Consider the following 54,327-nt stretch of genomic DNA (forward strand, 5'->3'; position numbering starts at 1 on the left):
GGCTGCCGTCGGCAGCCCCTTCATCCCCCCTTTAAAATGATTATCATTACTGTTGGTGGAATAGTTTATTTTCTGGAAGTCCCTTAATTGGCAATCCACCCCAAACGGCAGAGACTTATCAATTCTCCTCAATTGAAATCAAGCAAACTGCATTCCGTATAGATGGTGTTTTTCTCCCAACACAAGCAGAAGAAAATCCGATTTATTTTGTTGAAGTCCAGTTTCAAACCGATACCGAAATTTATTCACGCCTATTTTCAGAAATTTCTTTATACTTACGCCAAAATAAACCGAAAAATTCTTGGCAAGCAGTAGTTATCTATCCCAATCGCAGTTTGGATACAGCAGATATCAAGAATTACAGCGAATTTTTTGCTAGCCAGCGCATCAGTCGCATTTATCTTAATGAATTAGGTAAAACTGCATCATTGCCAGTTGGAATTGCTACGATGAAATTAGTGGTCGATGAAGAGGAGACAGCAATTATAGCTGCTAGACAGTTAATAGACAGAACCCAGCAAGAAATCAACATCGAACCACAACGGCGGCAGTTACTAGAATTGATAGAGACAATATTAGTTTATAAGTTTCCGACGATGAGTCGAGAGGAGATTGAAGGTATGTTTGGTTTAAGTGATTTGAAACAAACACGAGTTTATCAAGAAGGTAAGCAAGAAGGCAAGCAGGAAGGCAAGCAAGAAGGAGCGCGTGAAGAAAAGTTTAGAATGATACCTTTATTGTTGAGATTGGGATTGAGTTTTGAAGAAACTGCGAAAGAGTTAGGTTTGAGCCTAGAAGAGATTCAGCAAGAAATGCAAAAACAGTCTCCAAGTCAGGATATGTAACCTACAATTACAGCAGAATTCTGAATTCAGAAATCAGAAGTCAGAAGTAAAACAGGCTTTATACCTGGCTTTGAGACTTAGCTTGCGTACCTCAATAACTTAAAATTCGCTGTATCCTTTATCACGGATTTATCTACATATTCTTACTATTTCCCATTCCCATAATTTTTAATTTTTTCTATGATTTCGCTCTCTCCTATTCTTCAAGCTAGACTCTCCCAACCCTTAAAGATTGGCTCCTTTGAGGTAAAAAGTCGGGTTCTCCAGTCGCCTCTATCTGGAGTGACAGATATGGTGTTTCGCCGTCTTGTGCGTCGCTATGCACCAGATTCAATGATGTATACCGAAATGGTGAATGCTACGGGGTTACATTATGTCAAGCAGTTACCCAAAATCATGGAGGTAGACCCCAACGAACGCCCAATTAGCGTTCAACTATTTGATTGCCGTCCAGATTTCCTAGCAGAAGCAGCAATAAAAGCAGTTGCCGAAGGTGCTGATACTGTTGATATTAATATGGGTTGTCCGGTTAATAAAATCACTAAAAATGGTGGTGGTTCTTCGTTATTGCGGCAGCCAGAAGTAGCAGAAGCAATTGTGCGAGAAGTGGTAAAAGCTGTTGATGTACCTGTGACAGTAAAAACCCGTATTGGCTGGAATGATAACGAAATTACTATTCTCGACTTTGCCAAGCGGATGGAAGATGCCGGGGCGGAAATGATCACAGTACACGGACGCACCCGCGCCCAAGGGTACAACGGTAATGCCCGTTGGGAATGGATTACCCGTGTAAAAGAAGTGCTTTCTATCCCAGTGATTGGGAATGGAGATATTTTTTCCGTTGAAGCGGCAGTTAAATGTTTAGAACAAACTGGCGCTGATGGGGTTATGTGTTCCCGTGGGACTTTGGGTTATCCGTTTTTGGTGGGAGAAATCGATCATTTCCTGAAAACAGGGGAGATATTACCATCACCAACCCCAATTCAGCGTTTGGAATGTGCAAGAGATCATTTACAAGCCTTGTGGGAATATAAAGGCGATCGCGGTGTACGTCAAGCCCGTAAGCACATGACTTGGTATGCTAAGGGTTTCGTTGGAGCTGCCGAACTTCGAGGACAGCTAAGTTTAGTTGAAAAAGTAGATCAGGGTTTGGCAATGATTGACCAAGCAATTGAAAAATTAGCTAATGGTTATGAACTAGAAGAAGAAGTAGAAGGTAGTTTGGTAATGCTTTAAAAATTTGATTTTAACCTAGCTTGGGCTGATATTGCTGGTTGCAAAAAGTGATGCGATCGCTTCAATAACACTATTTCAATTAGGGTTTAAATCTCCTGATGTAACTCTTTTGAATTTTGAATGTTTAACTAGCCAAATGGAGGCTCACAATGTTAGTTTCCAAACACAATGATGTTGTAACCATCCCCGAAATCCTCTCATTAGAAGACTTCATGGCAAATCCTCCAGAGGGGATGGAGTGGGTAGACGAGCAATTAGTAGAAAAAACAGGGATGACATTAAAACATAGTGAAATTCAATTTAATATTGGTTTTTACTGGAGAAGTTATATTAATTCCAATCAACAAGGTGGGAAAGTTTACACTGAAGTGCCTTGTCGTACATATAAACAGGGTCGTCGTCCTGATGTAGCTTATCTAACGCCTGAGTTGGTAACTGAATTTGGTAATGTTCCCACTTTGCCACAGAGTTTCCCGTTGATTGCTGAGATAGTTTCACCCACCGATTTAGCTGAAGAATTATTTCTCAAAGCACAGGAGTATTTGCAGTCCGGTTGTGAGGAAGTTTGGCTAGTATTTCCTGAAAGTCGGTTAGTTTTTATAATGACTGATAATCAGGTTTTGGGGTTTAAAGCTGGTGATGTGGTTAGTACTCAAAAAGTATTACTCGGTTTTAGTGTAGCTGTAGACGAATTGTTGGGTTGAAAAAGCGATCCATCTAATAGGAATTTCGGTTAATTGCAATCGCCAACACCGACAACAGAAAAACCATTACAGCCGTTTCAATCCCTAATAGGGATTTTAGTTGATTGCAATCCCCAACATTTAGTTGTAGGCGATGTTCACAAGAGTTTCAATCCCTAATAGGGATTTTAGTTGATTGCAATTCTGGCGTCTGAAAGCGCTGCTGTATTTGGTTTTCAATGTTCGGTTGCGCGAATGAGTGAATCATAACACAGGAAATAGTCATAGCACAAGATGCAAATCGCTGAAAGCCAGTCCCCATAAGGTGCGCGGATGGTTGGAAAGTATCATTGCCCTCAAAGTCTTGTATAGATGGAGATGCAAGCATTTTTCGCTCCTTATCATTTTGTACATCTACCCATCCGCGCATTTGGGAAGAAAATTAGTCTGATTGGCGATCGCTACCACCATTAAAATAAGCGATCGCCTAATCCTTGCACATCTTAATTTACCAAATCAGGGAACACCTCTTGCACAGCAGGATGCACTAAGCGATGGTTCTGTACGTTTACACCCTTAGCTAATGCTGGGTTAACCTCCAGTGCCATAATTCCAAAATTCGCTAACTGCACAACATAAGGTAATGTACTATTATTGAGTGCCTGAGTTGCTGTCCAAGGTACTGCTCCTGGCATATTGGGAACGCCATAATGCACCACACCCTCTTCAATGTATACGGGATTTGTGTGAGATGTCGGGTGTAAGGTTTCTATGCAACCGCCTTGGTCAACAGCTACATCAACTATTACTGAACCAGGACGCATTTGTTTGACCAATTCGCGAGATACTAGTATTGGCGCTCTACGTCCCAGTACTAAAACTGCACCGATGAGCAAATCGGCTTCTTTGACTGCGGCTTCAATATGAGCAGAGTTGCTGTAAAGCAATTCGACTCTAGAGCCAAAGAGGGTTTCTAAGTAAGATAAGCGCTCGACACTCACATCTAAAATCTGCACGATCGCACCCATGCCTACGGCAATTTTAGCTGCTTCTGTGCCGACAACGCCCCCACCTAAAATTACTACTTTACCTGGTTTAACTCCAGGGACACCGCCCAAAAGTACACCTCTCCCACCTTGCTGACGTTCTAAGAATCTCGCCCCAAATTGTACTGCTAGCCGACCGGCAATTACGCTCATGGGGGTGAGCAAGGGTAGTCTGTTAGCACCAGGTTGTTCTACGGTTTCGTAAGCGATCGCACAAGTGCCACAATCAATTAAATGCTCTGTCAATTTGCGATCGGCTGCTAAGTGTAAATAAGTAAATAATATCTGCCATTTTTGCAAAAATTTATACTCGGATTTCAGCGGCTCTTTGACTTTAACAACCAATTCTCGATTCCAAGCCTTTTCTGATGTGGGGACAATCTCGGCTCCAGCACTTTTGTAGTCGTCATCTGAGAATCCAGCACCATTACCTGCTTGCGTCTCGACGAAGATGCTATGACCATTTTCTCGCAGCACCCGCACGCTAGAAGGACTTAAGCCTACCCGAAATTCTTGATCCTTATTTTCCTTGGGAACGCCGATTTCCATATATCGCCTCTGATAATTTTTTTGTTTAACTGTAGCCTTCCAATCTCAAGCTTCCTACTTCCGTCTTGCTAGTTCCGTATTAGAGATAGCTGGATTAGAGATACCTACTCTCTGTTCTAACTTTCTTAATTCAATCTGAGTAGCCCAAACTCTTACCCTTGACTATTACCCCAGTATTTATACAATATATAAAGAATAGTAACAATTTATTAAAAGAGCGATTGTATAGCTTCCTACTAGGAAGCTCTTGCTGAATTTATCAATTCATCTTGGCATTCAAGCATTGCAATCAGCTCATAAGCTACTAAGTGTACGGTAAAAGAACGAGTTTATTCCTTTAACTTTTACCGCTTATCCCCACTTTCCACGACTTCTATCAGAAGTCTCATCTCAAGTCCGGTTTGCCAAAAATAAGGTTTCTTAAAAGATGACACAAACACAACCAACAATTACACCTAAACTAGAAGAGCCTAAATTTGGCTTTAACGAATACGCCGAACGCTTGAATGGCCGAGCTGCAATGATTGGCTTTGGTTTGATGCTGGTGATTGAATATGTCACCAATCAAGGGGTGCTATCATGGCTGGGTCTGAAGTAGTGCGAACAAGCACAATCTTAAAGTTGTAAGCTAGTAATTAAAAGAGTTTCAACCAGCTGGAACAACCAGTTGGTTTTGACTTCAATAATTAATAGCGGAGTACTTCGCCCTAGATAGATTAATTAGACTTATTCATAAATAACTACCCTAGAATGTAAACAAGAGAGGAATCGAAATAGCTATTAGTGATTGAAATATCATAGACTTGCAACTAATATGTGCAAGGCGATTAATGAGTAAATTTCCTCCCCCTACTACAAAAATCATAAATTAGTGTCTGCCTGGAATGAGAAAGGCAAATTACGGGTGAGGTATTCTTGGTAAATATACACAAAAGGTGAACTGGAACCAACCAAGCTGTGATGAATGCTGTATTACCTCGTTTTTTGAAGTTAACCTATCGAAAAGAGCCACTAATCAGTGTATTTATAACGATGGGTGTTATGGATGCCCTGATTGGCGGATTGAATGATAGCTGGTCGTTGTTTGCTTTTGGTTTGGGAACGGCAGGGATAGCGCTAGGCTTTAAGTTGTGGCGTTTTCAGCAGCGTCGTCCTTTACCAGAGGAGCCTGTAGTGCAACATTATTTGCCCTCTCGTTCTTCTAGTGCGCCTTTACCAATGTTAAGCGTTTCTAAGAAAAAACCACCTCTTTAGGATGTGCAGAGTTATTACTGAAATAACTCTGCAAAATTCATTGGGTTTAACTGTATCTATAAAAGTGAGGAAAAAGAGTGAGTAGTGAGGGAAGAGGTGGCGGTAATTTTCTGCGGCCGTATATTGTCCTGGCATTTATGGCAGCTGTTGCCCTTCCAGTGATTACCTGGCAAGGGTTTTATATTCATCAAGCTCATGCTGCCATTGAAGAAGTAACGCCAAACTTCCCATCTACCAGCAGCTTTGCTAATGCTCAACTACTTTACACACTCATCGGACATAACGGAACCATTAAATCCCTCGCTTTCAGTCCAGATAGCAGAATGCTTGTGAGTGGAGGTGCAGAAAACGAGGGTGTCATTCGCTTGTGGAATTTAGCAAACGGCAAAAAATTAGCGACTATTAACAAAGCACACAAAGCAGCCGTAGAATCTTTAGTGATTTCGCCAGATGGACAAACCCTCGCTAGCTGTAGTGATGACAATACGATTAACCTCTGGAGCCTGAAAAATTTAAAATTTAGCCGCTCTTTTGTCGGACATACCAGTAACGTATTATCTTTAGCGGTGTCTCCTGATAGTAAAGTTCTCGTCAGTGGAGCTTTGGATGGGATTCGTCTCTGGGATTTGCTACAGCAGCGTCCTCTAGGAACTATAGTACGCTTTGATAATTTGATTTATACTCTAGCTATTAGTCCTGATGGACAGACCTTAGCTAGTGGTGATAATAAGGGTGTAATCAAGCTGTGGAATTTGAGTACTGGTAAATTAATCAGTGAACTGGTAGCTCATTCTGATGTTGTTAGCGCTGTCATCTTTACACCAGATGGACAAACATTAGTCAGTGCTAGCCACGATCGCACCATAAAATTGTGGAATATTAATACTGGAGAATTAGTCCGCACCCTTACAGGACATAATAACTGGGTAAATGCGATCGCCCTTAATCCCGATGGTCAAACCCTTGCTAGTGCCGGTAGAGATGGAATTAAATTGTGGGATTTAACTACAGGCGAGTTAATAAATACACTGAGTGGACATACAGACTGGGTAAGTGCGATCGCTTTTAGTCCAAATGGTAAAATTCTTGCCAGTGGTGGATTCGATCAAAAAATCAAGATTTGGGGTATTCCAACAAAACGTAATTAACAGCGATCAAACAAAATAATCGTGAAAGAGTAGACTATATCCCCGACTTCTTAAAACAAGTCGGGGATATCATTTTGACACTCCTTTCAAGGCTGAGTGACTTGCCATAACTCATACCATTTTGGATTTTAGATTTTAGATTGTGAAACATCTATTGGATAGGTGTTTCAGTTTTCCATCTGTCGCAATCATTTTTCAAATTGGTATTAGGCTACCGCTAAGGGACTTCCAGTTAAAAAAAAATATCCCGTCGTAGGGGTGCAAGTCCTTCATTGGTGTCAACTTAACGTGAAGGCTCTATAATCTACCTGATATTAAGTCCGCTCGCTTACCATCACTATCCGCGTCACCCCACCCCGGTTTTGTCTAAAGCCAAAACCGCCCCTCCCCTTGCCAAGGGGAGGGGTTGGGGTGGGGTAAATCGTATGTGGGGCAAGCATTTGAGCTTAAGTTGACACGTATGAAGGCCTTTCGCCCCTACAAATCTATAAATAATTTGGGATAATTTATTTTTTGCAAGTCCCTAAGCCGAAAGCTTTCCCCAATCATTTCCCGTATCTGCTAAACTTTGGTCTTGCCTTTTTAGAGTTTTTGTAGTAAAAAATCAACCAAAGCTCAGATCAAATTTTACTATAACTACTCAAAATCAATGATGGTAGCAACCAACAGCGATGTCTACGACGGGCTACACCTAGCCCAAATATTGAAGAACTGTGAATACTTGATGAAAATACAGCCGGACTAATATCTTATCCAACAAATTACTGTAAGTATAAACATAGGTAATTTTAAATCATCTGTGCAGTTACTTGCCCTCTAAATCGGAACAATTTTTGAACTTAGACAATCTTAGAAATGGTCATTGTCAGTAAATGCACTCAGTGAAAAGTCGCGAACTCGTGTGAAGCCAAGGTTTGTAGCGCTTAACCGTTATTTTGAAGGTAGGATAACTTGCTACTTAAATGATGTTTAATTTTCCCGAACTGATTTTGATCCCCATTTCGATAGAATGACTAGGCAGAACCCTAAAACTAAAAACCGCTTTTGACTGCGACGCTCATGAATCAACTGAACAATGGTTTTACGCTATTTTTAAGTCTGCTAGTCGAGGCGATGCCTTTTTTGCTTCTTGGGGTTTTATTCTCCAGTTTGCTGCTGTTTTTTGTTGATGAGCGCAAACTAGTAGAAAAAATGCCCAAAAATCCGCTGTTGGGTGCTTTAGTTGGCAGCATGATCGGCTTTTTGTTTCCGGTGTGTGAGTGCGGGAATGTACCGGTAGCGCGGCGATTCCTGATTCAAGGAGTACCCACACCAGTCGCAATTGGTTTTTTGCTAGCAGCACCAACAATTAACCCAGTTGTAATTTGGGCCACTTGGACAGCATTTCGAGATCAGCCAGAAATAGTAGTCTTACGAGTCGTATTTTCCCTAACAATTGCCACAATTATCGGATTTGTTTTCAGTTTTCAAAAGGACTTAAATCCCATAGTCCAACCTGCGATCGCTCGTTATATGAAGTTTAATCCAGCCGCGCAGCCTGAAACCAAACGCCGTGGTAAGCCTTACCAAGGACAACAGGAAGAAACAGTACCGCATCTGTTGCAATCCGGGACTTATATCTTAGGAGGAAAAGCAGGTATACCTCTACGGATAGATCCTAATTTAGTATTGCCTACCTCAGTCTCTACTGCTGATAAACCGCTAGCAGCTAAACTGCGCCTAGTTGTGGATAATAGCATCCAAGAATTGCGGGAATTGGGCGGAGTGATGATTTTAGGAAGTGCGATCGCTGCTGCTATTCAAGTCCTAGCTCCCCGTGAATTAATTCTCAGTTTGGGTGCTGGACCCATTACCTCAATTGTGGTCATGCTGATATTAGCTGTAATAGTATCAATTTGTTCTACAGTTGATTCTTTCTTCGCCCTATCTTTTGCCTCAACCTTTAGCAGCGGTTCATTGCTAGCATTTCTGGTGTTTGGGCCAATGATTGACATCAAAAGTGTTGGTTTGATGTTATCTATTTTTAAACCCAAGACTATTTTTTACTTATTTGCTTTAGCAGCACAATTGACATTTGTCTTCACTCTTTTCCTGAACTTGCACGTCTTTTAAGAAAATATTTGTCATTAGTCATCTGTCCTTTGTCCTTTCTTTAATGACCAATGACCAATGACTAATGACTAATGACTCATGACTAATGACTAATGACTAACGAAAATCCCAAATCTAAAATCCCAAATCTGTTACTCCCTTGGCTGGATGCTCTAGCAATTACGGCTTGGGGCATTTTGATGTTGAAATATTGGCTAACTAATAAGTTGAATCTGTTGATTCACCCAAATTACTTTTGGTTAGTGATTGTGACTGGTATCAGCTTCATCATTATTGGTTTGTTCAAGATGCAGGAACTTTGGCAACGGCCTCGCCGTGATGTGACGCCAAACACCCAGCATATTAGTTTATTTCCCCCTGGTTGGGGCAGTGGTTTATTGTTGACTACAGCAATTCTAGGTTTTATCGTTACACCACAAGTTTTTGCTAGTGACAAAGCACTCCAAAGGGGGGTGACGACTGATTTATTGGGAAGCACACGTGTCAAGCCCCAAGCTTTTCGCGCTACTGTTCGTCCAGAGGAGCGATCGCTTGTAGACTGGGTACGCACCGTCAATGTCTATCCTGAACCAGACACATATACAGGACAAAAAGTCAAGGTGCAGGGATTTGTCATTCACCCGCCCGATATAGGAAAAGAATATTTGTTTTTAGCACGATTTGTCTTAAGTTGTTGTGCAGCAGATGCTTACCCTGTGGGATTGCCCGTCAAGCTACAAAATAATCAAGAGCTTTACTCTGCTGATACATGGCTAGAAGTAGAAGGACAAATGGTGACAGAAAATTTGGCAGGTAAACGCCAACTTACCATTGCCGCTACCTCTCTCAAAAAGATTCCTCAACCCCAGAATCCTTATAGTTATTAGTCGTTTGTCATTTGTCCTTTGTCATTAGTCATTTGTAGATAACTAACGACCAATGCCCCATGCCCAATGCCCAATGCCCCATAACCAATGACTAAATCTAAAGCATTCCAACCACTGGATCGTATTGCGATCGCACTAATGCTACTGCTGAGTGTGCTGATTGGGTTAATCATCTTGCAAGGTGATGTGGTAACTGCTCGTGTTCGGGAATTTACTTGGCAAAATCAACAAATTGGGGCAGAAGATAATTCCTTCACCCTCACCTTCAGCCGCCCAATGGAAACAAAAAGCGTCGAGGATAACTTGAAAATCGAGCCGCCCCTAGCAGGTAAGTTCAGTTGGGCTGGGCGGCGGATGGTTTATACACTAGTGACACCAGCACCTTATGGCACAAATTATAAAGTGCAGTTACAAGGAGCTAAAGATAAATTTGCGGAACAAGAGGGCAAAAATAGGCTGATACAGCCCTTTACAGGTAGTTTCCGTACACGCGATCGCGTTATCCTTTATATCGGAACCGACAAAGAAGAACAGGGACGATTAGTTCTTTACAACTTAACCCAAGAGCAAAAAAGGGTACTTACTCCTAAAGACCTGATAGTAATCGACTTTGAGTCATTTCCTGATGGAGAGAAAATTTTATTTTCTGCTCGCGCCGCAAACAATCAAGACCTACTTTCAGCCCAACTGTATACAGTGACAACAGGCGTTTCTGCTAAATCTGGACAAAAGGCAGAACCAGAAGGCAAAGTTGACCTGACTTTAGATAGTAAAGATTATCAAAACCTGAAATTTGACTTATCACCTGATGGGCAAACTATTGTCATCCAGCGGGGAAATAAAACTAATCCTGGCGACTTTGGACTATGGTTTATGCCAGCAACCAGTGATGGTTCAGCAGAAAAGCCCACCCCCAAACGTCTAAAAAGCCAGCCGGGAGGAGACTTTATGGTGACACCAGATAGTAAAGCCGTAGCGGTTGCTCAAGGACAGGGAGCAGCGATTTTACCACTGCAAGGTGATGCCAGTAAACCTTTGGATTTTCTGCCGCAGTTTGGTTTGGTACAAGCTTTTTCCAAAGATGGCTCTCAAGCAGCAATGGTAAAGTTTAATACAGATTACACGCGGGATTTATTTTTGGTGACAAACCAAGGTATACAGAAACAGCTATTAAAAACAACAGGTTCAATTCTCAGTTGCCAATTTGACATCGCCTCACCTACCCTCTACTGCTTGCTAACACAGCTAGTATCCAAGGAACAATACATAGAGCAGCCTTATGTGGTGGCAATTGATTTGAAAACTGGGCAACAGAAACCATTGTTAGTACTGCCTCCTGCTCAACGGAATGTGCAAATGAGTTTATCGGCCGACGGTTTGGGCTTGTTATTTGACCAAGTAGTACCGCAGACAAATCCCCCAGCATCATTACCGACAAACACTTTGAAAACTGATGATGGAGATGTTATTGGTACCAGTAGCCTGTGGTTAATGCCTCTGTTGCCCATTGCTGATGCTGCAACTGTTGAAATTAGACCAGAACAACTCCCCTTAGCCGGATTTCATCCCCGATGGCTACCTTGAGAGAATAAATTTGTAATGACGCTCAATGACTTGCTAATGTAATTCGTATGGGAGTAGTAGCAAATGACAGGCTTGCTGCTCCTACCCATTTTTAGCTTTCACAGGAATCTTAATCACAAATTCTGTTCCTTGCCCTAGAGCAGAAATACAGCCAATTTGTCCCCCATGTTTTTCGACTATAATCTGATAACTGATGGATAAACCTAAAGCCGTACCTTTACCCACGGGTTTAGTAGTAAAAAAAGGGTCAAATAATCTTGCACGCACTTTTTCATTCATCCCAGAGGCATTATCGGCAATGCTTATTGCTACCCACTTTCGATCAATTACCTCAGTGCGAATGCGAATTGTTGGTAATAGGTAATTAGATTTTTCTATTTGACTATTACCTATAAACCTTGTTTTATTACTATCTTGTAATGCATCAATGGCATTAACAAGCATATTCATAAAAACCTGATTAGGTTGAGCCGGATAGTATTCTACTAAAGGCAATTGACTATATTCTTTAATAACTTGAATTTCTGGATATTTATCTCTAGCTTGTAACTGGTGTTCTAAAAGAATTAAAGTACTATCAATGTAGAATCTGTCAGCACCACAGATGATTCGCAGTAAGAAGTAAGGATGATGCGGCAATCCTTAGAAAGAACATAACACTAATTTGGGTTATACCAGTACTACTTGTAAAAATTTGGACAGTTTACAAGGAAAGTAGTGCATGAAAGTTCGTAAAATAATATTCGATATGTAACAAGCCAATAGTTTTATGGAAAATTTTATAACAAACATTAATCGGATTCTTATTGTAGAAGATGAATTTATCCTTGCAATGAACTTAAAAGAAAATTTAGAGTGTCTTGGATACACTGTTGTAGATATTGTAGATTCGGGAGAAACAGCAATTGAGAAAGCAACCGAGTTTCGCCCAGATTTAGTTTTAATGGATATTAAACTGGCGGGCGAAATGGATGGCATTCAAGCGGCGAGAGAAATTTGGACTTGTCTCCAAATACCTTTTGTTTATGTTACAGCATACTCCGATCAAAGTACTGTAGAAAGGGCAACATTAACATTCACTTTTGGTTACATTTTAAAACCTGTTAGTCAGGAAGACCTATATGTTGCTATTCAAACAGCACTCAATATTATTAAACATAAACAAGCAGAAGTAATATTATGCAAAGCGTATGAAGAATTAAAAATGAAGGTTAAAGACTATACTACAAAGCTTGCTTTTGTTAATGATGAATTAAAGCTAGAAGTTACAAAATTCCATCAAATGAAGTCAGAAATATCCACAGATGAGGAGTTAATATCTACCAATAGAAAGCCTACTTCTTCATTAACATCACGCCAGCTTGAAATCCTTAAATTTATTGCAGAAGGACTTTCCACAAAAGAGATTGCAGAGCTATTAAACATCAGTACTAAAACAGTCGAATCACATCGATTACAATTAATGAAAAGACTTAACATTTATGATGTTGTCGGTCTAGTACGCTATGCAGTTAATGTAAAATTAGTAAATTTTGATAGCAAAAATTATGCAGATTAGCTCAATATAGCAGTCGCTCACGGGAAAAATCGCAATTATAAATTAGTAATTATTTGTTGATAATTTGTCCAAGCTTCCCAAAAAATATAGATTGATAGTATTCCTAAGAACATACGAAGCACTAAACTAACGGTATTATCTGGTAATTTTGGCAATGTGCGAGTACTCATCTGAACGCCTAAAAGACCGCCACATCCCAAAACTATACCTTGAACAAACAGAATATTTCCCTCTAATGTGTGTCCTGTGCAGGCAGCTAAACCAGTGATGACAATTACGCCCAAACTAGTTTGAATTGCTACTTTAATTTCTTCTCCCAGTAATAACATTTGCAGCGGCACCATAATCGTACCACCACCTAAGCCGAATAAACCTGCTAAAATTCCTGCTGCGCCCCCAGTGCCAATTTTAGAAACTAATGGGTTGAATATTGGGGCTATATCCTCTTTTTCCTGGAAGGACAGTTGCTTGCGAAGCTCAATCAGATAGATATTAGCAAGTAGTATGATGCCAAATGTAAATAGTATTATATAAGATGGAATTTTATTGGCAAAATATACACCTATTCCAGTAGTTAAAAAAGCTGGGATTCCTAAATAAATTACTCGTTTAAAGTCAAAGTAACCCATCCACCAATTTTGCAAACTTCCAGAGATTGAAGTAATCACAATAGCAAGGCTACTAGTAGCGATCGCCTGAACGGGAGTATAACCTAGTGTGACTAAAAGAGGAATTGTGATAATACCGCCACCTATTCCTAAAAGTCCAGCTATGACTCCAGATATTAAACCCCCACTCACTAAAATCAACCAACTAAAATCAATCATAAATAATTCTTTTTCTAGATAACTGACTTGGTGTGATTAACCTTGTACTGTCACTGGATGGCTAACAACACCTCCGTAAAGCAATCCAGAGTCATTCCACGGAACTGTAGTCGGTTGTGTATTACCTAAATTGTCAGTAGCACGAGCCTGGAGAAAATATTCCCCAGGAAGCGGGTTCCATTCAATGTCCCAGCGTACCCACGCAAATGGAAAATTTGGTTCTCTCAGTCGTGCAAATTGCCAAGTTTTGCCGCCATCTAGACTTATTTCTACACGGATAATTTTTCCTTTCCCAGACCAAGAACGTCCACGTAGTAAGTGGGTTTTAGCCGAAAGCGTAGCTGGCCAAGCCAACTCAAAAGCGCTCTTAACATTTTGGTAGGTAATCAGCTTACCTTTATATGGTGCGATCGCTGGGTAATCTGCACCAACTAGCACCATTTGCTCCGTTACCCACTGCGTATATATCGGTGTTTCAGAAACCTCAATTCGCTCAATCCATTTAACGTTGGCGTTTCCTCCCCAACCAGGGAATAAGATACGGCACGGCTGACCATGATCTGGAGGTAATGGTTCTCCGTTCATTGCGTAGACGACAAGCGAGTTATCTGCTAATGCTTTGCTAATTGGAACTACACTGCTGAACTTGGATTTATTTGTCTTCTTTGAGTCCAACGAATCCACATCTGCACCCTCAACGAGTACATCTTTTGCTGTGGATTTCAATCCAGCTCGTTCTAATAACATAGCAAGTGGTACACCAGTCCACTCAGCCACACCAATAGCCCCAAGTCTCCAAGGTGTTCCAGGGAGTGGTGTGTTGTAAGCTTCTTCAAAGAAGCGCCGACCATTAGCAGCACACTCAATAGCGCAAGTGACTGAGATGGATGGCATGGCGATGATTTGATCGTAGGTAAATTCGCAAGGTGCAGAAACGCCAGTTCCATGAATTTGCAAACGCCATGTAGATGGGTCAAAGGTCGGTGGTGCGCTGCGGTTGTGAACATAGAACCAATCATTTGGTACTAAATAGCCACGCCCATACATAGCTTCCCAGTTCATCTCTAATGTGCCTTTGCTGTGAGAGATGTACCCTGGTGGCAATGGCTTAAGTATTTTGCTGCCTTTAGTTTTAATAGCTGTCTGACTGTGAGCAGGCGCAGGTTTAGCTAACTCCGCGATGGCTGTGGCGCCAACCATAGTAGCTAGTATTTTCAGAAAGCGCTGCCGCGAAATACCCGCATCTGTACTTTTTTGCCAAATGCACTGTTCAACCCGTGCTTGTAAATAATCCTCCTGGTCAAAGAGGTTTTCATCGCTCAAGCTATTACCCCCTTGTAATTTGTAATTCGTAATTAAGAAACAGAGAATGAAGGAGTAGGAAAGAAGTTGCAGTAAGTCTTTTCCCTCTGCCCATCTGCCCCTCTGCACCTCTGCTTCTTTCAATGCCCTGAAAAAACTAGCTGTTTATCGCTGTCCAAACACCAGTTATCTGATCTTGTGTGTAGTTGGGCAAATAGTGAGCCAATCCGTTTTTAGCTATTTGAGCGATCGCATTTATAAAGCGATCACAATCTTCTAATGTATTATATACAGCAAAGCTGGCTCGGATAATACTAGGAATGTTACGTGTGATTCCTCTATCTACTTCCTGAGCAATCTCACAGTCTTGCTCGTCTGAAACATTCTTGAGTTTGCGAATATATTCATAAGTGCAGAAAGCCCCAGCCCGAACGCCAATGCCATATTCTTGTGCCAGAATTTCTGCTACTAAGCGTCCGTCAAATCCATCAATATCAAAGGGAATAACATGGGCTAAGTTATCTCCAGGAATATGTATTTTGACACCAGAAATTAGCCCAAGCCGTGTATATGTGAATTCAACTAGAGAGTGTTCATACTGAGCAATGCGATCGCGCCCTACTGCTTCGATAATTTCAATCGCCTTGGCAATAGCGATCGCACCCATTGCGTTTGGTGTTCCGGGGTCATGGGCCCGTTCTGTATAAAAACGCTTGATCTCTAGATTTCTGGTGATATAAGGCAGGTTTCCACCCCCAATTTGATAAGGGTAGGAACTATCAAAAAATTCCTTTGGCCCCAGCAAAACCCCCGTTCCATAAGGAGCATACATCTTGTGTCCAGAGAAAGCTACAAAATCTAAATGACATGGGTCATCATCAGCACGCATATCAACTCGTTCATGCTGAATTAACTGACACACGTCGGCAAATATCTTCGCACCATACCGATGTGCTAAAGCTGCAATTTCGTAAATTGGGGGTCTGTAACCTGTAATTGTCGAAGCACCTGTAATAGTTACTAACTTAATTTGCTCGGCTTCGGGGAGATTTTGGTGTGCTTTGAAAATATCTTCAATTTCTGCGACATTTACACTTCCATCGGGCTGCGTTCTGTACTGCACAACTTCGTCTCTAGTAACCCAAGGCAGCAGGTTAGATGAATGCTCAATATCAGACACTAAGATTTTCCCAGGTTTTTTTGCCCAAAGTGTGGCAGCTCCATTAATTGCTTCTGTTGTATTCTTCGCAAAGATTACATAGTTGTCTGAAGATGACCCGACAAAATCCCGAATAATGTTCCGACTAGCGTCATATTCTCGTGTAGTGATGATGGATTTTTGCCCAGAACCTCGATGTACGCTGCCATAGGTGTCAAGCATTTCGTTCACGTACTGCTTGAGGGTTGCAAAGGGTGTGGTTGTAGCTCCATTATCCAAGTTGACGTACTTGACATAATTTCCGTTAAGAGTTTTCACCTTGAACGATAGAGACTCATCTGTAAATAACGGTCTGATTTCTTTGTCCCAAAAGCTGTCACAATTTTCTATAAACAGCGGTAACTTAGCAGTCTCTTGCTTGATATTTGCGCCCATTGCAAGTACATCACTCATCTTTAGCACCCCGATTTTAAATTTTGATTTTTTTGAAAAGCCTAACTGCCACAACACTTTTTAGTAGTCAGTAACTGTGGTCTTTATAATTACTTTATTCCTAGTAGAAAACTCGGTTACTACAATTATTCTTTAATAAAATAATTAAAAATGATAGCCGTGTTAATACTTAATTTAGATATTTTTGTTGTAAATCAATATACTATGTAAATAATGTTATTAAGTAGCTAAGTATACTTTAAACGATTTTATTCTAGTCATTAAACAAACTTGACGTATTGAAGATAAGTTGATCGAAAAGCTTATGACTAATAAAACCTATAATTGCTTACTGGCAATGTATTTATCGAGAAAAAAACCCTCACTAAGTTGAGATTACTCTTTAAAAAAGTTTTATTATTTTACTTAGAGATATTGTTACTTCTTCAGAAACATTTTATAAGTATTTACTCGTATTATTCAGGATCTCTTAACATTGCAGTGATAGCGAAAGCGCTTAGTTGTTTGCTGACATTAAATAGCGATCGCTTAGGATTAGAGAATTATCATTGAAGAGTAGATACTTGTACGGACATCTATATTTAAGTACTAAATAAGGCATTACAAAATGTATTTCCGAAGACAATCATAATTTATCTCTTAAGACAGATGTGATTATAAAAAATAAAGTATAGGGTGAGGCAGTTTTTTCATGCAAAAAACTTCATCAGCTAGCCAATACAGTTTAATTTTTAACGTATCGGGTTTCTCCTCTCTCCCACCTATCCTCAAAGGCGGCCAGAGTTCCCCTTCTACCTCTTCTTGACGGAGCAGAGCATCATAGTGTTATAACGGCATCAGTCTAGATACAAAATGGGGAACACCAATTGATGATTAATTGCTGGTGCTTGGAGAGAGTTAAACTTAGCTTCTAGAGCAAACCCTGATTAGACAGAGTTTATAAGCAATGCTAATGCCAGCGCTGCTGAATATTTTTAAGCAGGTGAGTCAAGAGTGATGAATGAAGCTGACACCTCAAACAAGGGGGCTGTGATGGAATCCCTAAATTCTGCTAATTCGCCACAATCAGAACAGGCGAGTTGTCCCTTTTACTCAGTTGTGCCTAATGACAATATGACAGTTAAAAAACTGCCACTCCTCATGCCAGCTGAAGATACACAATTTTCACGAGATACCGCCCAGCAGGACTGGGTTGCAGAGCCTGAAAGCGGCAAACAAGCACTTATTGACTCGGAATTTCAGAACCTGCTGGCATTGAACGAAGAATTACGTGCGGCTAATAATAATTTGTATGCACAAGTGGAGCAGCTAAAAGACAACCTAGCTGAGTCAGAAAAGGTTTTGCAGTGGCAGAAAACGCGTTCTAGCGTTAGTGAGTCGATGCTCAACCAACACACTCAGGAATTAGCTGCGGCTCAAGAACAGATAAAGTCTTTATTTCAACAATTAGAAACTGCTGTACAAACTGTTCAACGTCAGGAAATTTTCACTGATACTTATAAAGCACAGTTACAAATTAGCCAACAACGCCTGGCCCAGTTAGAGCGAGAATGTACGTTGCTACACACTAATAACAACGAACAATCTCAGCAGCTATTGCAGTCCGAAAATGTTTGTCGGGAGTTACGTACTAGACTGATGCGACAACAACGCCAGACGCTGCAATTCAAAGCAGCTTTGGAAAAATGTCTAGATACCTCGGTTCCTAGCTATGACTCCTTAGAGGATGCTGCAAAACATCCTAAAGATATAACTAGTAGCCAAGGAAGATTTTCTAGAAAAGCTCGGTCTTTATTTCCTAACGCACAGCCAATTCAACCTTGGTCAGCAGAAGAAGAATCCCTGAGTAACGATCTAGATAATTCTTGGGGTGAACCCTCAGCACCAATCCCATTCCAAAGAAATGAAGGCTCTGCAACGCCGCCATCATCTCCTTGGAATTGGACAGTTAAGAAAGACACCCCAACGCCAACACAACCCGCGCCATCTCCAGAAGTTGATGATTCTCCAGATACAACTGAAGTGGTTTCACCTTCGGGTTCGTCAAATTTAGATCAGCAATTAGATAGTCTAATCCAAATGTTTTTCACCTCCCAGCCTGCATCTACATCACCACCACCTACTGCGAAAGCGGATGTTAGTGATGCCCCTATTTGGGAGACTTTAGCAACAATTTTAGAAGACGATAAGGAACTAGAAAATCCACAGGAGGGACATTTGGAAGCAGAAATTAATCCTCCTGCAACTACCTCTACTTCTTGGAGAATGGATTCTGTGCTTTCACCAGCCAATAACTTATCGGTTTCCTCCACTCCATCTCACACCGAAACGCCTGTTGGAGAAACTGAAGACTACTGGTCAGAAGTTTCACAATTGACACAGTTGGAATTGTCAGCAAGTGATTTTTCCTCAGACTCATTAGGTGATAACACCAATGATGACAATTCACCTTCACCAGTAGTTTATCCCCAGCGTCCACCCAAGGGGCGTAAGTCATTGGCATCTGTAGAACTGCCGAATTTTCGCCCTAAGAGTTAGGAATTAGTTGTCATTAGTCATTTGTCTAATACTAATGACCAATGACTAATGACTAATTCAGAATTCTTGCTTCTGACTTCGGAATTATGGCTTCTGGGTTGGATTTTGCCACCTGACTGGGCGATCGCGGTTTGCCTGTGGCGATCGCATAATTAATTGCCAATAACCACAGCCACAAGCCTGGATTACGAGGTTCTAGCCAAAAACCTACCCGGTTTAAGAAGCGCCCAAACCACGGACTTAGTAAAGCACTAATCAGGGCATGACGACCAAAGTTGAAATAACTACCAAGCCATCGCCCTAAATCTCTAGGACCAGCAAGTTCCCAAATCCATAAAAGCAAGGCAGGATTTTTTCTAGCAGCTTTGAGTGCTAGGCGGTTAAAGGTTAACCAATCACACCGATCTTTGATGAAGTTATCTGCCACCTCTGGCGGTTCGTCTGCTAACAGCCCAAAGAAGGTGTTGAGCATGGAGTTAATCCGCTGCGGTGGTAAAAATTTCCCTGTGGGTACCATCATCCCTTTGGAAAATAGCCAAGTCACGGAAACGTTGCTTTGGTAGGCGCGAATTTGGTTCAGGTGGCGGAAACTCAACAAGTCATGTTTGAGGGCAGTATCCAACAGCGTTGTTAAGCGCTCTAGGTTGCGAACTAGGGAACCAAAACCGGTGAAAACGAGGGGAGATTGGAGTGATGCCGCATCACCGATCGCAATCAATCGATCGAAGGCAACTGTGCGATCGCGACTTCCCACACTAAAATGCCCTGGTATATACCCAAATGTCGGCTTCTTCCACACTAATTTGTCCATATCGCACCTGCGATACTCTGGCAAAATTGTGAAAAAGTCCTCGTACATTTCCAGTAAGGAACCAGGATTTTCAGCATTGACTTCGTGGTAATGAAATAAATAAATCGTCAGTTCCTCATCTGCTGCGGGAAACAATTCCCAAATCAACTGCCTTCCCCGCGAAATATCTCCATGACTGTAAAGAACGTCCCCATATTGGGAATCCCATACTCCCGGCTCAAATCCGCTCTCAATTGCCGCTCCCACCGTCGGACACACACTATCAAAGGCACGACCACCGTTTAATTGCCAAGCGATGGGTGAGGCAGTTCCCATTGCATCTATTAGCAGTCGTCCACTTACTTGTTTCTCAATTTGACTGGGCAAGTGCTTGACTTGCAAAACTACCTGTGATATATCAATATCTGCACGGATAAATTCTGTTTCATCCCAAATTTCACCGCCTGCCGCTTGCAGTTTTTGCCCACACATTTGGAGCCATTTTTCGGAATCCAAGCCTAAATTTAGGACTGTGGGTGTGTGGAGGACGGGCGATCGCAGTTTGGCTGGATTATTAGCATCAAAAAACTTATTGAATCCATCTTTGTATTCCCTGGCAATGATGGTTTCTAACTCAGCGGGGGTGACTAAACCCAAGTTAACTAAGCTTTGAATCTCGTCGCGCGAAATATTCCATTCTCGGTTCATCCGCCCAAAGGGCATTCGTTCCACCAGCAAGACTTTATATCCGAGTTTTGCCATCAGTGCTGCATGGATTGCCCCTAATGCGCCACCAATATAGATGATGTCGTACTCGGTATGGGACACAAGAGGTAGAGGGGCAGAGGGGCAGAGGGGCAGAGGGGAAAGACTTCCTGCAACTTCTCCCCTGCTCCCCTGCTCCCCTACTTCCCTGCTCCTCTGCTCCCCCGCTCCCCCGCTCCCCTGCGAAAACACTACTTGACGCGGCTGCTGCGGATTCCGCACCCCTTCGCGCCATCGTTTTTCCCACCAATAGGCACGAGTTAGGTCATATTCACCGTTGGGCATTTTCTGAAAATACTTGACGGTAAGGGGGTAAGTAGAGCCTAGTGCGGCAAATATTGATTGCTGGGATAAATCAATTGCTGGTGGTTCTGGGTAATGATGCGGAAAACGGCTTCTGATTTCCTTGGTCAAACGTTGCAGAATTTGTCTTTCACTGGGAAAGGGTTGTTCTGCCCAGCGAAACACTTTCAGATAGGTAGTTCGTTGCACCGACCAGACAAATACTGAAAGTTCTGTAGGCAAGTTTTCGGAAAAACTCACTCCAGTAGGTGTAGTAGCACTGGCTAGTTGAAGGCGAAAGCCTTCCGAGGTAAGCACTTTTTCTCCATTTCCAGGTTCAAAATCTGTTTGTAACCAACTACGCACAGTTTCTGTTTCTGGAGTTGGAACTTCTAAATAAAGGATTTCTTTCATCTTTTCCTGACATCTCCCATCAATCTACTCACTAAGACAGATTTTCTTAAGGCACAAAGTAAGGTAAACTCCGCCCTATTAGTTTCATAAAGATTCAGTGAAGAAATTTTAAGAGTTTGTCAAATTTATTGTTCATTTTGTATTTCTGTAAACCCACGCCATGAATTATCCCATTCCAGACAGTCCCCAAGAAATTATTGCCCTACGACAACAGCCGATTGATGAAGAATTAGTTGCCAGTGCGATCGCTGGAGTCATTAAAATTGTCCGCGCTCAGGGTCAATCTTTGGAAGAGTTAACCGCTCAGTTGTTAGCAGACGATCCACTGCTGGATCAGCAACAACGTCGCTGGTTAAGCCAATTAGTTGCCCAATCCTGGGAAAAGTTCTCCTAAAACCTTGTGTATGATGAAGTTTTGGTCGCAGCATTAGATTTCTAGGTCTGTACCTAAATGTTGGCGATGCCTGCGGCGGGCTGCGCCTACGCATTTTCGGTATATGAGTAATAATAATGGTCAGTATGGGATTGACAATCGGGTTGCTGTTTTTGTGTTCATGGCACAGAAGCCATTAAATTAACCATATCAGCGTTTTACGTTGCTTATGAATTTTACAACGTTCTGAAACGGAAAGACCTCTGCTTGGCGCCAGAGGTCTTTTTTTGGGAGCAATCTTTATGCTGTTAGAGCAACGCCTCGGCACATAATTTTGTTGAGCGATCGCTAACTAAGTAAAAATAAATACATTTGAAAGCCTTGACCAAGCCCCGTTGGGCGGGGTTGCAGGTTTGGGTGTGGGGTGTGGGGGATAATTAGCTCCAACTGTCATCGTGGGATACAAGCCCCGTTTTTTAAAACGATTGCAAAGGTCTGGGTTTCAGAGCTACGACCAATGCTGTCTTCCCTGCACCCTACACCCTTCTTCGTGACAATGAATAATCGTAGTCAGCGACTCTAGCCATTTAAAATCTTATGCAGAGCGATAATCGCTCAGTACGAACAAAAGTTTTATCTTAGATTTAATTATGTCTACCGACTTATCCACTGACGATCGCTTTCAACCCATCAACCTTTTTGAGTACGAAAAGCTAGCAAAAGAATATTTATCTCAAACGACACTTGATTACTACAGCAGTGGCGCTTGGGACGAAATCACATTGCGAGATAATCGTGCTGCCTTTGAGCGAGTCAAGCTGCGACCTCGGATATTAGTCGATGTGAGCGATCGCAATCTAAGTACCTCCATTTTAGGACAACCTCTACAACTACCTTTGTTAATTGCACCGATGGCCTTTCAATGTCTAGCCCATCCAGACGGAGAAGTTGCCACGGCTTTAGCTGCTGCATCAGCTGGTGTGGGTATGGTGTTAAGTACAATGGCAACAAAGAGCATTGAAGAAGTGGCGACTGCATGTAATCAGTTTCCCGATTCTCTGCGGTGGTTCCAGCTTTACATCCATAAAGACCGGGGATTAACTCGTGCTTTGGTAGAAAAAGCCTATAAAGCAAGCTACAAAGCACTTTGTCTAACTGTAGATGCACCCGTTCTCGGACAGCGCGAGAGAGATAGACGTAATGAGTTTGCCTTACCCCAAGACTTACATCTGGCTAATCTTGCTAGTATCTCAGGACTAGATATTTACCATGAAAAAGGTGAATCTGGATTATTTACCTACTTTGCCCAACAGCTAAACCCAGCAGTCACTTGGGACGATTTGGAATGGTTGCAGTCTTTATCTCCACTACCTTTAGTTATCAAAGGAGTTTTACGCCCAGATGATGCTGTGCGGGCTGTAGAATATGGAGCCAAAGCAATTGTTGTTTCTAATCATGGTGGCAGACAACTTGATGGTGCGATCGCTTCTTTAGATGCCCTCGCTGAAATAGTAGCCGCAGTGGATAGTAAAGTAGAAGTGGTGTTAGATGGAGGCATTCGTAGAGGCACAGACATTCTCAAAGCCCTGGCATTAGGAGCAAAAGCAGTACTAATCGGACGACCTATTTTGTGGGGACTAGCGGTAGCAGGACAAATCGGCGTATCTCATGTCATCTCACTGCTACAAGATGAGTTAAATTTGGGAATGGCCCTTAGCGGCTGTGCCAAAATACAGGATATTGACCCTAGTTTATTGACCCTGCCACGCCTTTAAGCCGGAAAACTGTTAAAAATTTGATTCCAGCAAAACTTTGAGAAATAATTTTCAGACTTGTTACAAAATCTCTTTATTTAGAGTATACTAGTTAAGGTTAGATATAAGGGCGGGTGGCGGAATTGGTAGACGCACCACACTCAAAATGTGGCGGCCTTACGGTCATAGGAGTTCGATTCTCCTCCTGCCCACTACCAAAGCAGTGATAAAGAGGTTAAAACTTATGCGCCTGAAAAGATGGGAATCTCCCCGTAAAGAAGGCAGAAATGATAAAGGTAGAGGCGGTTCTGCTAGGAAGCGTCAACTGAAAAAACAAAGGCAAATGTTACGCCAAAGACTTAAAGAAAGTAACAAGCCAGACAATAACAAAAATGAAAGAGCAGGGAAAGATAAATTTATCTTTCCCTTATTTTTTGGGCTTTTATTTCAGAAAAAAATAAAATTTAGAGATTTTTCAATACAGAGAGTAAATTAAATCTGTCTGTAATAAATTTGGAAATCATAATAAAAAATTATTAACCATTAAAATATACTAATTTTAATTCAACCTCTTAAGCGCATATTTACGTATAAAAACGGCAGACTAAGTGGCTAGCATTTTACATTACCTACTCAAGTATTAAGTAGTATATACTACTTGTGGTGCAGCATCTCTCTAAGAATTTATCGCAATTGTAATGCTTGGATGAACTAACTAAAAATTAATTATGAAGGAAGTATGAATTTTGTCAAGCAGTGTCTGAAATCCTTAACATAAAACAGTAAGCTAGGACACAACAGCAAATAATTATAGTATTACCGATTAAGCCAAAAGTATACTAAAAAGGCAATTGCACCTCCACGTGTTAACTTCCAACAATGACACAAGCCTACAAAAAGTCATGAGTCATCCAATCCGAATATTAAATAATTTGGATTGGTCTAGGTAATCTATGAATTGTTTTATTGGATACAGGAGTTATTGATGGTGGCGAGAGTGCTTCTACCTACTAAAAAAGTGCTTGATTTTCCTATTACTGCTTTACGGTTTGACGAGCAGATACAAACAATACTGAAGTGGGCGAGTAGGCGTGAGAGTAAAACTGTATATGTAGCCAATGTACACATGCTCATTGAAGCCCATTGGAATCCAGAATTTGCCACCGTATTGCGAAATGCAGATGTAGTTACTCCTGATGGTATGCCTCTGGTGTGGATGATGCGAAAAATGGGAGCGCTTTACCAAGACCGTGTGGCAGGGATGGATATTTTTCTCGCATTGTGTCAGCTAACTCAAACACAAAATCTGAGCATTTTCTTTGTAGGTTCTCAAACAGAAATTCTGTCTAGGATGCAAAACAGGTTAGAGAAGGAATTTCCGCAGATAAAGATTGCGGCAATGGAACCCCTACCCTTTCGTCCCCTAACTGAAATTGAAGACGAAGCCTTGGTTCAAAAGATTAACTCTAGTGGCGCTAGTGCTGTTTTAGTGTCATTGGGATGTCCCAAACAAGAAAATTGGATAGCTCAACATAAGGGCAAGATACAAGCTGTAATGATTGGACTGGGTGGAGTTTTCCCAGTTTATGCCGGAATTCATAAGCGGGCACCCCGCATAGTTCGAGACTTAGGGCTTGAATGGCTGTATCGATGGATTCAAGAACCACGCCGACTTTGCGGCCGCTATGCGAAGACGATTCCACTCTTTATATGGCTGGCTACTAAGCAACTACTATCATCAAGTCGGATTGCAGCGGTCTTCCTTCACGAGGCTGGGGATTAAAGAAAAATAAATAGGTAAGACAGACTCTAAGCAGTTCATCATCAAGGAAAACAGGTTTTAGATGCTCGAAAAATAATTTTATACCTGAAGCCCGAAGATGCAAGGGTTCACCTCAAAATGATGAAACAAGTAAACTGCCAAGATTCCCACCAATCAATGTCCTGCTGTAAAAATGCATTATCTAAAATCAACTATTAAAGTACTTGACATTAACCCCGGACTAAGTGTTATATTAGCTATAGTGAAATTGTTGGGGCGTCGCCAAGTGGTAAGGCAGCGGGTTTTGGTCTCGCCATCCCTGGGTTCGAATCCTAGCGCCCCAGTTAATCTAAAGACAGGCATTATAGTCTGTCTTTAGATTTTTTAATTGCATTTTTAAGATGTGTCTCAATGCATATAATTCTGTAAATGTTACTTGTCAGGAGATTTGAGAGCTTGATCTAGAGTCTTCCGAGCTAGTTCTGCTTTAGCTCGCGCTTCTTGGTAACGCACATTAGCTTGGGCAAAATTTTTGAGAACTTTAAAACCTTCCTTGAGTCGAGTAATTTCCTCTTCTGTCACCGAGTCATCAGTAAACAGCACATCAACAGCTTTGCGAATTTCCAACGCTTCAGCTTGTGATTCCTGAACTTTCAGCTTGAGCGTAGCCAAGTTACTCAGAATCTGGACAGCTTGGGTAATACTATCCTCACCACTAGCAGTATCAATAGTTGACTCTTTTACCTCAATTAATTGTTGAGGGCCAAATCCTTCTTCCAGTTCTGTGGGTAACTTACCTGCATCCATCAGTTCCATTAACTGATCCATTGCTTTATCACGGGCTTTGGCTGAATCTTTTCCAGAAACAGTAAGGATAATTTCTGGGCTTTGAGCGAGAGTATATTGAACCATATTTGAGCAGAAAATTTGCTGATTTAACCAATCTGAGGCAAGTAATTATATCATTTTGCGTGTCCGATCATTTGTTGATTGTCTAGTCAATTAAAGAGTGTAAGACCGAACGTCAACACTTTGAATTTTGAATTCTTACCTCTACCCCTGCTAAGTCGCTCAAAATAAAACTTTATACTTAAGAAAAGGAATAATTTTCAATAGGAGGGGAGAGCAATGGCTCCCAGTCCCACCATCATGCAAGCTGTGGAACAACTGGGCTACCGTGTCACCGTTGGTGATGTGGCAACTCAGGCAGGATTGAACGTCGCTGAAGCTAATCAAAGCTTGTTAGCCCTGGCATCTGATGCTGGCGGACATTTACAGGTAGCGGATTCAGGTGATATAGTTTTCCTTTTTCCACAAAATTTTCGAGCAATTTTGCGTAATAAATACTTCCGACTACGATTGCAGGAATGGTGGAAAAAAGTCTGGAGTGTTCTGTTTTACCTGATTCGTATTTCTTTTGGAATTTTCTTAACTGTTTCCATCGCCCTGATAACTATTACCATCTTCGTTATCATTACCTCTATCAATTCAGACCGTGACGGCGACAATCGGGGCAGTAATTCCGGCGGTGGGGGCTTCTTCTATTTTCCAAATTTATTTTGGTATCTTAGCCCAAATTATGACACCCACTACCAGGAACGGCGACGTGAAAGGCAAGAAGAAAGTAATCTGAATTTCTTTGAAGCTGTGTTTTCGTTTTTATTTGGCGATGGTAATCCTAACGCCAACTTAGAAGAACGTCGCTGGCAAGAGATTGCTACGGTGATTCGGAGTAACCGTGGTGCAGTGGTAGCAGAACAAATTGCCCCATATTTGGATGACATTGGCGAAGGATACACAAGAGAGTACGAAGATTATATGCTGCCCGTTCTGACGCGATTTAATGGGCAACCAGGGGTAAGTCCAGAAGGTCAAATTGTTTATTACTTCCCAGAATTGCAAGTGAGTGCAGTTAAAAAGCGCCGTTATGCAATATCAGATCACTTGGAGGAATTTCCCTGGCGTTTTAGTGCCGCAAGTTCCGGGCAAATTATGCTGAGTGCTGGGTTAGGGATACTAAATTTTGTTGGTGCTTTAGTACTGGGAAGTTTATTGAGAGATGGAACTGTTGCTGTCCAGTTAGGTGGACTGGTAGCTTTTGTACAAGGAATTTATTGGCTGCTATTGGCTTACGGAGCAGGTTTCTTAGGCATCCCGTTATTGCGTTATTTCTGGATTCAGTGGCGTAATCGCAAAATAGGCGATCGCGGTTGCGATCGCCTTTCCAGAGCAAGGCTATTGGCAAATCCTGATGCACTTTTGCAACAAAAAATCAACTATGCCCAACAATTTGCAACAGAAAAAGTCATTGGCAACGAAGATTTAGTGTATTCTAGCGAAACTGATTTACTCGACCAGGAAGTTGAGCGTTCTGCAAAAATTGATGCTGAATGGCAACGGCGCTTAGAACGGGGGAGTGGGGAATAGGGAGCAGAGGGGAAGGGGAGCAGAGGGGCAGAGGGGCAGGGGGAGAAGAATTAAATCAGTCCCCAATGCCCAATCCCTGATTACTTCGCCTGAATTGGTGTTAGAGCTACACCTTGATAATAATGTCCCAAAATTTGCAGGTGGTTCACTCCTTGCCGAGCCAGATTGTACGCCCCCCACTGACTCATGCCTAAAGCATGACCATAGCCAAGCCCTTGCAGTACAAAACTACCATCAGCGCCCTTGGTGACGCTAAATTTGGTACTTTTTAACTTGAGGGCTGTTCGCACTTCCTCGCCCTGTAGCACCTTCGTGCCTTTGTTGCCGACAATTTTTAAAACTTTAACACTGCGGAAAGGTGAGTATGTCTCTGGAATCATCGCCGTCACACTGCCCACCTCTGGAAATTTAGCGCTAATTTCACTGGGCGAGAAGGTTTTCACCCAATTACACTCGCGGATATTTTGATCGTAGTCTTGAACAGCACGTAGATAAGGTTCGCTACTTCCCCAAACATCTTCTACGTTTTCAGTGTGTCCCCCAGAACAAGCGTGGAAGACTGAGAGAATAATCCGATTTTTGTAAGTTAGTACCTGCCCTAGAGTAGAATCCACCGCGGCGTAAGTAGCAGGAGATTCACTGATGACACCTTTGTAAATTTGCCAGCGATCAGGGGTATTGCCTAAATCATAAACGGGATTATTCCGTTGTTTTTCTCGTTCGTAGAGAGCGTAAGTGCGGGCTGCGATCGCTTGGGCTTTTAAAGCTTCTTGGGGCCAGCTAGCATCCATTTCGCCACCGAGAACGCTGTAGAGATATTCTTGGTCATCAACCCAATTAACAGCAGTTAAGCCTTTTTCTGTGGGGACAACCAGAGTTCTGCCTCGATACCAGCGATCGCCAATATAAACAAATCCTTTGCCAGTTGGCTCAATCCAAAATAAACCAGACTGCCACTTATCTAAAGCAACTCCGCCAGGAACGGCTTGGGCATAATATGCGCTCATTGCTGGCAACTGTCCAAGAGTCCGCCCAGTACTATCCTTAACGATGCCAGTGGTGGAACTACCCACTTTTACCTGATTAACGCCCCTCTCAATTGCCACGCGTAAGATTACAGACGCTTGGGCTGGGGCAACCAAAGCTATCCATAAAAAGATACTTACCCACCAATAACGTACTTTAATCTGGGAAAATAAAGAGCCTAAATAAAGTTGGAATTTCATGCTGATCATCTAATCACACTAGTATCTAATTGACGCTCTGGATTATGGCGCCTACTACTTTAAGATGAGACAGTTCTCCAACGCAGGAGGTTGCCACCTCCTACTAATTATGCATTTTGCTTTAGCTATCAGGTAGAAATCAGCTGAAGAGGGCATGGCGAGAATTCCTCTGTCTCTTCCCAATTCCCAATTCCCAATGCCCAATGCCCCCATACTTCTTCAGTCTACGATGCCAATACCTTTTGAGAATTGCTCACTTCATTAGCGATAATTCCAATTAAATTCAACTTACTCAAAATTTCTGTTGCTTGAGTCAGTTCAGTTCTAGTCACTTTCCCCATGCGCTCTACCATTACAATACCACTGCAAAAAGATGCCACAATCCTGGCATCAACCGTGCCTAAAATAGATGGAGCATCTATTAGTACTAGGTCATAATTTTGCTCAAAGACCTCTATTAGTTCTTTCATCCGTTGAGAACTGAGCAACTTTACTGTGTCTTCTGGTTCTGGACCAGCAGTCAAAATATCAATGGAGGGGTGAATTGGCTGGATGTAATCTTGAAAATTAGTAGTCGTCTCATCAACTAATAATAGAGATAGTCCCCAATCATTGGATAGTTCCAATATTTTGTGCAGGCTAGGATTATGTAGGTTAGCATCAATTACTAATACCCGTCGATGCATCCGGGCGGCGCTAGCTACAAGCCCTAATACTAAGGTCGTCTTTCCTTCCCCTGATAGTGCTGAAGTAAACATCAGCGACTTGAACGTTAAGGGATATTTTAATATTTGAATATTCTGGTATATCATGTCTAAATTTTCATGGACGGGCAATTTATTAATGGCTTCTATTACAGAAGAATCTGAACTGACTCGTCCGTTCAAAGGCAGCCCCAGCCGCCGCTTTTTGACACTACGTGATGGTAGTTTTGGTACCGATCCCAGTACACGTAGATTCGTTAGTTTCTTTAAATCTCCGGCACAATAAATAGCGTCATTAAATTTTTCCCTAATTAGGGCTGCTAAGATACCTAAAATCGACCCAATTATCACTCCTCCAACTAAAAGTAATAATCTGTTGTTACCCATATAAGTACCGGGAGAAGGTTCTGCCAAAACTTGCCAGTTATATCCTTCCTGAGCAATTTTCAGTCCTAATGACTGTTGTACCTGGAGTAGTTGTTCAAGGTTTTTGCGGCTAGTTTCTACCTTTGACAGCAGACGATTGTACTCTGCTATTAAACTTGGGTATTTGTTTAGCTCAGAGCGTAGTTGCTGTTCTGACTCGACTAGATTTTTTTCATTGGCAGTTAGTCCTAAAACACTTGTCTTTACCAAAACAAATTCATCTACTAGCGTTGGATCAACCCCTAGCATTTGTCCTTTGAATAGGGGTTTTTCCTTACTACTATTACTAATGTTTTTTACCTCTTCTCGTAAGAGAGATAGCTGACTTTGGCGTTGCTGCTTTAATTTTTGTACCGATGGGTAATCATCTGTATAGCGGAGCCGCTCCTTAGCCAATGCTAGTTCAGTCTTTTGAATTTCACTTAATAATGCTTGATAGCGGCTTGACTGATTTAAACGAGAAGAAAGTAGTGTATTCTGTTGAGATGAAGACGCTATTAGTTGCTCTAGATTATCGTAGCGAGCGTTTACATCTTGAAGGTTGGCACGAGTGGTTTGTAGCTGTTGTTGAATATCGGCTAGAGATTCTAGCAGAATTTTACTTTGGACTTCAGGATCGAGTAATTTATGTTTTTTGCGAAACTGTTCTAAGTTTTTCTCAGCTTTACTTACCTCTTTTTTTATCTCAGGTAGGCGAGTGTTTACAAAAGCTAATCCCTGATTTAGACGTTCTTTTTGCTGCTGTTTGTTGTAGTTTTGATAGACTTTTTGTAGAGCTTGAAGTACTCTTTGGGATTTTATTGGATCGTCATCATTAAAAGAAACTTTAAATGCCTGATTAAAAACTTTATTTGCTCCTATGCCTCCTGCTTCTGGAGTTACTTCTAAAGGTGCTTTTCTGTTATGTTCTTTTTGACCATTGATGTCTTGTAAGGTAATATCAGGATAATCAGAATGAAGTAAATCTACAGCTTTCTGAAGTAACTTAGAACTCAGCATGAGTTTCATCTGAGTTGTGGAATCAACAACTTGAGAATTTGAATCAGTAACCTGAGTATTTAGCTGTGATCCTTCAGATAAATTGGAATTCACCAATATCTGCATATTGCTCTGGTAAGTAGGTTTGGCATTGATAGCTAAGAGGCTAGCAACTGACATAACTACACAGGAAACCCCAAAGATCAGAAAGCGTCGGCGAAGCAAAATAGTAGATAGTTGTCTGATGTCAACTGCGCCTTGTGCTGAAGTAGTAACCTGTTGCTCTTGATTCAGACTAGTCTTAGCCACTATTAAACTCCTCTACTATCGAAACACTATATTTATTTGGAAGATTTATGAGAAATATGAAATGATTTTTTACACCTAATAGCTGCGATCGCATACTTAATTCTTCTTCCAACAATGACAAGCTAATTTGGCATAATATTATGCCAACTGGCGCTTTCATGTTCATCAATTCATGCATATAAATTCTTAATCAGTGTTGGAAGGATAAATTTTTAATAAATATTTTATTGAAAGAAGAAAAATCTTGACGAAAAATTAATTATTTTTCCTAAGTATTTGAGTATAAAATAATCCGATTCACAACAGTGCTATATATTAAAGTTGTTTTGATAACTTGTAATATAAAAAACACATTGAGAAAAATATTTAAACCATACTATTTGTATATTCTTGATACATCTAGTTAACCGTAAATTGTTGGTTAAATAGTTGACTTACTCGGAAAACAAAGCTACTGTTTATTTGCTTGATATTATGATGGGACTATTAAAATCTAAGATAGAGCCTGGTTAATTTTAGATTTTAGATTAGAAGCGTTCAATAGGAAATCTAAAATCTAAAATCTAAAATCCAAAATTTAAACGCTTACCTTGGTTAACTCTACTTCCCGCCGTCTGGGTACTTCATGAATCATAAAATCGTAAGCCATATCAGTACGGGGAAAAATAGCACGAGCTTCTTTGAGCAGATCCTTCAACTCCAAAGTATTTCCGGGAGCATAGCGGGGACTGAAATGACTCATAATCAGTCGATGCGCCCCAGCAGCTAAGGCTGTTTGCGCTGCCATTGTTGTTGTGGAATGCAACCGCTGGAAAGCCAAATCTGCATCTTGATGGGCAAAGGTTGCTTCGTGAATTAATACATCGACATCATGAGCTAATTCCACTGCACCATCACAATAAATTGTGTCTGTACAATAGGCAATCTTTCGACCAATTTCTGTAGGGCCGCACAAGTGGGTGCCATCAATCACCCGTCCGTCTGCAAGGGTAACTGTTTCACCACGCTTGAGTTGACCGTAAACCCGACCAGGAGGAATTTGCAACGCCTTGGCTTTTTCCACATCAAAGCGTCCGGCTCGGTCTTTTTCGGCTATGCGGTAGCCAAAAGCTGTAATCCGATGATGCAAATTACCGCAACTAACGGTGAAGTCATCGTCTTCATAAATTACCCCTGGACGGACGGCGTGAACTTTGATTGGGTAAGAAAAGTGGGTGTAGGAATAACGTGAGGCAGATTGAATGTAATCATTTAATCCAGGTGGGCCATAGATATCAATTCGTTCTACATTGCCAGCCAAGCCGCAAGTAGCAAGAAGTCCCATCAAGCCAAAGATATGGTCGCCGTGCATGTGGGTGATAAAAATTCGGGAGAGTTGACTGATTTTCAGTTCACTCCGCATAATTTGATGCTGAGTACCTTCGCCACAGTCGAATAACCATAGCTCTGCCCTTTGGGGTAATCTCAGAGCGACACTGGAAACATTGCGCGATCGCGTGGGTACACCGGAACTCGTCCCTAAGAATGTTATCTGCACAGTGTTCTTTAGTCTTCCTATTGCTCAATTTGCAGCTCTATTTTCTATAGTGGCACGGTTAATGAGTAAAATATTTAGGATTTTGGGGATTGGGCATAGTTAATAACTAATAGTTATTTTCCACTAGCTAGTACAGGCATATAAAAATTCTGTAGTAAGACTCAAGGGCACTACAGGAGAAATTAAAATAATCAAATAATTAGAAAATTAGAAAAAAGTTCTCAGATTTCCAAATTGGTTGTTTGTTTATGTAATATTCTTTACAAGCCGATCGCAAATTATTTTGAGTTGGTCTTGAGTTTTAATTGGCTCTCGCGGTGCTGGCAATTCAGTATTTGGCCAGTTAGGTAAATCATTGCACGGACATAACAACGCGGGCATTCCGACGTTTCGCTTGGCTACTGGCATACTGCAACAGCCACAAGGCAGCATATCCCATGCTGGTGTCAACAATTCAGCAATGGTTTCGGATGTACCCTCCAGGTAACAATCACCCGATTCCGGTGAAATAATTTTTTGCCAGCACTCTTCAAATTCTTCACTATAGCGATCGCCATCTAGCACCGATTGGAGCAAAAAGCTTGCCTCACCGTTGCCCGTAATTACTTTCTTACCCAACTGAAACCAGTAGGCAAGGTATCCTCTAACTTCTTGTTTGGTTGCCATAATACAATTTTAGATTTTAGATTTTGGATTTGGGATTAATTTGAATCAAGAGTTAAGAATCTTGACTTCTGAATGTTCCAGCATCTCCTTTATTTGGCAATGGCGAACCAAGGATACTGAGATTGAGGACATGACCACCAGTCACTAAATAAACAGTTTCGCTAAGTGTTCCTAGCTGGCGTACTAAAGAACCCAGGCGATCGCGGAACGCCCTTCCAAGGGGATAAGCTGGTATCACACCCCAACCCACCTCTTCTGCTACGAACAGGATATCAGCAGCAACCAGTTCCACCGTCTCCAAAAACTCTGCAAGGGTATTTTCCCACCTAGATTCGTCCTGTTCTAGGAGATTAGCAACCCAAGTTCCTAAAGAATCAACTAAAAGACAGGTATAGGGTTTGGCATCAGCAAGGGTAGCAGACAGTTCCACAGGTACAGATAAAGTTACCCAGTCTTGGGGACGACGTTGTTGGTGTTCTAAAATACGTTGATGCCACTCTTGGTCATCTGGGTTATCGGTGGCTGTTGCTACATAAACAACTGCTTTTCCTGACTGCATGGCTAAAGTTTCTGCCCATTCACTTTTACCAGATCGTGCTGGCCCTGTTACTAAGATGATTTTACCCAAAGTTTTTTACTGAGTATTTTAACTTGAGAGGCAGGAGGCAGGAGGCAGAAGGAATATTGCCGTTGCCTCCTGCGGTTATTCTCGCAAGTGAGCTTGCGGTTTATAATCCTCCACCAAAATCTACGATTTCGTGGCTTGGAATTAGATGGGGTTGAGAGCAACAGATAAATTCCAACTTCTAATCATCCTGCCTCCTGCGTCCTCCACATACCCACGGTTACAATTTATCACCACATTTTTTTACTTCATTGGTGAGATTTTTTGTTTCAAATAACTTTTAAGGGATAAAATTAGCACCAACATCATTAGATGCTACAACTGGCAAAAGCCAAAAATCCCAACTACCCCACTCTTAATTATTCAATACTGGGGTCAGCAAACTTTAGGATCTCTTTATGAACGCAGGCTTAAAACGCATTGAAGCAACTCTACACGATTTAGGCAATCGCGGCACTGCCTCTACTGCCGAAACAACTGATTCGACAACAAAACGGCCTTTCTCTTTTAGAATCAGCGTCGGAGCTAACGAACCTACAGAAAGTACACAAATTCCATCCTCTCAGGATGGGGAAGTAAAGTCACAAGGACAAACAATTGACTTGAGTGTAAATACTGAGAGTGATTATCCTTCTGACCAAAATTTCTTTCCTCACCATGAATCTGTGCAGACCTTTCAAGCAGAAGAGAATGGTAACAGAACACCCAGCCTACCCAAGTTGAAAACTCCGACCTTTAGTAGCCATCGACACGGTGCTAATCCAGCATTAGCGATGAATCTCTTGCAAGAAATTCAGGAAACTGTGGCCGGTTGGCAAACAGAATTGCAAAATATTTTGAAGCAGATTCAGGATATTTACTTAGAAGGGCCAATTGTCAATGGCTGGTTAGAATCCAATCCCACCGAACCAGAACCAGGAGGAACTGCGACACTGCGTCATGCAGAAGTTGACCGCCTGATGAACTACGTAGAAGAAATTTGCGCTACTGGTGGAAAAGTATCTTATCAATCATCTATTACTGGCTATCGCCTCTGTGGTGTAGACGATACTGGTAAAGTTTGGTCACGTCCATGTCCACCGGATCAGGTGCCCAATGTTAGTATGGCGATCGCTCGTTACCAAAAGTTACGTCAACTGTTAGGGCGCAAGCAATCTTTGGAAACCCGCCTTAGTCAACTGGCGCAAACTCTTGTAGTTTTACACAGTCATATTCAACAAACGTAAAGTTTTAAAGATTATTTCCGAAGAAACTCGGTTGGTAGGTCGGTAACTTTTGGTTTAGATTAACTCTCAGCAGTTATGCGTTGGATTTAGATTTTAATCTAAAATCGTTCGACTGAGCGTAGCCGTACCCCTCCGGGAAAGCAAGCTACGTGTAGCGTTCCGAAGGAAAGTCCCAAATCTCAAATCCAAAATTCAATCTATGCCAGACATCCAAATCTCTGCCATTATCTGTACTCACAATCGAGATACCTATTTAGGGGCTGCAATTGATAGTCTTTTAGAGCAGGATTTTGCTGCTGACTTTGAAATTGTGGTAGTTGATAACGGCTCTAGCGATCGCACTCGTGAAGTTGTAGAACAAAGAAGCCACAATCCGCGCCTGAAGTATATTTTTGAACCCACCATTGGTTTATCTGTCGCCCGTAACACGGGTGCAAAGGTAGCCAGTGGTGATATTCTTGCTTATCTAGATGACGATGCCGTTGCCAGTCAGGGCTGGCTACAAGTTTTATATTCTGCCTATTACAATAATTCTAAGCTAGTGATCGCAGGTGGCAAAGTCACTCTCCTGTGGCCTCCAGGAATTCAACAACCACGGTGGCTATCTCCGGGACTAGCTGCAAATCTGGGTGCATACGACTTAGGTGACAGTAACATCTACATTGAGCAACCTGGCTCAACACCCAGAGGCTTAAATTACTCTATCCGCCGTAGTTTCCTAGAAGAAATTGGCGGTTTCGATCCTCATCTCGGTAGAGTGGGGAAAAATTTATTATCTAACGAAGAACTGCAAATGACCGAATTCGCCCTACAGCGTGGTTGGCAAGTTGCTTATCTTCCCGAAGCACTCGTCGCTCACAATGTAGCCCCAGAGCGCCTCCAACGCTCTTGGTTTTTAAACCGAGGCTGGTGGCAGGGTATCAGTGAATGCTATCGAGAACAACTCGCTGGTAAAGCTGGGATCGCTCAATTGCAGAGAGGTAGCGAACGGTTTGTGCGAGGCTTGTATAAAGCATTACAATATTTCTCAGATCCAGCAGAACGATTTGACAAACTGGTGTATGCTTACGGTCAGATTGGTTACTTAAATGCTGCTATTCAGGGTCTTTTATCTACATCAAATAAGAAATAAACAGTAACATAATTTCTACTCAATATGTCATCTAAAATACCAGTTTCAGTACTAATTCCGGCAAAAAACGAACAAGCTAACTTGCCTGCTTGCCTTGCTAGCCTCAGCAGAGCAGATGAAATATTTGTAGTAGATTCTCAAAGTACCGACAACAGCATTGAAATTGCTAAAAGTCACGGTGTAAATGTCGTGCAATTCAATTTCAATGGACGCTGGCCCAAAAAGAAAAACTGGTCTTTAGATAATCTACCTTTTCGTAATGAATGGGTGCTAATTGTAGATTGTGATGAGCGCATCACCCCGGAACTTTGGGAAGAAATTGACCAAGCAATTCAAAATGATGAATATACAGGTTATTATCTCAACCGTCGCGTATTTTTCTTAGGAAAATGGATTCGTTATGGTGGTAAATATCCTGATTGGAATCTACGTTTATTTCAACATAAAAAAGGTCGCTACGAAAATCTAAATACAGAAGATATTCCTAATACTGGTGATAACGAAGTTCACGAACACGTTATTTTGCAAGGGAAAGTTGGGTATCTCAAAAATGATATGCTTCACGAGGACTTCCGCGACCTTTACCACTGGTTAGAACGCCACAACCGCTATTCAAACTGGGAAGCCAGTGTTTATTTTAATATTCTTGCAGGTAAAGATGATAGCGGTACTATCGGCGCTAATCTATTTGGCGATGCCGTGCAACGCAAACGATTTCTGAAAAAAGTTTGGGTACGGCTACCATTTAAACCGATGTTGCGGTTTATTTTGTTTTATATAATTCAACGCGGTTTTTTAGATGGCAAAGCAGGATATATATATGGGCGATTGCTGAGTCAATATGAATATCAAATTGGCGTTAAACTTTACGAATTACGCAACTGCGGTGGTCACTTAAATACTGCAACTACCCCGGATAAAGGAGCAGAGGAGCAGGGGAGCAGAGAAGCAGAGGGAAAACTATTGACCATTGACTCTTAAATATACCAATTTTAGATTTTGAATTTTGAATTTTGGATTAAAGGAAAAATTTAAAATCTAAAATCTAAAATCTAAAATCTAGAATTAAATGACTAATGACCAACCTTTCGTAGATTTACGTAAATATGACCAATCTTGGTTTGACCGGGGGCGTCCAGGTTGGTATGTTTTATTATGGTGGTTTGTACAAGCGATCGCCTTTCCCCTCACTCCTCAACCGTTAAATATTCTGCGTTGTGCTTTGCTACGATTATTTGGCGCTCGTATCGGCAAAGGTGTATTAATTCGACCCACAGCCCGATTCACCTACCCCTGGAAAGTCACCATTGGTAACTACAGTTGGATTGGAGATAACGTAGTTTTATATAGCCTCGATCAAATCCATATCGGTGAACATTGCGTAATTTCCCAAAAAAGTTACCTGTGTACTGGTACTCACGATCTCCAAGATCCTGCTTTTGGGTTGAAAACAGCGAGTATCACCATTGAAAATGGTGCATGGGTAGCAGCAGATTGTTTTGTTGGGCCAGGAGTGCAAATCGGGGCTAATGCTGTGATTGGCGCTCGTAGTAGTGTTTTTACTAATATGCCTTCTGGGCAGGTTTGTTGGGGAAGCCCATGTCGTCCTAAAACAGCTCGGCTAAAACTCGATCCCTCCACAACCCCATGATTTATATAGATAAACGTAGTAAGGGCGTGCAGCTAGCTGTGCGCCCTTAACTATATTGATTTGTTTTTGGGAAGAGGATAAAAGTGCGACATAGTTTACTTTTAATTAAATCTTTTTAATTTCAAGTCCAAAATTTGTCAATATCTAAAAAAATTGGCAGAAAATATAATGTACCAAATCAACCAAGAGATAGTCGAAATAGCAAAGTTTTTTTGCCATTCCAACAAGTAGGTGATAAAGTACCATCTGCCACAGATGTTCATCAACTTGTCAAGGATTTTATTTTAAAGGCAAACAAATTCGATAATTTAAAAAAAATTAATAAGAGGCAAGCATGAATTTTAATAAAAATGAAAAGCCTGTTATTCTAATAGTCGATGATACTCCTGTTAATTTACAAGTATTATTTGATTTTTTAGAGTATTACAGTTTTCAAGTTTTAGTAGCTGAAGATGGTCAAAGTGCCGTTAGAATGGCAGCTTATGCTTCGCCTGATCTGATTTTACTAGATATATTAATGCCAGTAATCGACGGTTTTGAGACTTGTAGACTTTTAAAAAAAAATCCAGCCACTCAAGATATTCCCATAATATTTATAACTGCCATGAGTGACAAGGTAGATAAAGTCAAAGGCTTGAATCTTGGCGCAGTAGATTACATTACCAAACCTCTAGAATATCAAGAGGTTTTAGCTAGGGTAAATACCCATTTACGTTTACGAAACCTCACAAAAAAACTCACAGAGCAAAATCAACGTTTAGAGACCGAAATCTTGGAGCGCCTACGGATAGAGGAAAAACTACGATGTCATTCAGATGCATTAGATGAGTGGAACAATCGCTATCAAGCATTAATTCAAGCAAGTGGTCAGATTCTCTACGACTGGCACTTACATACCAATGAGATTAAATATGATGGCAATGTAGAGCGAATATTAGGTTACTCTATGCCTGAGATGTTTGGAGGTTTGAACCGCTGGCTAGAATTGGTTCATCCTGATGATCGAAACTTCTTTAACAAAGAGATTAACCGCATTTTATCCACAAAAGAGCGATTCCACCTTGAATTTCGTGTATGTCGTAAAGATGGCACTTACATCACAGTTGAGGATAACGGGTATATCTTTTTAGACTCTACAGGCAAAGTTGCTCGGATGGCAGGCTTTCTAATTGATATTACCGAACAGCAAGCTGCGCTGCGCCAACACAAAGATGCAGAACAGAAAATCCGTGAGCAAGCTGCTTTGCTTAACATCACCACAGACGCAATTATCGTTCAAAATTTGATTAACCAAATTCAATTTTGGAATAAAGGGGCTGAACATCTCTACGGTTGGATGGCAGAAGAAGTAGTGGACAAGAATGCCAATCAGCTTTTTTATCGAAAGCCAAGTTTTTACCAACTGAAAAACATCCAGGAGACTTTAGCTGAGAGTGGTTCGTGGCAAGGTGAGTTACATCAAGTCACAAAACAAGGTAAAGAAATCATCGTTGCTAGTCGCTGGACACTGGTAAACAATCATCAGGGGCAAGCCAAATCCATTCTGATTGTCAACTCCGACATTACAGAGAAAAAGCAACTCGAAGCGCAGTTTCTCCGGGCCCAGCGGATGGAGAGTCTTGGCACTCTAGCAAGTGGCATCGCCCACGACCTCAATAATGCACTGACACCCATGATGATGACAGTACAACTTTTAGAGCCAAAGCTGCCGGATGAAAACAGTCAGAAATGGCTAACAATTATGGAAACAAATATTAAACGCGCAGCAGATTTAGTTAAACAAGTGCTGTGGTTTTCACGCGGATCTGTAGGTAACTTTAAAACTTTACAGGTACGTAATTCAATTTTAGAAATTGAAAATATTGTTAAGCAAACATTTTCCAGAGCTATTGAAATCCACATTGATGTTCCCCAGAAAAACCTGTGGAATGTCTTTGGCGATGCGACTCAGTTACACCAAGTGCTGATGAACCTCTGCATTAATGCTCGTGATGCTATGCCTCATGGCGGTATCTTAAAGATTTCTGCCAAGAATTTTTGGGTTGATAGCCACTATGCCCGGATGAATATTGATGCTAAGGTGGGTTCTTATGTAATGATTACCGTGCGTGATACAGGCACAGGAATTAAAAGAGAAATAGTAGATAGAATTTTTGAGCCATTTTTCACAACAAAAGAAGTGGGTAAAGGTACAGGGCTTGGTCTTTCAACAGTCCTTGGCATTATCAAAAGCCACAGTGGTTTTGTGAATGTAGTTAGTGAAGTAGGCAAAGGTACAGAGTTTCAAGTTTGCTTACCCGTAACGCAGACAATCGAAGTAGATGTTAAGTTAGATAGAGATCAGAAATTACCAGCAGGGCATGGAGAATTAATTCTTGTTGTTGATGACGAAGCTTCAATTCGAGAGGTTACTCAAACCTGGTTAGAACAAAATGCCTATAAAGTTTTAGTGGCTAGTGATGGGATTGATGCGATCGCACTATATACAAAACATCAACAAGAAATTAGTGTAGTGTTGGTTGATATGATGATGCCATCTATGGATGGGCCAACAACGATCAATGTATTGAAAAAAATTAATCCAGACATCAAAATTATTGGTGTTAGTGGATTAGCATTCAATCATGAAATGATTAAAAACCTTGGTAATAGTGTCAAAACCCTTTTATCCAAGCCCTACACCTCAAGCGACTTGTTAATAAATTTACAGATGGTGATTAGCACAAAGTAAAGTTTGTCATCAGTCATTAGTCATTAGTGAATAACCAATACTCAATACCCAAGCAAAATGGTAAGTAGCAGTGGTAAGATGTTTTCATGGCTGCTCTAATCCTTGCTATTGATGAACAAACTATTGGATGAAACGCTGTCAATCAAAATTGCTGAACAGATAAACAGCAAAGCTAGCACTCCATTTGATAATGCTTATAAAGCAGCATTATCCACTGAGGGAGCAAGGTATATTCAGGGATTTTTAGCTTTTGCTGGGAAGCCATACAGACCGATTGAACACAGTTGGATTGAGCTAGACGACGCCTGCAATGTCCGCATTATCGATCCCACATTACCTTACCTGAACAAAAATCCCCAAGAAATCTGGTATTTTGCAGCACATAGTCTGACTGTTAAAAAACTGAAAGCCATCATTGAAGAATCAAAAGAAGATTATCCAGAAGATGATCCGTTGCCAATTTATGGCGATCCACCTTATGAATATTACGGTGATGTAATGTTGGGTGGTCAAGACTATCTGGCAGCATATCAAGCCGCAGAGGCTAAGTGCAGAGAAATCAACGAACTCAACCCTGAGAGTAACTAACAAAACTAAATTAAATAATTCATAATTCATAATTCTTAATTACGAATTACGAATTATTTAATACGATTTACCATCGCTGCCAAAGTATTCTCTATAGCCACAAATTTTGTCTTCACGCACGTCAAAAGAAACCGCTACCCGATTTCTGTAAGCCTGTCCGAATAAAAGACCCTCGTCCCGAAACTCAAAAACAGCAGTCGTTTCATTACTGGTAACACGGTCTAGACCAGTCAGCTTCAACCCAGGACTAAAGGATTCAGAAACGTACTCGAAAAATTCTCTAGCTCGCTCTTTTCCCACGTTTAAACCGTGGAATTTTGCCATTGGAAACCAAAGAGTAAAATCCTCTGTGAGCATATCTAATAAAGCTTCCCACTCTCCAGTTGCCATACCGTGTGTAAGATTATCAAATGCCTGCCGAGCAACTTTTAAAGTATTTTCTGAATCTTGTGTCATTTTTATCCTCGCCTGGATATAAACTAATACCGTGTTGCTTAAAATCTCACTACCACTTTGCCACAATTCTGACCACTGAGGAGATATTCTACAGCGTCGGGTATTGATTCTATGCCCTGAAACTGTGTTGGGTCAACAGCAACTTTAAGTTTGTTTGTGTAGAAGAGGTTTAAGAGGCGATCGCGTGCCTCTGCCATATATTCTTTATAATGAGGCATGAGAAAGCCTCTCACAGAAGCAGCTTTCCAAAATAGCTGGTGATAAAGGCGGGGTTGTGTAATTTGTTCTAAATTTTTTGCGTATTCGGAGATAAAACCAACTACAACTAAGCGTCCCCGCACTCCCAAGTTATCAACGCAGGTATCAAATACGGTTTTACCTACACAGTCGAAAATTAAATTAATGCCATTAGGGTATTCTTGCTTGAGGACTTGATTGAGGTTTTCTGTGCGATAGTTGATAATGCGATCGCACCCTAATTCTCTCAGTAATTTTGCCTTCGCCTCAGAACTACAAGTACCAATGACATGATTACCAGCTAATTTTGCCAACTGTACGGCAATATGACCGGTTCCCCCTGCCGCTGCTGTCACTAAAACCACTTCATTACTTTTCATTTCCCCTACTTGTTCCAATGCAACTAAAGCTGATACACCCGTGGGCATTAGTGTTAGTAACTCTGGTGTTGCTTCCCGTACCTTCACTGCTAAGTTTGCATTGATAACCTGATATTCTCGATAACCACCGCCACGTGCCGTAATTATGACAGCATCACCAATTTGAAAATCTTTGACATTTTCACCCATAGCGATAACTTTCCCCACAGCTTCCACACCCAAATCAAAGGGAGGAATTAAGTTAATATATGGAACGTCACCACGACAAAGCAAGGTGTCAAAGCCACCGTTAACGCCAGCAAATTTGTTTTGGATTACAAGTTCACTAGCAGCAGGTTTGGAAAGAGGAATTTCGACAATTTCAATCGCAGATTTAAAATCTTGATGAAGTTGCTTTGCTATTAACTTTCTGTAGGTTGTTACGTTCATTTCTAAATCAAGGCTTTATCCCACTCTAATTGATGAGCTAAACCATACTTGATAAAATCTTCTTCTTTAGCTTTATCGCTTTTACCAAAAACACCTAAACTGTAAGGATTATCTTGCATCCGTTGTGTGACTTGATCTTTCTCAAATTGGATCGCTTCCTCTCTAGGCTTATCCGGTTTAAAAAAGTCTACAACCAAAACTGTCCTATCATAATTGGTGTAATTATGCGGGCAGTGGGGATAGCTATGATCTAAAACTAGGAATTTTCCTTCATGCCAATAAAGTTGTTCGTGACATATTTTCATAGCCACATCTCCCTCTGGTACAATTAATCCTAAATAGCCACGATTTGTATGAGGGTTATAGTTTATATGCAGCTTGATATCCAAGCCTGGATGAAATGTACCATAATACACATTTCTGATGATATCATCCTCAATCAGGTTCACATCTTTTATCATATTGGCTAAATTCGGAAAATATTTCTCTCTTAATACAAGTGCTTTTTTTGATGCTTCATCTGACCCATAATCAGGATATTTTATTTGATGCGCCTGAATATATTTTTCAACAAACACACCTTGAAACAAGATACCAAAAGCACTGTATTTCGACTTTCCCTTAGTTTTAATGGTTTGGCTTTTCGGGCCAAGAACATCGTAAGTAAATTTTAACTCCTCATTAGAGGCATTATTAATAAAGGTTGTAAACTCATCTCTAATCACTTGCCAGTTATCTTGAAAACTTTTGAGAAAAGTAAACCCCTTTGCGTCTATATGATACTCATTAAAACTTTCCATTGTCTTTTCCCCTGAAGATAATTTCATAAAAAACCGTTATATAATAATGTGATTTAGGCTCCGCCCCGATTCGATCTTAGAATTCCTGACTAAACTTATTTTAGTCAAAACTGAAGCAAAATATCCTCAAACTCTCATTCCTCTGTGTCCTCTGCGCCTCTGCGGTTCCTTATTCCGTAATTCACTCGTGCGTAAGTCCTATTAGTGTGAGGTCTACTGTGTCTGTAACTCCCGTATTAGATCAAATTATCAAAAATGTGCGGGTAGTTCGTCCTCATCAGGATGTAATCGAACTACTTGACTTAGGCATTAAGGATGGAAAATTTGCTCAGATTGCCTCTAATATTAGCCCAGACACAGGCAAAGAGGTATTTGATGGCAAAAACCTGCTAGGCTTTCCTGGAGTCGTGGATGCCCACATGCACGTCGGTATCTATCAACCCCTCGACAAAGATGCTGTGACTGAAAGCAAAGCAGCCGCAATGGGAGGCGTGACTACCAGCCTAAATTACATCCGTACAGGGCAGTATTATCTTAACAAAGGCGGCTCCTACCGCGATTTTTTTCCAGAGGTTTTGGCGTTATCCGCAGGTAATTTTTTTGTAGATTACGCCTATCACATCGCACCTATAGCTAGCCAACATATCGACGAAATACCTCTATTGTTTGAAGAACACGGTGTATCTTCGTTTAAAATCTTCATGTTTTATGGCGGATATGGGTTGCATGGTTTATCAGACCAGCAAAACCTCTTTTTGATGATTAACAAAGAAGAAAGATACGACTTTGCTCATTTTGAATTTATTATGCGCGGTCTAACTCGCTTGATGGAAAAACATCCAGAAGCGCGAGATACTATCAGTTTGAGTTTGCACTGTGAAGTTGCAGAAATTCTCAATGCCTATACCAAAATAGTTGAAAACGATTCTAGTCTGAACGGATTACACGCTTACAGTGCAGCGCGTCCGCCTCATTCAGAAGGTTTAGCAATTTGTATTGCTTCTTATTTGGCTAATGAAACTAACTGTGCAAATATCAATTTGTTGCACCTAAGTTCGCGTAAAGCAATGGAAGCAGCTTTGACTATGCAAACTGCTTTTCCCCATATTAATTTTCGGCGAGAAGTTACTGTTGGACATTTGTTATTAGATGTGGATACTCCTAATGGTATTTGGGCAAAAGTTAACCCTCCTATCCGTCCTCGCGCTGATGTGGAATACTTGTGGCAAGCAGTATTAAACAATCAAGTAGATTGGATAGTTAGCGACCACGCTTGCTGTTCTGCTGAACAAAAAAGAAATGTTAAAGACCCGAATAATATTTGGTTAGCAAAGTCTGGTTTTGGCGGTACAGAATATTTACTTTCTGGTGTATTTAGTGAAGGTAGCAAGCGGGGAATGTCTTACAGCCAGATGGCTAAATTGCTATCTTGGAACCCATCGCGGCGCTTTGGGTTGTTAGAAAAAGGTGATATTGCTATTGGTTATGATGCTGACTTGGTGCTGTTAGACCCCAATGAAACCTTTGTGGTACGTGCTGCTGAGTCGGAGTCACAACAAGGTTATACACCATTTGAAGGTGTAGAGTTAACGGGACGAGTGAAAAGTACGTTTTTGCGGGGGAACATAATTTCCCATCAAGGACAGGTAATAGGTGCGCCTAGAGGACGTTATTTAAATTCTAAAATATAGAGAAATAAGAATGCATAAACTAAAAATAATTTCAAAGCAATTACTTTCTCATTTCTCTGCTAAAGTGACATTTTAAATTGATCTAAACTAGTGTTTATTTGCTAAACTGTATACTCGTTATTATTCAAACAAACATTATAAGGAAATTCGTGATGTCCACTCGCCAAGTGATTGTTCCCAAGGGAATGGAAATTTTATATGAAAAATTTCATTATTGCCCTGGTGTTAAAGTTGGTAATACTTTGTACATCTCTGGGCAGGTAGGCAGAGATGAAAATTTACAAATTGTTAAAGGCTTAGAAGCCCAGTTTGTTCAGGGTTTTGAAAACGTCAAAAAGGTTCTGGATGCAGGAGGAGCTACCTTTGATGATGTGGTAGAAATGATTACTTACCATGTCACTGGTACTGGCTTAGGGGAATTCCAAACTGAAGCAACTGCTTTTGATAAATCACTGTATATCATTCCGTTTTTACAATTGTTTATGCAAGTAAAAGACCGCTATTTTACTAATAACTATCCTACCTGGACTGGTATCGGCGTTACTGGTTTATCTACACCAGGATTGATAGTTGAGATTAAGTGTACAGCTGTTTTGTCTAAATAGAAGATTCATAGTGGGTGACAATCCAGAAACTAAAATAAATGTTCCACCAAAAAATACTAAGATATTACTGTCTTTAAAGATTCGCACTATCCAAAAATTCAAATACTGTTTTTGCAACTTTTTCTGGTATTTGGTTCATCATGCAAATAGTTCCGTTTGAAAACTCGACAACTTTACTATGAGGAAGAGCTTGAGAGAGAAAATATCTATCTTGTGCTAGTGCTAAACCCAATCGCTCAAATTCTTCCACATCATCAATTCCCCAAAGAATGAGAGCTGGACATTTAATTAAACTAAATCTTTCGGCAGCTTCAATGCAATAATTTCCCACAGCCCAAACTGCATACAATGGATAGCCAAAGCATTTTAAATCATCTAAAACCCATCGATGATTTAACTCAGCAGAACCTACATATCTTGCACGAGCCAACCATCTTTCCATCAAGTGCGAACCATCTTCTTTAATGACGAAACCTTCATCAAATCTCCTCATTAAATCGACTTTTCCAGCTTCACCAAAGCCAGCTACATTACATAAAATTAATTTATTAATACGTTCTGGGTAAGCTGCTGCTACTTCTCCAGAAACAAAAGCTCCCGTGTGGTTTCCCAGAATGTTTGTTTTTTCAAGACCTAACTCATCCAACAAAGCAATGACAGTTTTTGCGTAGTCAGCCACTGAATACAACTTTGGCGGTTTATCAGAATCTCCAAAACCCATAAAATCCATTGCTATCACGCAGTAATTTTGTGCCAGAATTGGCATTAATTCGCGGTATTCATCACTACTACGTGGGTTCATGTGTAGTAGTAAAAGAGGCTCTCCTTCGCCACCAATACGGTAAAGAATTTGTCCATCTTCAGTGTCTAAAAAAGCTCGTTTGATTGATTTATTCATTCATCACACCACAATGCATTTAGAATTTATTTTTGAATTTTGAATTGTTAAGTCAGCCTTAATTGAAGTTTTTCAGCAAATTACCTTTTTTGTGCCATTGTTTGCAACCATTCAATCAGGGGTCTTAAGGTTCCTGGCAATGCTGCTTCACTGACAGTCACTGTATGCTGCTTACCGTTATCTTCTACTGTTAATTTATATTGAAAGCGATCGCTCTGAGGATTTGGCGAAGTAATTAGTTCCGGTAGCCTAAATAAATCAGCAACTTCCACCAGTTGGGGAAGTGTGGCAGCTTCATGTGGTGGGAGAGTTTCTGTATCAACGGTTGTCTTCTTGCTAATTCCAGCAAAGCCGCCCGTGCGTTCAAATGATACCCGCATTTTTTGCTCTCCGTTGTGTTATTTAGTTGGAATACATACTAAGACTGGGAGATTATAGTTCTCACCTCCCAGTTTAACAACAACAAACAACAGATTAATCAGTCCTGAGTACTGAGTGGAAGGTATTGATTATTTATTCTTAACTCCTCACCCTTAACTCCTAACTTTAAATAACTCCTACCTTTTGCCAAGCATTTCGCACAGCTTTTTGCTCATTACTGTCATTACCGTAGAGTTCGCCAGCAACTTGAATGGTGACGTTGGCAGCTTTTTTAAAATCTGCTTTGGCACGCAAGCGATCGCGTAAAGCTATATACCATATTTTGCCAGCTTTTTCCCAAGCATACCCACCAATCTCAATAGCCGTTAGATAAAAGGCATGGTTAGGGATTCCTGAGTTGATATGCACCCCAGCGTTATCTTCATCACCAGTATATTTATCTTTAATATGGGCTGGTTGGGGATCTTTACCCAATACCGAATCATCGTATGCTGTTCCTGGTGCTTTCATTGAGCGGAGAGCAATACCTTTGACAGTCGGGACTAAAAGACCTTCGCCAATTAGCCAATCAGCCTCTTGTGCAGTCTGATTTTTGAACTTTTGTTTCACCAAGGAACCAAAGACATCAGAAAACGATTCATTTAGTGCCCCTGGTTCGCCATAATACTGTAAACCCGCTTCATACTGAGTTATCCCATGAGCTAACTCATGCCCAATCACATCAATTGACTTTGTGAAGCGCTGAAACATTTCTCCGTCGCCATCACCATAAACCATTTGGTCGCCGTTCCAAAAGGCATTGTCATATTTAACGCCATAATGCACGGTGGAGTCTAAACGTAGTCCTTTATCGTCAATAGAATTGCGATCGAATATTTCATGAAATAAGTCATAAGTAGCACCAGCACCATCGTAGGCCTCATTCACTGCTACATCACTGCTTGGTGGATCTCCTTCAGCACGCACCAATGTGCCAGGTAATTGCTGTCCATTTTTGGCATCGTAGATAGTGCGGCGCTTCTCACCCGGTGAAGGTGCAAAGGAGACAGTACCTATGACATCTCTGCGTCCGCGAAGTTGTGCTGAAACATTTAATGTATGAAAAGCCCAACTCCGCTGCTGAGGATTGCCATTTACCACGACATTTTCCAGCATGTGAGGTGGGATAATACAACAAATAGGGCATCTAGAGACAAGTGGATGCTCATACTTAAACCCGGCTGATTTCTTTTTATTTCGAGCCATCCAAGATATCTCCTTTTGAAACTAAGTGATGGCAAACAGTGGCTTTAACTCCACTCGATAAAAGAGCAGAAAAACGAATCCAAATTGCGTGTCCCTGGTTTTTTCTGAAGGAAATTTTCTACTCTGTATTTTCGGATAGGTCTGTAGAGGATTGATAGTATCCTCACAGGTACTTCTGATGTGGAAATATTGTATAAAAACACGAAACCAGCTTAATTAGCACATGTTTCAGCTAAAACCCTTGTGTGAGTTAGCAAGACCTCCTTTACAGACCTAATGCGTTTATATATTAGTTCTTATCAACAGAAATAATATTATTTATTGCTGTTTTGTTACTATCAAGTTGTTAATGCTATAAATGCCTATTGGAGACAGGCGAATCTTAAATCTAGGCATCCAAAACCTAAAATTTTCATAAACAGCCACCAAATACTGCCAGACCATAATATTTCCAAGGTACTGCAACTGTCTTAAATCCAGCTTTGCTCAACATTTGGCAATGAGTATCTAAGCTAGCTAACTGGTCTTGACTGGAGTAACCTTGAGTGCTGGTTGCGCCAAGCTTCGCACGAATCTCTGTCAAACTAATTCCCTGTTGAAGTGACCATTCCTCTCGTGCTGCCTTGTAAACTTCTGCTAAGGCTGGTGATTCTGGTAAAGTAGGGTCTGCATTCCAAAAACAGCCGTTTTGAGTGAGGCTAGCAGCAATTCGCTCAAATAACTTCAACTTCATCTCATCTTGGAGATGGTGAATTGCCAAAGATGAGACACAAGCATCAAATTTACTACCAATATCCAAGTTCTCTGGATTATTTGTCCAGTCGCCAAAATCTGCTTGTATACCAGTCCAGCGTTGTTGATATCCAGCTGCTGTGATTTTATCTTGGGCAAATTGCAACATTCTAGGTGAGTAATCTAGGGCAATTACTTGGGAATCTGGAAAGCGGTTGAGTATCTTGAGACTAAGTTCGCCTGTACCACAACCTAATTCTAAAATATGCCGACTTGTGGAAGGTAAACAACGGGCAATTACCTCTAACATCTCATCGTATCGCGGTAACAGCTGGCGAATACCAGTGTCAAAATCAGCAGTGTTGGCGAATACCTCTCCGGGAAATAATTGTTGCATAGGGATTGGAACTAATATATACACAAATCAATATTCCCAAGCAATTTTGGGGGCATCTTCTAAAATCAAGAATCCATTACACCTCAATCTATAACCACTATAGTCAAGTTGCTTTGCTCTAATTAAAAATTAAAAATTTAATCAGTGGGGCTTGTACCCAAAATTAATTAAAAATCATTATTCTTCTTAATTTTAATTTTTAACTTTTAATTAAAAAAAAGATCACGAAAGAACTGTTTTTTCTCTAATCCAAGCAATTAAGTTTTTGACTTTTCCTTTTAAACTGTATTGAGAAGTATCAATTGTATTAGCTTCTGGGATATCAGAAATCAACTTTGCGACTACACCAAAAGTAGAAGTTTGGTTGTATATTAAATAATTACATTTGCTTAATAAATAGATATCTATTAAGGCTTGAACACCATTTTCAAATCTATCTGGACATTCAGGATTCTGGTGTAAAGAAGAGCCTGACGCAGGATACCACTTATCTGTCACTAAAATATTAGTATATTTCTCTCTAAACAAATGCTCAACTTCGGGATTATCAGTAGCTAAAAATATCAAACTTTTAGGATGTTTTTCAAGAATCTTATCAACAAATTCTAAATAGAGATTTTTGGAAGTTTTTCTGTCGGTATATCTAACATGAACCCCGATTACTATGTCTTCAAAAGAACTATCTACAGTTTTTTTAATAATTGCCTCAATATTAGGTTGTAAACTCAGATGTTCTCTAATTATCTTTTTTAAAATAGTTTCATTACTTAGACTTTGGAGATAAGCGAAATCTCCTACAAAATGTCGTCTTAGCTTATAAGTCTCTGTTACATACGACCATCTAATCAAAATATCTTCACTATAATCTAGGCGGGACATGTTAGTAGTATATTTTGACCATATTTTCGGGTTGTTATATCGCAAATCATCTGGAGATTCGTATGATAGAAGTATCTCATTCACAGATTTGTCTAAGCTATTCTTCCAAACACTTGGATAGACAGATTGAGTAGAAGGTATTTCTGAAGCTTGAGTAACATCATGAAGATTAAAAAAGTCAGGAAAAACATTGCTGCGATTATTTGAGTAAACCTCATCGCTCCAATCAACAACTATCTTTCTATTAGTAAGTTGAGCATATAAAATACTGTCCAAGAGAGCGAGAAAACGATTTCCCATCCCTGCTTTGCCTTTGACTAATAAAAACTTCTCTGAAACCATTTTTAATTGCTCCTAACAATTTTAAACTCAAAAAATCGTTGACGAACCCGCCAAGGAAGATTTTATTCATATTTTCTAGATCGCCAGAATAATATCACTCATGATAGGTCAAATCAATAGTTGACGAACCTGCCAGGGAAGGTTTTATCTCTTTAGACGCAGTTTATAGCGGCCATATTGAGTTCCCAGACAGGCTGCTAGGTAAGCAAGATAAGATTTTTTGGGGATACTGATACCCCTGTTACTCGTCAATTTGACCGACGCGGCGGATATTCAAAATGTCGCTCATTTTCTTAATTTGGACGAAGACTTGCTCTAGTTGAGAGCGATCGCGTATATCTATTCCTAAGTCCATCAATGCAGGTTGACCAGTAGAGGTTTTTACCTGGGCATGACGGACGTTGATCCCTTGATCGCTTAACCGTGACAAAATATCCTTTAGCACCCCAACACGGTCAAGGGCTTCAATTTGAACATCTACTGGATACGTGTGCGGACGACCACTATTTTCGGCGGCTGGGTTCCACCTCACTGGTACTAAACGTTCATACTCCACAGTTTCCAGATTATGGCAGCCTTGGCGATGAATTGAAATCCCCCTACCTCGCGTTACCACACCAATAATTGGTTCGCCAGGAATCGGGGTACAACACCCAGCTAAATAATAGACCAAACCTTCCACCCCAAAAATTGGCGAATCAGTGGAACGTGAGGTACTTGGAGGTGCGTCTCGTAAAGCTTTTGATGTCGCTGGTTCTCTGGGGATAAATGGCGACACAATGGCAACTGGTTGTTGTCCCTTCGCTACTTCTCGCCAGCGATTTAGCACTAGGTTCAACGTAATTTCTCCGTAACCCAAACCAGCGAGTAAATCTTCCACGCTGTGGTAATTACACTTTTCAGCAACAATCTGCATCGCATCTGACTTCAGCAAACTATCAAAACCAGTTTTACCAAGTTCCTTTTCTAACAACTCCCGTCCACGGGCGACATTTTCTTCCCGGCGCGATCGCTTGTACCATTGTTTAATCCGATATTTTGCCGCCGAAGTTCTGACAAAGTTCAACCAATCCAAACTCGGATGGCAGTTCTTTTGGGTGAGAACCTCTACAATATCGCCATTTTGCAGCCGCGTTGACAGTGGCACCATTCGCCCATTCACCCGCGCCCCTGAACAGTGGTTTCCGACTTCTGTATGAATGCGATAAGCAAAATCTACAGTCGTAGCACCAGGACTTAAAGGAACAACATCCCCCTTAGGGGTGAAGACATAGACATCATCTTCAAATAGATTATCTTTGACGCTATCAAGATATTCTTGGGCATCCTTAAGATCGGTTTGCCATTCCAGCAGTTGCCGCAGCCAAGTAAACTTGTCATCTGTGCCTGTCAAATGGCTAATACTAGAACCACCTGTTTCTTTATACTTCCAATGGGCAGCAATCCCATACTCGGCGATATGATGCATTTCGATTGTCCGAATTTGCACCTCTAAAGGACGGCCAGTTAGTCCAATTACCCCAGTATGCAATGACTGGTAACGGTTAGGTTTTGGCAGCCCAATATAGTCCTTAAATCTCCCCGGAATTGGGCGAAAAGCATCATGAACCACCGCCAACGCTCGATAGCATTCCTCATTGGTTTGAACAATTATTCGCAGCGCTGCCAAATCGTAAATTTCATGAAATTCCTTTTGCTGGCGGTGCATTTTTTGGTAAATGCTATAAAGGTGCTTGGGGCGACCGCTGATTTCCTGAAAGTGGATTCCGGCTTGCTGCAAACGCTCTTGTAACATGTTCGTAGCTCTAGCCAATTTCTCTTCTCGCGCCGTCCGTTTTTCAGAAACATGCTCTTGCATTTGGCGGTAAGCTTCCGGTTCCAAATACTTAAAAGCCAAATCTTCCAGTTCCCATTTAATTCGCCAAATTCCCAAGCGATTGGCTAAAGGTGCGAAGATATCTCGCGTTTCCTGGGCACTGCGGCGGCGGCTGGCTTCTGACATATATTGTAAAGTTCGCATATTATGCAAACGATCTGCCAATTTGACCACAATTACCCGAATATCTTGCGCCATTGCCAAAAACATCCGCCGAAAATTTTCGGCTTGACTTTCGGTTTTGCTGGTGAAATTGATCTTAGAAAGCTTGGTGACGCCTTCAACCAATTGCCGCACTTCTGCGCCAAAGCGTTCTTCTATTTCTGGACTTGTAACTTCTGTATCTTCAACGACATCATGGAGAAATCCAGCTGCTATCATAGCAGCACTACCTCCCAAGTCACGCAGCAATTCAGCCACAGCAATGGGATGAGCAATGTATGGCTCTCCCGATTTGCGGTATTGGCCTTCATGCAGTTTGTAAGCAAATTCAAATGCCCGACCAATTAAGACGGCATCATTATGCCTTCGGTCATCTTCCGCTGCGCCGCTACTTGTCGATGACTCCTTCAAACATTTTTTCAACCATTCGGGAATGGCAAGGTCAACTGATGAATTTATCGCTATACTGCTCATACAATTTGGGTTTAGAGAGGATCGGTAGATAAGTGAATGATAAATAAAACTAGCAGCATCGCCCTGAAAAGATGCTGTTGCCCAAAGACGGGTGAAAAAAGCAGTGTAAGGATTTTTCCAATTGCAATAGCACAGCGTTAGATAGGCAGGAGCGTCTGGTAGTCATCCAGTTTGAGTTTCAAGGATCATTAAATGAAAGAAAATCCATTGATGGCAAACAAAGCCCCAAATCAAGATTTGAGGCTTCTAGTGCTGATAAGTCTTTAAGAAAGTTTATTGTAGAAGAAAAATTACTTGACATTAATACTATCTTAACTAGCACTGGATGTCTTTAAACCGTGAGAAATATCTGGCATTCGTAACTTTGTTAGAGCAATTACGCTCCGATGCCACAACTACCCAAATCGTTGCGCCAGAAATACGGCAGCGTGTAGCCACGTTGCAGCAATTTTTTGGGCAACAGATTGTGCCTTTGGCTGATGAAAACTGGCGAGTGCAGTCTTATCAAACCGAGATGAGCAAGCAATTGCGCCTGTTGGCAATAGATGTGATGTTTTTGCAAGGAGCGCGGCAAGCATCTACTGTACAAACGAGACTTCAAACGATTAGCGATCGCTTGACAACCCTCATTCAATACTGTGATGCTATTCTGCAACCAGAAGCGGAAGGAGAAAAATAACAATTGTTCACCTTTTTCTCTAATTCCTCCATCATCTCATTTATGACCTATAGTGGAAAGTTATTTTGCTAACAAGTTGAATGGGGCATTGGGCATTGGGCATTGGGCATTGGGCATTGGGCATTGGGCATTGGGCAT

General features: G+C 41.1%; 46 protein-coding genes, 2 tRNA genes and 1 pseudogene. 28 read left to right on the top strand and 21 right to left on the bottom strand.

Annotation, left to right across the window (positions count from 1 at the left end):
- Window positions 1-83: 83 nt before the first annotated feature.
- The 3 genes and pseudogenes from HWQ42_RS17490 to HWQ42_RS17500 all read left to right on the top strand — a co-directional run.
- Window positions 84-845 (top strand): annotated as a pseudogene (locus HWQ42_RS17490) (Rpn family recombination-promoting nuclease/putative transposase); the annotation flags it as partial.
- A 180-nt stretch (window positions 846-1,025) separates the two neighbouring features.
- Entirely contained in the window at window positions 1,026-2,081 is a 1,056-nt protein-coding gene (gene dusB / locus HWQ42_RS17495) for a tRNA dihydrouridine synthase DusB (RefSeq protein WP_292814382.1), read from the top strand.
- Between the two features lie 149 nt (window positions 2,082-2,230).
- Window positions 2,231-2,785: a Uma2 family endonuclease gene (locus tag HWQ42_RS17500; protein WP_292814385.1), complete on the top strand. Its 555-nt coding sequence runs from the start codon at window positions 2,231-2,233 to the stop codon at window positions 2,783-2,785.
- A 482-nt stretch (window positions 2,786-3,267) separates the two neighbouring features.
- Here the strand turns inward: HWQ42_RS17500 and ald are convergent, their stop codons facing one another.
- Window positions 3,268-4,359, bottom strand: a complete 1,092-nt coding sequence (ald, locus tag HWQ42_RS17505) for an alanine dehydrogenase (protein ID WP_292814388.1) — start codon at window positions 4,357-4,359, stop codon at window positions 3,268-3,270.
- A 427-nt stretch (window positions 4,360-4,786) separates the two neighbouring features.
- Here ald and HWQ42_RS17510 point away from each other — a divergent pair, with 427 nt between their 5' ends.
- The 6 genes from HWQ42_RS17510 to HWQ42_RS17535 all read left to right on the top strand — a co-directional run bounded on the left by HWQ42_RS17510 (window position 4,787) and on the right by HWQ42_RS17535 (window position 11,323).
- Window positions 4,787-4,957: a hypothetical protein gene (locus HWQ42_RS17510; protein ID WP_099099534.1), complete on the top strand. Its 171-nt coding sequence runs from the start codon at window positions 4,787-4,789 to the stop codon at window positions 4,955-4,957.
- 362 nt (window positions 4,958-5,319) lie between these two features.
- Window positions 5,320-5,613: a hypothetical protein gene (locus HWQ42_RS17515; RefSeq protein ID WP_292741317.1), complete on the top strand. Its 294-nt coding sequence runs from the start codon at window positions 5,320-5,322 to the stop codon at window positions 5,611-5,613.
- Window positions 5,614-5,690: 77 nt separating this feature from the next.
- Entirely contained in the window at window positions 5,691-6,761 is a 1,071-nt protein-coding gene (locus HWQ42_RS17520) for a WD40 repeat domain-containing protein (RefSeq protein WP_292814390.1), read from the top strand.
- 1,059 nt (window positions 6,762-7,820) lie between these two features.
- A complete protein-coding gene (locus tag HWQ42_RS17525) occupies window positions 7,821-8,873 on the top strand; it encodes a permease (protein ID WP_292814393.1) in 1,053 nt (350 codons plus the stop codon).
- Window positions 8,874-8,965: 92 nt separating this feature from the next.
- A complete protein-coding gene (locus tag HWQ42_RS17530) occupies window positions 8,966-9,739 on the top strand; it encodes a TIGR03943 family protein (RefSeq protein ID WP_292814396.1) in 774 nt (257 codons plus the stop codon).
- A gap of 87 nt (window positions 9,740-9,826) precedes the next feature.
- Window positions 9,827-11,323, top strand: a complete 1,497-nt coding sequence (locus HWQ42_RS17535; protein ID WP_292814399.1) for an Ig-like domain-containing protein — start codon at window positions 9,827-9,829, stop codon at window positions 11,321-11,323.
- 81 nt (window positions 11,324-11,404) lie between these two features.
- Here HWQ42_RS17535 and HWQ42_RS17540 read toward each other — a convergent pair whose 3' ends face one another.
- Complete coding sequence (locus HWQ42_RS17540; RefSeq protein ID WP_334812042.1) at window positions 11,405-11,962, bottom strand: ATP-binding protein; 558 nt, start codon at window positions 11,960-11,962, stop codon at window positions 11,405-11,407.
- 130 nt (window positions 11,963-12,092) lie between these two features.
- On the opposite strand from HWQ42_RS17540, the gene HWQ42_RS17545 reads away from it, so the two are divergent.
- Window positions 12,093-12,881, top strand: a complete 789-nt coding sequence (locus HWQ42_RS17545; protein WP_292814402.1) for a response regulator — start codon at window positions 12,093-12,095, stop codon at window positions 12,879-12,881.
- A 35-nt stretch (window positions 12,882-12,916) separates the two neighbouring features.
- On the opposite strand, the gene HWQ42_RS17550 is transcribed toward HWQ42_RS17545, so the two are convergent.
- The 3 genes from HWQ42_RS17550 to HWQ42_RS17560 all read right to left on the bottom strand — a co-directional run bounded on the left by HWQ42_RS17550 (window position 12,917) and on the right by HWQ42_RS17560 (window position 16,622).
- The gene (locus HWQ42_RS17550) at window positions 12,917-13,708 is read right to left on the bottom strand and encodes a sulfite exporter TauE/SafE family protein (RefSeq protein WP_292814405.1); all 792 of its coding nucleotides are present in this window, start codon (window positions 13,706-13,708) and stop codon (window positions 12,917-12,919) included.
- A 36-nt stretch (window positions 13,709-13,744) separates the two neighbouring features.
- A complete protein-coding gene (locus HWQ42_RS17555) occupies window positions 13,745-15,031 on the bottom strand; it encodes a sulfite oxidase (RefSeq protein ID WP_292814408.1) in 1,287 nt (428 codons plus the stop codon).
- Between the two features lie 136 nt (window positions 15,032-15,167).
- Window positions 15,168-16,622, bottom strand: coding sequence for an aminotransferase class V-fold PLP-dependent enzyme (locus tag HWQ42_RS17560; protein WP_292814410.1), 1,455 nt, complete (start codon window positions 16,620-16,622; stop codon window positions 15,168-15,170).
- A 996-nt stretch (window positions 16,623-17,618) separates the two neighbouring features.
- Here HWQ42_RS17560 and HWQ42_RS17565 point away from each other — a divergent pair.
- A complete protein-coding gene (locus HWQ42_RS17565) occupies window positions 17,619-19,160 on the top strand; it encodes a hypothetical protein (RefSeq protein WP_292814413.1) in 1,542 nt (513 codons plus the stop codon).
- A 52-nt stretch (window positions 19,161-19,212) separates the two neighbouring features.
- Here the strand turns inward: HWQ42_RS17565 and HWQ42_RS17570 are convergent, their stop codons facing one another.
- Window positions 19,213-21,411, bottom strand: coding sequence for a flavin-dependent dehydrogenase (locus tag HWQ42_RS17570; RefSeq protein ID WP_292814415.1), 2,199 nt, complete (start codon window positions 21,409-21,411; stop codon window positions 19,213-19,215).
- 160 nt (window positions 21,412-21,571) lie between these two features.
- On the opposite strand from HWQ42_RS17570, the gene HWQ42_RS17575 reads away from it, so the two are divergent.
- From HWQ42_RS17575 to HWQ42_RS17600, 6 genes are all read left to right on the top strand, one after another.
- Window positions 21,572-21,805, top strand: a complete 234-nt coding sequence (locus HWQ42_RS17575; protein WP_094349603.1) for a hypothetical protein — start codon at window positions 21,572-21,574, stop codon at window positions 21,803-21,805.
- Window positions 21,806-22,434: 629 nt separating this feature from the next.
- Window positions 22,435-23,559: an alpha-hydroxy acid oxidase gene (locus HWQ42_RS17580; RefSeq protein WP_292814419.1), complete on the top strand. Its 1,125-nt coding sequence runs from the start codon at window positions 22,435-22,437 to the stop codon at window positions 23,557-23,559.
- Between the two features lie 107 nt (window positions 23,560-23,666).
- Window positions 23,667-23,750: transfer RNA gene (locus HWQ42_RS17585), tRNA-Leu, on the top strand.
- Window positions 23,751-23,782: 32 nt separating this feature from the next.
- A complete protein-coding gene (locus tag HWQ42_RS17590; protein ID WP_292740353.1) occupies window positions 23,783-24,034 on the top strand; it encodes a hypothetical protein in 252 nt (83 codons plus the stop codon).
- Window positions 24,035-24,523: 489 nt separating this feature from the next.
- The gene (locus HWQ42_RS17595) at window positions 24,524-25,321 is read left to right on the top strand and encodes a WecB/TagA/CpsF family glycosyltransferase (protein WP_292740354.1); all 798 of its coding nucleotides are present in this window, start codon (window positions 24,524-24,526) and stop codon (window positions 25,319-25,321) included.
- Window positions 25,322-25,572: 251 nt separating this feature from the next.
- Window positions 25,573-25,644 (top strand) — tRNA-Gln (locus tag HWQ42_RS17600).
- An 88-nt stretch (window positions 25,645-25,732) separates the two neighbouring features.
- Here the strand turns inward: HWQ42_RS17600 and HWQ42_RS17605 are convergent.
- On the bottom strand, window positions 25,733-26,212 hold the full coding sequence (locus tag HWQ42_RS17605; RefSeq protein WP_292814421.1) for a hypothetical protein: 480 nt from the start codon (window positions 26,210-26,212) through the stop codon (window positions 25,733-25,735).
- A 216-nt stretch (window positions 26,213-26,428) separates the two neighbouring features.
- Here HWQ42_RS17605 and HWQ42_RS17610 point away from each other — a divergent pair, with 216 nt between their 5' ends.
- Window positions 26,429-27,727: a hypothetical protein gene (locus HWQ42_RS17610; protein ID WP_292814424.1), complete on the top strand. Its 1,299-nt coding sequence runs from the start codon at window positions 26,429-26,431 to the stop codon at window positions 27,725-27,727.
- Between the two features lie 80 nt (window positions 27,728-27,807).
- Here HWQ42_RS17610 and HWQ42_RS17615 read toward each other — a convergent pair whose 3' ends face one another.
- The 5 genes from HWQ42_RS17615 to cobU all read right to left on the bottom strand — a co-directional run bounded on the left by HWQ42_RS17615 (window position 27,808) and on the right by cobU (window position 34,201).
- The gene (locus HWQ42_RS17615) at window positions 27,808-28,953 is read right to left on the bottom strand and encodes a SpoIID/LytB domain-containing protein (RefSeq protein WP_292814427.1); all 1,146 of its coding nucleotides are present in this window, start codon (window positions 28,951-28,953) and stop codon (window positions 27,808-27,810) included.
- Between the two features lie 224 nt (window positions 28,954-29,177).
- Window positions 29,178-31,370 (bottom strand): polysaccharide biosynthesis tyrosine autokinase, encoded by a 2,193-nt coding sequence (locus HWQ42_RS17620; RefSeq protein ID WP_292814430.1) that lies wholly within the window; start codon window positions 31,368-31,370, stop codon window positions 29,178-29,180.
- Window positions 31,371-31,947: 577 nt separating this feature from the next.
- A complete protein-coding gene (locus HWQ42_RS17625; protein WP_292814432.1) occupies window positions 31,948-32,907 on the bottom strand; it encodes a ribonuclease Z in 960 nt (319 codons plus the stop codon).
- A 246-nt stretch (window positions 32,908-33,153) separates the two neighbouring features.
- Window positions 33,154-33,573 carry a hypothetical protein gene (locus HWQ42_RS17630; RefSeq protein WP_292814435.1) on the bottom strand — a complete coding sequence of 140 codons (420 nt, stop codon included), beginning with the start codon at window positions 33,571-33,573 and terminating at the stop codon, window positions 33,154-33,156.
- Between the two features lie 52 nt (window positions 33,574-33,625).
- A complete protein-coding gene (gene cobU / locus HWQ42_RS17635) occupies window positions 33,626-34,201 on the bottom strand; it encodes a bifunctional adenosylcobinamide kinase/adenosylcobinamide-phosphate guanylyltransferase (RefSeq protein WP_292814436.1) in 576 nt (191 codons plus the stop codon).
- 395 nt (window positions 34,202-34,596) lie between these two features.
- On the opposite strand from cobU, the gene HWQ42_RS17640 reads away from it, so the two are divergent.
- The 7 genes from HWQ42_RS17640 (at window position 34,597) to HWQ42_RS17670 (ending at window position 41,526) form a co-directional block, all read left to right on the top strand.
- Entirely contained in the window at window positions 34,597-35,424 is an 828-nt protein-coding gene (locus tag HWQ42_RS17640; RefSeq protein WP_292814439.1) for a hypothetical protein, read from the top strand.
- A 199-nt stretch (window positions 35,425-35,623) separates the two neighbouring features.
- Window positions 35,624-36,556: a glycosyltransferase family 2 protein gene (locus HWQ42_RS17645; protein WP_292814441.1), complete on the top strand. Its 933-nt coding sequence runs from the start codon at window positions 35,624-35,626 to the stop codon at window positions 36,554-36,556.
- A gap of 24 nt (window positions 36,557-36,580) precedes the next feature.
- Window positions 36,581-37,537, top strand: a complete 957-nt coding sequence (locus HWQ42_RS17650; RefSeq protein WP_292814443.1) for a glycosyltransferase family 2 protein — start codon at window positions 36,581-36,583, stop codon at window positions 37,535-37,537.
- 88 nt (window positions 37,538-37,625) lie between these two features.
- The gene (hpsU, locus tag HWQ42_RS17655; RefSeq protein ID WP_292736683.1) at window positions 37,626-38,207 is read left to right on the top strand and encodes a hormogonium polysaccharide biosynthesis acetyltransferase HpsU; all 582 of its coding nucleotides are present in this window, start codon (window positions 37,626-37,628) and stop codon (window positions 38,205-38,207) included.
- A gap of 134 nt (window positions 38,208-38,341) precedes the next feature.
- Window positions 38,342-38,545, top strand: a complete 204-nt coding sequence (locus HWQ42_RS17660) for a hypothetical protein (RefSeq protein WP_292814446.1) — start codon at window positions 38,342-38,344, stop codon at window positions 38,543-38,545.
- Complete coding sequence (locus HWQ42_RS17665; RefSeq protein WP_292814449.1) at window positions 38,542-40,938, top strand: response regulator; 2,397 nt, start codon at window positions 38,542-38,544, stop codon at window positions 40,936-40,938. Before HWQ42_RS17660 ends, HWQ42_RS17665 begins: the two co-directional genes overlap by 4 nt.
- 111 nt (window positions 40,939-41,049) lie before the next feature.
- Window positions 41,050-41,526, top strand: a complete 477-nt coding sequence (locus HWQ42_RS17670; RefSeq protein WP_292814452.1) for a hypothetical protein — start codon at window positions 41,050-41,052, stop codon at window positions 41,524-41,526.
- 57 nt (window positions 41,527-41,583) lie between these two features.
- Here the strand turns inward: HWQ42_RS17670 and HWQ42_RS17675 are convergent, their stop codons facing one another.
- Genes HWQ42_RS17675 through HWQ42_RS17685 form a run of 3 tightly spaced genes read right to left on the bottom strand, consistent with a single transcriptional unit; the run spans window position 41,584 to window position 43,828 of the window.
- Window positions 41,584-41,982 (bottom strand): nuclear transport factor 2 family protein, encoded by a 399-nt coding sequence (locus HWQ42_RS17675; protein ID WP_292814455.1) that lies wholly within the window; start codon window positions 41,980-41,982, stop codon window positions 41,584-41,586.
- Between the two features lie 38 nt (window positions 41,983-42,020).
- Window positions 42,021-43,028, bottom strand: coding sequence for a zinc-binding dehydrogenase (locus tag HWQ42_RS17680; protein WP_292814457.1), 1,008 nt, complete (start codon window positions 43,026-43,028; stop codon window positions 42,021-42,023).
- Between the two features lie 2 nt (window positions 43,029-43,030).
- A complete protein-coding gene (locus tag HWQ42_RS17685) occupies window positions 43,031-43,828 on the bottom strand; it encodes an aspartyl/asparaginyl beta-hydroxylase domain-containing protein (RefSeq protein ID WP_292814479.1) in 798 nt (265 codons plus the stop codon).
- A gap of 218 nt (window positions 43,829-44,046) precedes the next feature.
- Here HWQ42_RS17685 and HWQ42_RS17690 point away from each other — a divergent pair, with 218 nt between their 5' ends.
- Complete coding sequence (locus tag HWQ42_RS17690; RefSeq protein WP_292814460.1) at window positions 44,047-45,519, top strand: amidohydrolase family protein; 1,473 nt, start codon at window positions 44,047-44,049, stop codon at window positions 45,517-45,519.
- Between the two features lie 152 nt (window positions 45,520-45,671).
- Entirely contained in the window at window positions 45,672-46,124 is a 453-nt protein-coding gene (locus HWQ42_RS17695) for a RidA family protein (protein WP_292814463.1), read from the top strand.
- 73 nt (window positions 46,125-46,197) lie between these two features.
- Here the strand turns inward: HWQ42_RS17695 and HWQ42_RS17700 are convergent, their stop codons facing one another.
- From HWQ42_RS17700 to HWQ42_RS17725, 6 genes are all read right to left on the bottom strand, one after another.
- A complete protein-coding gene (locus HWQ42_RS17700; RefSeq protein ID WP_292814465.1) occupies window positions 46,198-47,022 on the bottom strand; it encodes an alpha/beta hydrolase in 825 nt (274 codons plus the stop codon).
- 80 nt (window positions 47,023-47,102) lie between these two features.
- Window positions 47,103-47,402 carry a protealysin inhibitor emfourin gene (locus HWQ42_RS17705; protein WP_099100009.1) on the bottom strand — a complete coding sequence of 100 codons (300 nt, stop codon included), beginning with the start codon at window positions 47,400-47,402 and terminating at the stop codon, window positions 47,103-47,105.
- A 166-nt stretch (window positions 47,403-47,568) separates the two neighbouring features.
- Window positions 47,569-48,648, bottom strand: coding sequence for a M4 family metallopeptidase (locus HWQ42_RS17710; RefSeq protein WP_292814470.1), 1,080 nt, complete (start codon window positions 48,646-48,648; stop codon window positions 47,569-47,571).
- A gap of 412 nt (window positions 48,649-49,060) precedes the next feature.
- The gene (locus tag HWQ42_RS17715) at window positions 49,061-49,777 is read right to left on the bottom strand and encodes a trans-aconitate 2-methyltransferase (protein ID WP_292814482.1); all 717 of its coding nucleotides are present in this window, start codon (window positions 49,775-49,777) and stop codon (window positions 49,061-49,063) included.
- 222 nt (window positions 49,778-49,999) lie between these two features.
- On the bottom strand, window positions 50,000-50,998 hold the full coding sequence (locus HWQ42_RS17720; RefSeq protein ID WP_292814473.1) for a nodulation protein NodZ: 999 nt from the start codon (window positions 50,996-50,998) through the stop codon (window positions 50,000-50,002).
- Window positions 50,999-51,239: 241 nt separating this feature from the next.
- Window positions 51,240-53,510 (bottom strand): bifunctional (p)ppGpp synthetase/guanosine-3',5'-bis(diphosphate) 3'-pyrophosphohydrolase, encoded by a 2,271-nt coding sequence (locus tag HWQ42_RS17725; RefSeq protein WP_292814476.1) that lies wholly within the window; start codon window positions 53,508-53,510, stop codon window positions 51,240-51,242.
- Window positions 53,511-53,835: 325 nt separating this feature from the next.
- On the opposite strand from HWQ42_RS17725, the gene patD reads away from it, so the two are divergent.
- A complete protein-coding gene (gene patD, locus HWQ42_RS17730) occupies window positions 53,836-54,189 on the top strand; it encodes a heterocyst frequency control protein PatD (RefSeq protein WP_292728752.1) in 354 nt (117 codons plus the stop codon).
- Window positions 54,190-54,327: the final 138 nt, after the last annotated feature.

The organism is Nostoc sp. JL23, assembly GCF_017115065.1.
Classification (GTDB): domain Bacteria; phylum Cyanobacteriota; class Cyanobacteriia; order Cyanobacteriales; family Nostocaceae; genus Nostoc; species Nostoc punctiforme_A.

Bases quoted from the DNA above. Each gene is read 5' to 3' on its own strand.
- dusB (WP_292814382.1), top strand. From the start codon at position 1,026: ATGATTTCGCTCTCTCCTATTCTTCAAGCTAGACTCTCCCAACCCTTA.
- HWQ42_RS17500 (WP_292814385.1), top strand. From the start codon at position 2,231: ATGTTAGTTTCCAAACACAATGATGTTGTAACCATCCCCGAAATCCTC.
- ald (WP_292814388.1), bottom strand. From the start codon at position 4,359: ATGGAAATCGGCGTTCCCAAGGAAAATAAGGATCAAGAATTTCGGGTA.
- HWQ42_RS17510 (WP_099099534.1), top strand. From the start codon at position 4,787: ATGACACAAACACAACCAACAATTACACCTAAACTAGAAGAGCCTAAA.
- HWQ42_RS17515 (WP_292741317.1), top strand. From the start codon at position 5,320: ATGAATGCTGTATTACCTCGTTTTTTGAAGTTAACCTATCGAAAAGAG.
- HWQ42_RS17525 (WP_292814393.1), top strand. From the start codon at position 7,821: ATGAATCAACTGAACAATGGTTTTACGCTATTTTTAAGTCTGCTAGTC.
- HWQ42_RS17530 (WP_292814396.1), top strand. From the start codon at position 8,966: ATGACTAACGAAAATCCCAAATCTAAAATCCCAAATCTGTTACTCCCT.
- HWQ42_RS17535 (WP_292814399.1), top strand. From the start codon at position 9,827: ATGACTAAATCTAAAGCATTCCAACCACTGGATCGTATTGCGATCGCA.
- HWQ42_RS17545 (WP_292814402.1), top strand. From the start codon at position 12,093: ATGGAAAATTTTATAACAAACATTAATCGGATTCTTATTGTAGAAGAT.
- HWQ42_RS17550 (WP_292814405.1), bottom strand. From the start codon at position 13,708: ATGATTGATTTTAGTTGGTTGATTTTAGTGAGTGGGGGTTTAATATCT.
- HWQ42_RS17560 (WP_292814410.1), bottom strand. From the start codon at position 16,622: ATGAGTGATGTACTTGCAATGGGCGCAAATATCAAGCAAGAGACTGCT.
- HWQ42_RS17565 (WP_292814413.1), top strand. From the start codon at position 17,619: ATGAATGAAGCTGACACCTCAAACAAGGGGGCTGTGATGGAATCCCTA.
- HWQ42_RS17570 (WP_292814415.1), bottom strand. From the start codon at position 21,411: ATGAAAGAAATCCTTTATTTAGAAGTTCCAACTCCAGAAACAGAAACT.
- HWQ42_RS17575 (WP_094349603.1), top strand. From the start codon at position 21,572: ATGAATTATCCCATTCCAGACAGTCCCCAAGAAATTATTGCCCTACGA.
- HWQ42_RS17580 (WP_292814419.1), top strand. From the start codon at position 22,435: ATGTCTACCGACTTATCCACTGACGATCGCTTTCAACCCATCAACCTT.
- HWQ42_RS17590 (WP_292740353.1), top strand. From the start codon at position 23,783: ATGCGCCTGAAAAGATGGGAATCTCCCCGTAAAGAAGGCAGAAATGAT.
- HWQ42_RS17595 (WP_292740354.1), top strand. From the start codon at position 24,524: ATGGTGGCGAGAGTGCTTCTACCTACTAAAAAAGTGCTTGATTTTCCT.
- HWQ42_RS17605 (WP_292814421.1), bottom strand. From the start codon at position 26,212: ATGGTTCAATATACTCTCGCTCAAAGCCCAGAAATTATCCTTACTGTT.
- HWQ42_RS17610 (WP_292814424.1), top strand. From the start codon at position 26,429: ATGGCTCCCAGTCCCACCATCATGCAAGCTGTGGAACAACTGGGCTAC.
- HWQ42_RS17615 (WP_292814427.1), bottom strand. From the start codon at position 28,953: ATGAAATTCCAACTTTATTTAGGCTCTTTATTTTCCCAGATTAAAGTA.
- HWQ42_RS17630 (WP_292814435.1), bottom strand. From the start codon at position 33,573: ATGGCAACCAAACAAGAAGTTAGAGGATACCTTGCCTACTGGTTTCAG.
- HWQ42_RS17640 (WP_292814439.1), top strand. From the start codon at position 34,597: ATGAACGCAGGCTTAAAACGCATTGAAGCAACTCTACACGATTTAGGC.
- HWQ42_RS17645 (WP_292814441.1), top strand. From the start codon at position 35,624: ATGCCAGACATCCAAATCTCTGCCATTATCTGTACTCACAATCGAGAT.
- HWQ42_RS17650 (WP_292814443.1), top strand. From the start codon at position 36,581: ATGTCATCTAAAATACCAGTTTCAGTACTAATTCCGGCAAAAAACGAA.
- hpsU (WP_292736683.1), top strand. From the start codon at position 37,626: ATGACTAATGACCAACCTTTCGTAGATTTACGTAAATATGACCAATCT.
- HWQ42_RS17665 (WP_292814449.1), top strand. From the start codon at position 38,542: ATGAATTTTAATAAAAATGAAAAGCCTGTTATTCTAATAGTCGATGAT.
- HWQ42_RS17670 (WP_292814452.1), top strand. From the start codon at position 41,050: ATGAACAAACTATTGGATGAAACGCTGTCAATCAAAATTGCTGAACAG.
- HWQ42_RS17675 (WP_292814455.1), bottom strand. From the start codon at position 41,982: ATGACACAAGATTCAGAAAATACTTTAAAAGTTGCTCGGCAGGCATTT.
- HWQ42_RS17680 (WP_292814457.1), bottom strand. From the start codon at position 43,028: ATGAACGTAACAACCTACAGAAAGTTAATAGCAAAGCAACTTCATCAA.
- HWQ42_RS17685 (WP_292814479.1), bottom strand. From the start codon at position 43,828: ATGGAAAGTTTTAATGAGTATCATATAGACGCAAAGGGGTTTACTTTT.
- HWQ42_RS17695 (WP_292814463.1), top strand. From the start codon at position 45,672: ATGTCCACTCGCCAAGTGATTGTTCCCAAGGGAATGGAAATTTTATAT.
- HWQ42_RS17700 (WP_292814465.1), bottom strand. From the start codon at position 47,022: ATGAATAAATCAATCAAACGAGCTTTTTTAGACACTGAAGATGGACAA.
- HWQ42_RS17705 (WP_099100009.1), bottom strand. From the start codon at position 47,402: ATGCGGGTATCATTTGAACGCACGGGCGGCTTTGCTGGAATTAGCAAG.
- HWQ42_RS17710 (WP_292814470.1), bottom strand. From the start codon at position 48,648: ATGGCTCGAAATAAAAAGAAATCAGCCGGGTTTAAGTATGAGCATCCA.
- HWQ42_RS17715 (WP_292814482.1), bottom strand. From the start codon at position 49,777: ATGCAACAATTATTTCCCGGAGAGGTATTCGCCAACACTGCTGATTTT.
- HWQ42_RS17720 (WP_292814473.1), bottom strand. From the start codon at position 50,998: ATGGTTTCAGAGAAGTTTTTATTAGTCAAAGGCAAAGCAGGGATGGGA.
- HWQ42_RS17725 (WP_292814476.1), bottom strand. From the start codon at position 53,510: ATGAGCAGTATAGCGATAAATTCATCAGTTGACCTTGCCATTCCCGAA.
- patD (WP_292728752.1), top strand. From the start codon at position 53,836: ATGTCTTTAAACCGTGAGAAATATCTGGCATTCGTAACTTTGTTAGAG.